Raw genomic sequence first — 57,671 nt, forward strand, 5'->3', positions numbered from 1 at the left:
AGTCCTTTTTGAAACTTATTTTTTTTCAAGACTGTCAACTTATTTCAGGACAGGACATAGGGTAAATTGAATTAGTATGGGGTCTTTTTCTATTTAGCATATATATAAATAGAAAAAGACTCCCTTTCTATAATTGAATTTATTCTACATACAACATCACTGTTCCGCCAATCGTATCTCCCTTCTTTAACGGCTTCCTGAACGGGGCATAATAACTGCCCAGGAACATTTCATTTCCTGCCGTTACGAAATCTGCAACCAGGAAACGGATACGATCCTTCTCTAACCACGAACGCCAGTGTTGCTTTCCATCGGAAACAGCTGTCACCTTATTCCCTGCATGGTCTGTAAGACCCGCATACCAGATGTTCCGACGCGTAGAACGGAAATCGTTACTTCCCAACTCATTATAATCCAAGCTCCATGACCAGCTCGGTTCTACACGGGGATTCAGATGAGAAGGCAAACCGGAGTAGAACAGCTCCGCCTCACCTACCGGACGGCTGATATGATCGTCGGGATAAACGCTCCACAAACCGTCACGACGCCAAAACGTTTTATCGAACGTAGCCGGAGCCTCAAAAACCAGTCCCCACTGACGGGGATTCACGTCTGCCAGCGCATCGAAAGAATAGCTCACGGACAGTTTTCCTCCTGCATTGATAATCAGCTTATAACTTCCTTCAAACTCTTTATAGCTTCCTTTTACGCTAACGATCACATCGTCTCCGTCTTTGATTGCATCGATCTCCGCCGGTTTCCATTCGGTACAGATATCATTAAACAACGGTGTGTTCGCATTATGATTCGGATAACAGCCACCGCCGTTCAAAGGCAATGCCATCAGCCACGGACCGCCGTTCAGGACTTCCTGTTTTCCCTGCTTCAATGACAGGATCTGTCCGGTCGTACGGCTCACCTCACAGGAAAAGTTTTTACCTGTAATACGATAAACGTCATTTGTTTTCTTCAGCTGAGTAGCTACCGGTTGCAGTTCAAGTAATTCGTTCTGGACCTGTTTGCCGACCGGAATGATATATTCGTCGGCTACAAAACCGCGCGGATCGGTGAATGACAGATAAAGTTCGTTCGCCTTATCCGGATTTTCGATCGGGATACGTATCTGACCGTTCTCTCCCGGCCGGATCGAAGCAAAAGAGATACCCTGCTCCTCCCCGTATTTCCAATGGATCTGCAACTCACTGAAATCCGTATAAGTATATCTGTTTTCTAATGCTACAGTCAGTTCCTTTGCCGGAGACAACTGAGCAGTATGTACCCGGACAGGACTGTATATCTTCTTCATATCCCAATATTCCGGCTTCGGGCGACGCCATCCGTCGATCGGCCCCCAAGGACCATAACCGACCGCATCTCCGTTCGGCATCTGGAAAATATCGTCTATACCCGACCAGATAGAGCCACCCAGCACACCGTCCGTCTTATACATATTATCCCATGTAGGAGACAAAGCCAGCGCCCAGTCGCTGCGTACACCCGGATCCGTTACCAATTCACTCCGGTTATATACATTCAGGTGGCAGTACTCGCCATACACCATCGGACGTTCGCTTTTGGCAGCAACCTTATATCCGTCCGGTCCCGGATAATGGATATTTGTTATCGGGGCCGTGCTTCCCTGGTTGTTGAAACCGCCGTATGCCTGATCATGGAACGTATGCGGACGTGTCGGATCGGCTTTTTTCACATAGACTTCCACCTGGGCAAATTCCTTGTTCCAGTAAGATTCATTCGCAATCGACCAGAAGATCACAGAAGGATGATTCCGGTAAAAATGGATTGTCTCCATATTTGCCTGTAAGACATACGGATAGTATTTGCTATCCTGATAATCGAGTGTTTTCCAGTTCTCATTGGCATGATGGCCGATCCAGCAGACAGGCGCCTCCACCTCGACGAACATACCCAGTTCGTCACAGACCTGAAGCAACTCTTCACAGGGAGGGTAATGCGATGTACGGATAAAGTTACAGTTTGCCGCCCGGTATAATTCGACATCTTTCCGTTCCAGTTCGGGTGTCATGACACGGCCTGTAAGCGGATGTGCTTCATGGCGGCAGACACCTCTCAGTTTCACCGGTTTTCCGTTTACCAGCAGACGGTTTCCCTCTATCTGTACTTCGCGGAAACCGAAGCGTTTCTCGATCTGTTCTGCCGTATGGTCGCCATTTTCCAATTCTATCTTCATCGTATATAAATAAGGATGTTCGTTATCCCATTTTTGCGGATCACGCACTGTTCCGGTCAGCCATCCGTTCCATGTCTCGCCAGGAGCCAATGAAGGAATCTGCCGGTCCAGCACAACCGGCAGTCCGGCAATAGAGAGACGGGCAGCGATATTCTTTTCTGTTTCTTTCCCGGAGTTCGTTACTGCCAGGTAGACTTTTAAGTCGGCATCTTTATATTTTTCGTCCAGGTCCGTCACAATGCGTATATCCGAGATATGCACATCGGGAACGGCAAAAAGCGTTACTTTACGGGTGATACCTCCGAGCTGGTGAGCGGCATACTGCGTCAGGCTACCCAGCATATCGGCCAGCGATTCGCTACGGACTTTCAGTGCTAATCTGTTCACGCCCGGTTGCAATGCCGGTGTAGCATCCAGTTCAAACGCAGTCATACCTCCCATATGGGTCCCAATCTCTTTTCCGTTCAGCCAAACGGTACATTCGCTGGATACACCGTCGAAACGTAATTTAACCTGTTTACCTTTCCAGTCAGCCGGTAAAGTAAATGTAGTCAGGTATCCGCCGAATCCGGCAGAATCGACTTTAAATCCTTGCATCGACCACTGGCCCGGTACGATGATCGGATACCATCCGCCAGCCTCTGCCTCCCGGTTCTGAAAACCGGCTTCCGGTGAAGGGTTGAATTGCCAGGTACCGTTCAGCGAGAGAACCGGATCATATACGCCCGGCACACTGTAAGGGATAGCTGTATAAACCGGCAAATGTTCTTCCGCATTCACCGTCGTATCGACCTGATAACTCTGCGTATGTGACAATGCCAGTTTCTGATCGCCCTCGAACGGAACCGGTTTCTTCGGGTTAGAAGAATACAGGTTCAGTTCCGATACCAATGCATTCGGTCCTTTCAATACTTCAAAGACCAATACCAGCTGCCCGTAAGCAAATGCCTTTTTCGGCAGGTCGATACGGTAACGTTGTTCTTTCCCTTTTTCCAACACGACAGGAGACTGTACCTCGTTTCCATCGGCAACGATCCGCTGCCGGCGCTCACTGTCAGAGAGATAAACGACCTCCAATTGATAATCGGCCTGAATATCCATCCGGTCGAAAGCATAAATAACGGTTCCGCCGAAATTACATGTCCGGGCAGTCACGCTTCCGCCTATCTCATCAGGCATCGTATAATTATCTCCTTTCACCAGAAACGGCTGTTTGCCGTCCACGCCGCAATCGTTGGAAGCAACCGGGTGCAAGGTGGTTGTCTGTGCACTTACCGTCAGCACAGAGAGCCACAAAATCAAAGTACTTAGAACAGGCTTTCTGTGCCTGGATTTTTCAAGGTTATTCATTCCGCTTTTGTTTAGTATTTTCCACTGCAATATTACGAATATCTATCCGCTCCGCCTCTATGACCGGACGACAGAAAAAATGGGAAGAGGGAACAAATTCCCAATAAAAATGTACAAAACGGAACTACCTTTAATAATGCTCATGATTATGTTAATGATTTGTATATCTGAACAAAGACTATTTTCTTTGTAACCAATCCCGGATATCTATCCGACCATATCCGGCAGAAAAACAGGATTTGAACCAACAGAACCGACAACAGAACAACATGGCAAAAAAGAAGACTTTTACATTCCCATTTTATTTGCAGATACTTCCGGGAATGATCATAGGATGGAACGATATCAAAAAAGTTCTCCCGCCCGGGAGGAAAAACGATCCTTATCTATATCGGAACAACTTAGAAACCGGCCGTCCGCTGGATATGTTGCGGACAGCCGTGAAGGTTACAGGCGGTACGACGGTCGCATCCATAGTCGATAAATGACAAAATAAAGGAGGTATATCTGAAAATATCCCTCAAAAACGTCCCATTTCATCGAGGTTCGCCAGAATGGGACATGTTTGAAACAAGCTTAAACAGCCTTTTCTTTATGGATAAATTATCTTTGCCCACTTAAGACAAAAGAACGAAAATGGTTAATATTCATGTATTATGCACCGAATTATCTCTTGATGCAATAGGGCTTGTCATGGGCACAATTGTCCTGATACGTTCTTCCGACAACAAGCTACAAAGAGCATGGGGATTTCTCGCCATCACTTTGTCTATACTCTTGTTGCTGGACAATACTGAATGGGTCTATTTATATGGGAAAGGAGGTAAAGGATTGCCGGACCGTGCAATCCTTTTACTTGATCATCTATCTTTATGGCATATTGTGCGTACAGTTATATTCTTCCAGTTCTTCTCCCTGTTCCCCCTGGCCTCGCTGAAACCCGGATGGCTGACATTGTCCCGTATCACGAACTTTTGTATTCCGATCATACTCATTACATGTATCGCTTGTTGTTATGAGCTTTTCAACGGTCAATATACGAAACTAAGGTCTTTTTCGGATATTATAAAACATATTGATAAACAGGATGTAATCCTGAGAATATTCCTTTTTATTGTCAGTGTCATTACTCCTTCCGTAAACTTTCTGTTCCTGTTCTTTAAACGTTGGATACCCTACCGCCGTAAACAAAATCATTCTACGGTTATTTATATGAGCTGCTTCGGACTCATTATGTCAGGATATATATGGTTGATGCTGGGAACTTCCGGTCTGAGTTTCAACATATTCGGTTATCTGGTCATCGTACCGATGATCTATCTGAACAGGCTTTACCTGCGCAATGAGAACCCGTTGTCGCTCCCTCCTAACCCGGCGGAACAACTGAAATCGGAAAATGCCGAAGTTGTCCGGGAAATGGAAGCCTCTGTTACTGTGCTGGAGTTGAACAATCAGCTACAGAGCCTGATGAAAGAACAAAAGCCGTTTATAAATCCGGAATACTCTTTGTCCGATTTACTGGGAGAGATGAACACCAACGAGCACAGACTTACAAATGTACTGCGTTACAACGGTTTCTCCGGATTCAGGGAATATATCAACTTTATCCGCCTCCAGTATTTCAAGGAACAGGCGGCATTGCATAAAGATAGTACCGTAAAAGAACTAATGTTTAAAAGTGGTTTCACCTCACGTTCAAGCTTTTACCGTTACTTTTCAAGCATCGAAAAAATGTCTCCTACCGAATATATAGAAAAATTGAAAGAATAATCTATTTTCAATTCGTATACATCATGCGCATACTACAATATTTCATATTGCTGTTACCTTTCTCTGCCAGCCTTTTCTGGGCATTGACTTTATTCTGCGGCAGAAAAGGGAATGTATATTCATGCAAAATATGGATACTGTATGCATTGCTGATCATATTGAATGCTTTTATAGCCACAGCAGGTGAACGTATCATTTTCGTAGGCAATCCTATTACAGAAGCTATATTATTGCTTATCTGGGCGGGGTTTCTCTATTATACAGGTTATAAAATACATCATAAAAAGCAGACTGTTTCGTTTTATGATGCAGAACAGTCCTGTAACGAAAAGACAGATGAAACAGATAAAAGGGAAATCACCACGAAAGCTCATTATAAACTTCTTCCCCATTTCAACAGACTGATCGATGAAGAGCAGATATTTCTGCAAAATAATCTGCATATAGAAAAGATTGCCCGGATGCTCAGTACAAACCGTACCTATATTTCCAGACTGATCAATCAGGAATATCAGTGCAGCTTCTCTGATTATATCAACCTGAAACGGATAGAATATGCAAAAATACTGGCTCACTCCCACCCGGAACTGACACAGGAACAGATTGCAGAAAAAGTAGGTTTTACACACGCCTCCAGTTTCAGCCGCACATTCAAACAACTATCCGGACAAACCTTCAGGGAATGGAGCAGGAACAACCAGGAAAATAAAAACCCTATCCGGGAAAGGATAGGGTCATAATCATTATTCCGATTTCAAACTATCTACCGGATTGGCATTGGATGCCCTCCAACTCTGGAAAGTGACGGTACCGATAGTAATAACCAATACGATCAGCAAGGCCAACAAATATACCCACCAATACATCGGTGTTTTATAGGCAAAGCTTTCCAACCACTTTTTAATGCCATAATATCCTACCGGGGCAGCCAGTGCAAAACAGATCAGGACAATATAAACATACGAACGGTTCAGCATCTCCAATATTTCCATATTCGTCGCACCATGCACTTTGCGGACACCGATCTCTTTCCGGCGGTATTGGGTTTCAAATACAACCAACCCAAAGACACCTACAAGCGATATAATAATAGCCAGTATACTGAACACCGTAATCAGGCTACGCAAGTTCTCTTCCTTATGATACAGTTGGTTAAATATCTCGTCATAAAACTCGATATCATACGGATAAGACGGGTCTATATCTGCCATCGTATTACGGATATGGGAAACAGCACCGCGTATATCTGTTCCGGCTTTCAGGCGGATATAAGAAACAGTCATAGGAAAAGGTATATTACCTGTCACAAAAGCAATATTATTCTCTCCGCTACGGAGTGAAGTAAACTTCACATCACCGGTCAGACCTACAATACGACCTGTTTTCCACGATGTTACCTGATCACCGGCTTCCATGTTCATTTCCATCTTAGCCGCATGGTTAAAGATATACACAAAATCTTCCGACAGTTTGTCTACTGGCGAGAAATCACGCCCTTCCTCTACCGGAATACCCATGACACGCAGGAAATTCTGTGATACGGCTATCATAAAGAACTGAAACTCCTTTTCCTTTATATAACCGCCATTGGTGCTGTAACCATCCTTCGAACCTACTTTTTCCATGGCGAAAGCCACATCTTCGATACCCGAATATTCTTTCAGGCGGTTCACATACGTCTCATGCGATTTATTGTATATCTCCCCGCTCAAACGGACAATAGCGACCTGATCCTTATCGAATCCCAAAGAATATCCACGCATATAATTGTTTTGAAGGCGAACAAAGCTGGCACCGATAATCAGCAGGATAGAGACGACAAACTGAATACCTATCAGCACAGTACGCAATTTACGCCCGGAAGGTGAAAGTCCGAAACTACCTTTCAGTACCAATGCCGGAGGGAAAGAGGTCACATACCATGACGGATACAATCCGGCAACGATACCGGTAACCAAGGCAACAACTCCGGTCAGTAATATAACAGGCAGATTACTTACTATTGCCAGGTTTGCATCAACGAAAGGCAAAGCTTCCGTACGTCCCAATATCCAGACAACGAACAAACTCAACAGCCAGGCAACCATGCTGATGATAGCCGCTTCCACCAGCAAGGCACGTCTCAATACGGCATCCGGGCTACCCAATACTTTCTGGGTATTGATACTCTTGATACGCATCGGCGTCAGAGATGTACTGAAGTTCGTAAAGTTGATAGCAGCCACAATGATAATCAATAAAGCGATGAAGAACAGCAACATGGTCACTTCCTTATTTCCACTTCGGAAGATCGTTCCGTCCTGGCTCTCATTCATATAATAGATACTTGTCAACGCAGTCAGTTTGATACGTGTATCCTCCCCTTTATCTATCTTGGAGAAGTCAAAGTTGGCATTGAAATTATCCACTACGGTCTGTGCTGATTCAGGATTATCCAGTAACAGATAGCAAACATAATTACTAGCTCCGAAATTATCTCGTTGATAGGTTTCACCGATAGCTGTATAGATCAGGTTACGCATCTGGGTATTACCGGGAAAATCCTTATAAACTGCTCCTACCGTATACTCGCGGTTATCTTTCGATTGTACACTTTCTTCCGCATGAAGTGCTTTTCCCACAGCCGGCTGGTCACCGAACATCTTGCGGGCTACACTCTCAGGCAGGATTACTTTTTCCGGATCATTCAGGCAATCGCGGTCCCCTTCAATGATCGGGAAATCGAAAACTTTGGCTATATCCGGATGACAAGTTTGTACCAACTCCCGGTAACCGATCTTCTGCCCGTTCTTCACAACAGAAAAATAGACAGCAGGATTGTAGGGATAGATCAGGCTACCTGCTTCGATATGGGGTGACGACTGGATGACCGACTCTACAAAAGCACGGGGCAGGATCAATCCAAAAGTACCTGTCTGAGTTAATTCAAGACGATATACCCGATCGGCAGTCGGGTGGCAACGATCAAAACTACGTTCATAGTTCACCTGTATTAAAATAACGATAAAGGCAGCAAAAGCAACAGCCAACCCAGCTACGTTCAAAAGGGTCGCCATCTTGAAACGCCGCAATACACTCAGAAAGTTTCTTAATATTGTTTTCATATTATTTGTATTTACTTTTCACCATCCAAAATGCATGCCAAAACTTTAAACTATTATATACCAATATATTGCCTCATAACCATCAAACAACAATGTCTAATAATTAGACACTATTGTCAAATTATTAGACATTGAAACGGGGTACGGTAAAATATCAGCTATTCAGCCTTCTATTTTTATTCCGATTTCAAACTATTCACGGGATTGGTACTGGCAGTTCTCCAGCTTTGGAAAGTCACCGTACCAATGGTTATTACCAATACGATCGCCAGTGCCAGCAGAAAAACCCACCAATATATCGGAGTTTTATAGGCAAAACTTTCCAGCCATTTTCTAATGCCGTAATAAGCGAGAGGCACAGACAATGCAAAACATAGCAGGACAATATAGATATACGAACGGTTCAACATCTCCAATATCTCACGAATAGTTGCACCATGTACCTTGCGGATACCGATCTCTTTCCGGCGGTATTGGGTGTCGAACACAACCAGTCCAAAAACTCCTACCAGCGATATAATGATAGCCAGTAGACTGAAAACGGTAATCAGACTGCGCAGATTTTCTTCCTTATGATACAATTCGTTGAATACCGCATCATAGAATTCTATATCGACCGGATAAGCAGGATCTATATCTGCCATTGTTTTCCGAATATGGGATACGGCGTCATTGATGTTTGTACCGGCTTTCAGACGAATATAGGAAACAGTCAACGGGTATGGCATCCCGGTCACGAAACCGATATTATTCTCTCCTTTTCGAAGGGACGTAAACTTCACATCACCCACTAGCCCTACAATAGTACCGGAAGCCCACGATTCCAGCTTATCGCCTGCTTCTATACTTACTGCCTGTTTCGCATTACGGTTAAAGATATACGAAGGAGTCTCCGATAATTCATCTGCCGGAAAAAAATCACGTCCTTCCTCCACCGGGATTCCCATGACACGAAGGAAGTTTTCCGAAACGAAGATCATGAAAAACCGCAGGTCATTATTCTTTATAGAACAACTATTCGTGCTATATCCGTCCTGCGAACCCACCTTTTCCAAAGAGAACGCCACATCTTCGATACCGGAAAACTCTTTCAGACGGTTGACATATGTTTCGTGCGACTTCACATATATATCGCTACTCAGACTGACAATAGCAATCTGGTCCTTATCGAACCCCAATGAATAGTCACGCATATAACTATTCTGTAAACGGACAAAACAAGCCCCGGTTATCAACAGTATGGAAACGATATATTGAACTCCGATCAATACTGTCCGTAATTTTCTCCCAGACGGAGAAAGACCGAAACTTCCTTTTAAGACTAAAGCAGGAGGGAAAGAGGTTACATACCACGAAGGATATAGACCTGCAATAATCCCCGTAACAAGCGCGACTACTCCCGTCAGTAACACGATCGGTAGATTATCCGGTATATTCAGATTTGCTTCGATAAACGGCAGTGTCCCGGCAGAACCGAGCAAATAAACGATGAACAGGCTGACAAACCATGCAAACAGGCTGATTATAGCCGCTTCGATCAGCAGTGCCCTGCGTAATACATTATCCGGACTTCCCAGTACTTTCTGAGTATTGATACTTTTAATACGCATCGGCGTTAGCGCTGTATTGAAATTCGTGAAATTAATGCCAGCCACAACGATGATCAACAAGGCAATAAAGAACAATAATATAGAGACCTCTTTATTTCCGCTACGAAAAATCGTGCCATCCTGACTCTCATTCATATAATAAACGCTTGTCAACGGAGTCAGCCTGATGTGTACATCCTCTTTTTTGTTTATTTTGGAGAAGTCAAAATTTGCATTGAAATTATCAACTACGGTCTGTACCGATCCGGGATTATCCAACAACAGATAACAAACATAATTACTAGCTTTAAAATTATCCCGCTGGTAGGTTTCACCAATAGCCGTATAGATCAGATTACGCATCTGGGTATTACCGGGAAAATCCTTATAGACCGCTCCAACCGTATACTCGCGGTTATCTTTCGACTCCACATCTTCTTCTGCATGAATCGCCTTTCCTACAGCCGGTTGGTCACCAAACATCTTACGTGCTATGCTTTCCGGCAGAATCACTTTCTCAGGATCATTCAGGCAATCACGGTCTCCTTCAATGATCGGAAAATCGAAAACCTTGGTTATATCCGGATGGCAGGTTTGTACCAGTTCCCGGTAACCGACTTTCTTTCCGTCCTCCACTACTGAAAAATAAATAGCCGGGTTATAGGGATAAATCAGGGTGCCTGCTTCAATATGGGGTGATGACTGGATAACCGACTCTACAAAAGCCCGAGGCATGATCAGACCAAAAGTCCCTGCTTCCGTCAGTTCCATACGAAAGACCCGATCAGCTGTCGGATGGCACCGGTCAAAGCTACGTTCGTAATTCACCTGTATCAGAATGACGATAAAAGCAGCAAAAGCTACAGCCAGTCCGGCCACATTCAAAAAGGTTGCCATCCTGAACCGGCGTAATACACTCAGAAAGTTTCTTAGTATTGTTTTCATTATTGTTGATGTTTTACTTCCATCACTCAAATTACATGCCAAAACTAAAACCGACTGTGTATAAGAAGATTGCATATCACCCCTTAAAAAACAATGTCTAATAATTAGACACTTATGTATAATTATTAGACATCGAAACAAATAAAAGAAGCAGTGTTATTCAGACTTTATGCTCTCAACCGGATTGGAGTTCGCTACATGCCAGTTCTGGAAAGTGACCGTAACGAAAGTAATAACAGAGATAATAACAAAAGCCAGCAGGAATACCCACCAATACATCGGTGTACGATAAGCGAAGTTTTCCAGCCAACGGTACATACCATAGAAAGCGACCGGAGTAGCCAGCACAAAACAAGCGGCAAGGATGATCAGGTAGCTTCTGTTGAACATGACCAGTATCTGGGAGGTAGACGATCCCAACACTTTACGGACAGCCACCTCTTTCCTGCGGTACTCGCTCTCGAATACAACCAGGCCAAATACCCCGACAATGGAGATAAAGATCGCAATAACGCTGAACAGAGTGATCAGGTTGCTGATCTTCAATTCCCTTTCGTATGTCTGCTGCAGGATCTCGTCATAGAATGTAGTTTTGAAAGGATAAATCGGATCTATCTTTGTTAAACAGGCTCGCACATGTTTCATAGCCGCCCGCAAGTCACTGCCTGCCTTTACTTTTACATAGGCAGCTGCGTAATATTTACTGTCGACCTCCCGTCCCCAATAGTGCTTTCCCCATACATAAAAAGTCATCGGCGACACTTCATTACGGAAAGAAGCGAACTTGACATTCGAAATGAAACCGATGATCTCATCGCCATCGATCTTCTCTCCCAGTTCTAGATTATACATCTCCCGGGCTTTCTCATTAAAAATATAGCTCCCGTTTTCTTTCAAATCATCTTCGGGGCGGAAATCACGACCGTCTGTTATCTCGATTCCCATGACACGCAGGAAAGAGGGAGAAACAGGAATACACTGGAAATTGATATCCTGGTCTTTGTACATACGTCCCCATCCCATATAAAAGTCACGGCTGGACAGAACCTGTTCCGCATAAGTGATATCTTCTATTCCCGAGAATGACTTCACCTCGCTGGTCAGGACTTCCTGGTTTTTATTGACTTTACTGTTCAATTCAACCACGATCAGTTCGTCTTTATCATATCCCAAGGGGGTATTTTGCATATACCGGTTCTGTAAATACATGAACAGAGAACTGATGATCAGGATAAATGAAGCGACAAACTGGATACTTATCAGTGCACTTCGAAGTACCCGCCCTTTCGGAGACAAACCAAAACTGCCTTTCAACACCAACGCCGGAGGGAAAGAAGTGATATAACAAGCCGGATAAATACCCGCTAATACACCTACCGCCACAGCTATGGCAGCTGTAGTCATAATGATACCCGACTGTGCCGAAAAAGACATGTCAGCATCTACCAGAGATGCGACAAAAGTCTGCCCGGCAATAAATAACAAACCCAGCGAAATAAGATAAGCCACGATACTCACAATGACAGCTTCTCCCAACAAGCTCGTCCGGAGCACGCTATCGGGACTACCCAACACTTTCTGCGTATTGATACTCTTGATACGCATCGGGGTCAGAGCAGTACTGAAATTAGTAAAGTTAATACCGGCTATCAATAGGATGACAAAAGCGATCGCAAACAGTACATGCATCGTCTGCCGGCTGGCTTTCGGCATGGAATCGAAAGAGACATTCGTCAGGAAATGTAACTTAGGCAGCGGTGTCATCATCAGCTCGATGCCGTCTTTCTCCCACTTGAAATCTTTTCCGAATTGCTGGGAGGCATCGAAATTCTTTTTGAAGTTTTCTTTGACAACTTCTATGTTGGAAGGATCATCCAGACGGAAGAAAAAGAAATAATTCTGGTTGCCGTACTCATTGTAATTTTCTTTATCGGACATTTGCCGGTAAATTATATTCCGGACAGACGAGTTACGGGGGAAGTCTTTAAAGACACCGCTAATCGTAGCCAGTGTATTTTCGGATTCCACACTCATCAGACGTTTACCTATGGCCGATTCATTTCCGAAAAGGCGGCGTGCCATACTCTCTGGGATCATAGCTGTTTCCGGCTGATCCAGGGCAGTCTCGTTCCCTTCCACCATATCAAAATGAAAAACACGGGTAATCCCGGATGTTGCATTTACAATGGGATCCTTGAAGTTCTGTCTTTCTCCTCCCCGATCTACACTATAAAACAACTCGGAATTCCAGGAAGACATAATCATTCCGGCTTTTACATGCGGGGATGATTCTGTAAATCCTCTTGCAAAAGGACGGCTGATAACAGCACTCATGCTACCTTGAAAATCCATATCCATCCGATAGATCGAATTGGCTTCCGGCTGGCAGGAATCGAAATTGTTGTCGTAATTTACCTGCATCATGATCACCATAAAAGCGGTAAAAGCGATGCTTAATCCTAACACATTCAGAAGTGTCGCCATTTTAAAACGGCGAAGCACACTGATAAAGTTTCTAAAAAGAGTTTTCATATCGATTAATTATTACTTCGATTTAAGGTCGTTCCCACAAACAACTTTATTATAAAATACGTAATAATTTTACAGAGGTTGCATGATTCTCATTCTGTTTTTATACTTTCTACCGGATTTTCGCTGGCTGTACTCCAATTTTGGAACGAAACAATCAGGATCGTGATAGCTGAAACAAAAATAAAGGCAATTGCATACACCCACCAATACAAAGGTATCTTATAGGCAAAATATGACAGCCACCGGTTCATTGCATAATAAGCAACAGGTATCGACAGTATGAAACAAATTACCAAAATACGCGCATATACTTTATTGAACATAATCAATATCTGTGAGGTAGTTGCACCATGTACTTTTCGGAGACCTATTTCTTTTCTCTTATACTCACTTTCGAAGATCACTAAGCCCAAAACCCCTACTATCGAAATAAAAACAGCTACCAGACTGAACAGGGAGATCAGCCAACCGATACTCAATTCACGTTTATAAAGATTATTCAAGATCGTATCATAAAACGATACCTCGACCGGAAAATCCTTGTCTACCGAAGTAAACGCTTTTCCAATGGAAGCAATGGCTTCGCGGATATTGGCTCCGGCTTTTATCTTTATATAGGCATATCTCGGATGAAAATCTTTTTCAGCCGGTACATAAAAAGCCATCGGTTCGACAGTGGTACGGAAAGAAGCATACTTTACATCATCTATAAAACCGGCGATCACGGCAGGAGGTACTTCAACATAAGCATTTCCTGTAATATATTCACCTGCCACCAGGTCATACTGCAACCTGGCTGTTTCATTAAAGATATAAGCTCCTCCTGCCGATGCTGCATCTTCCTGGTAAAAAGCACGACCGGATATAACCGGAATATTCATTACCTGAAGGAAATTAGGATCAACTGTGAATAATTTGAATGTTAGATCATTGCTTCTGTAGCCCCGTCCAAAAGTAGAATATTGATCCCCTCCTGACAATAAATCTTCGGCAAAAGCCACCTCTTGTATAGACGACTCATTCTTTAACTGGCTTTCCAATGTTCCTGTATTCTTTATCAACTTCCCGTTCAACTCAACAATAGCAACCTGATCTTTATCAAAACCTAAGGAGGAAGCAACCATGTAACGATTCTGCAAATAAATAAACAAAGCGGCTATGATCAATGCAAAAGAGATGACAAACTGGAAAGAAATAAGAAGACTTCTTAATTTTCTTCCGGCAGGAGTCAACCCGTATGAGCCTTTCAACACCAATGCCGGAGAAAAAGAAGTGATACGCCAGGCAGGATATACCCCCGCTAAAACTCCCACTGTTATGGCCAATATCCCCGTCAATGCCAACAAAGGAATATTGGAAGCCAACGACATATCTCCACTTATCATATCTGCAAGCCAGGTATTCCCCATTCCCCTTACAATAAACAGCGATATGATAAAAGAGACCAGACAGATTAGTACCGCCTCTACCAGCATAGCACAACGTAATACTTTATCAGAACCTCCCAGTATTTTCTGCGTATTAATACTACGGACACGTATCGGGACCAACGCATTACTGAAATTTGTAAAATTGATACCGGCAATGAACAATATCAATATAGCGACTGTAAATAAAACCAATACCAACGTACGATTACCCTTATCTTTCAGCGAATCAAATTGCGAATCCGCTTCGTAATAAATATCAGTTAATCGGGTTAGTCTTACATCACGTGTTTTCCAGTCGTACTCTTGTCTGTTTAAATGTTCTTTAAAATTTGCTATTATCTCATCTTTTTTATCGGGATTGTCCAATAAAACATATAACTGATAACCATTCGCATTCCAGTTATCCTGATCTACTTTTCCATTGATTCTCCAATATACAGCATTCTGTATCACGGAATTTGCCGGAAAATCTTTATATACGCCACCGACTGTAAAAGATAAATTATTATCCTTCAAAATTTTACCCACAGCCTGGTCGTTCCCAAATATTTTTTGCGCATAACTCATCGGTATCAGAACAGTACCCGGATTATTTATGCTCTCTACATTACCTTCCAACATCCGGAAATCAAAAATAGTCGCATATTCAGGTGTCATGGCATTTACCATACACCAAAAACCGACATCATCATTCTTTCCGGTTTCCGCCTTTAGCGTTAAGCGGCTTCCACTGGAAAAAAGCAATGCTCCTTTCTCTATATGAGGAGACGATTGAATAAAAGCATTGGCAAAAGGAGGAGATACGATTACCTGATTTCCCCAGTCCGGCGTATAAAGTCCTACCCTGAAAATCCGTTCCGCATTTTTCTGATACCTGTCGAATCCCCAGTCATATTGCAGCTGGATCATTAAAATTATAAAAGCTGCAAAGGCAACACTAAGTCCCAATACATTCAACAGGGTTGTCACTTTAAACCGACGAACTACTCCCAACAGATTCCTGATAATTGTTTTCATAATCGTATCGAATTAACATTATAATCTGAATGATATATCCTCTTATGCTGCGCTATCCGTTATATCATTTTGGCTAAATCCATTCAAATAATGTGCCAAAGACATAAATATGTAAAAAACAAGGCGTTGCTTATGCAACGCCTTGCCGGAGGTGTCCAATATTTAGACACAGGTGTATAATTATTAGACAAAACAAACCATGAATCTGTCTAATTATCTTTTATGCTATATACCGGATTCTCATTTGCTGTCCGCCAGTTCTGGAAAGTCACTGTCAGGATCGTGATAAAGAAAATCAGAGCGAAAGACAAGGCGAATACCCACCAGTAAACCGGAGTTTTATAAGCAAAGTTTTCCAGCCATTTATTGACGGCATAATAGGCCGCCGGAGCTGCCAGTACAAAACAAACTGCCAGAATACGTATGTATGTTTTATTGAACATGATCAGGATTTGAGAAGTAGTCGAACCCAATACCTTACGGACACCTATTTCCTTCCGGCGATACTGGCTGTCGAACACGACCAGACCGAAAACCCCGACCATCGAGATAAAGACAGCGATCAGGCTGAACAGGGTAATCAATGCCCCCAGGTTTGTCTCCTTCTCATACAAATTATTCAGTACATCATCGAAGAAGCGGACATCGAAAGGATAATCCGATTGGATTTCACTCAGCACCTTTTTTACATGCTCCATAGCTGCCAGCTTGTCCGTTCCGGCTCCCACACGGATGTAGCCGAAGGTGGATTGTTCGTTACGGCTGGTTCCGGGTACGTAAAAGGCCATCGGCGTAACCTCCATACGGAAAGAGGCCGCTTTAATATCGGGGCAGAAACCGACAATTTCCGCTCCGTAGATTTTGTCACCCAACTGAATATCGTAGGCTTTCCGGGCTGATTCGTTGAAAACGTAGACACCCTCTGCCGTCAAGGCATCTTCGGGACGGAAGTCACGTCCTTCATTGACCGGAATACCTAATACCTGCAGGAAAGAGGGATCGACCGGCAGACATTGATACTGGATATGCTTACCATTCAACTCACGTCCCCAAGTCGAATACTGGTCCTGTCCCGACAACTGAAATCCTGCAGCAGTCACATCCTCGATCCCGGAGAAAGACTTCAGACGATTCTTGAAAGAATCCTTATTTTTCATAACTTTAGCAGTCAGGTCGGTCACGATAATTTCATCTTTGTCGTATCCCAGGGAACTTGTCCGCATGTAGTTGTTTTGCATATACATAAACATGGCCCCGATGATCAAAGCAAACGAAGCGATGAACTGTACGCTGATCAGTACATTCCGCAGCAACCGTCCTTTAGGAGAAAGTCCAAAACTACCCTTCAACACCAGGGCTGGTGAGAAAGAGGTAATATAGTAAGCCGGATAAAGTCCTGCCAACACACCAAGCAGGATGGCAAGCACGCCGGTTACGCTAATCAATACCGGATGAGCCGTCAACGAGAGATCAGCTCCGACCAATGCCTTGAGTGGAGTATCAGCAGCCAGATAGACAGCCACCAGTGCCAATATAAATGCGATGAAACTGATACCGACCGCTTCCATCAATAGGGAGAAACGCAAGGTACCATCGGAACTTCCCAATACTTTCTGTGTATTGATGCTTCTGATACGCATCGGCGTGAGTGCCGTACTGAAATTGGTGAAATTGATTCCTGCAATAAGGATAATCACACAGGCGATAGCGATAAGCACCAACAGCGTCTGCCGGCTCGTTTTAGGAGCCATATCGAAGGCTACATCCGTTACGTAATGCAGTTCCGGCAATGGGGTCAACTGGAAATTCGCAGTTTTGTTTCCCCACATATTTTTCTCCAGATCGTTTTTCTTGTAATAATCCAGAAACTCGCTGACCAGGTTTTCAGCCGATGCAGGACTGTCCAGAAGCAGATAGGCATTGTAACTGGAGTTTCCCCACTCATGCAATCCTTCTTTATCATCTATTTTCAAATAGACAGCATTCTGAAGAATACCATTCACAGGAAAATCGCGATAAACTCCTCCTACCGTATAATCGATTTCGGCAATGGTAAACATTCCCGAAAAGCGTCCTTGTGTATCTGCCGCTTTCATGTGACGACCGACGGCAAACTCCGTACCGAATATCTTCTGTGCCATGCTGGCCGGAATCAGTATCTTCTCGGGATCTTCCAGAGCCTTTGCCGAACCATCCAGCATATCGAAAGTAAACACATCGGCAAATGAAGAATAGACCGGCAAATTCGGCTCCATATAGCTGACCCGCTCTCCTGTGCCCACATCGGCCAGAAAAACCGTTTGGCTGTACATCGGATAAGCCAGTGCACCGGCAACAATATGCGGTGAGAAATTGAAAAACGCATCCGCCAACGGCCTGGAGAGAACTGCTTGTAAACCATCATCATCGCCCCACTTCATTTCCAGCCGGTAAATCCGGTTGGCCTCTTTATGGAATTTATCGAAATTCCTGTCATAATCGACCTGCATCATGATTACCATAAAGGCTGCAAAAGCAATGCTCAGTCCCAATACATTCAACAGCGTCGCCATTTTAAACCGGCGCAATACACTTAACAAGTTTCTAATAATAGTCTTCATATCTATAGTTCATTTCTTTCTGGCCAATATAATTCAAATACTGTGCCAAAAGAGATAAGCCAATAATAAACAAGGCGTTATAAATATAACGCCTTGCCGGATGTGTCTAATATTTGGACACTGATGTATAATAATTAGACAAAACAAACCATGAATATGCCTAATTATCTTTTATGCTGTACACCGGATTTTCATTGGCTATCCGCCAGTTCTGGAAAGTCACCGTCAGAATGGTGAGGCAGAAAACCAATAAGAAAGCAAGCATAAATACCCACCAATAAACCGGTGTCTTGAGGGCAAAGTTTTCCAGCCATTTATGGATGGCATAGTAGGCAACCGGAGCCGCCAAGGCAAAACAGATACATAATATATATATGTAAGTCTTATTAAACATGATCAGGATCTCGGAAGTAGTCGAGCCCATTATTTTTCGTATACCGATTTCTTTTTTGCGGTATTGGCTATCGAATACCACCAGTCCGAATACTCCGACCATCGAAATGAACACGGCAATCAAACTGAATAGGGTTATCAGCGAACTCAGGTTCTCTTCCTTCTCATACAAAGTATTTAATACCTGATCGAAGAACTTAACGTTAAACGGATAATCCGGATGTATCTCATTTAGTACACTTTTCACATGAGCCATTGCTGCTTGCAGGTTCGAATCACCCTTTACCTTTATATAAGCATAATCCGCTCCACCGCCATACCCCTTACCACGCACATAGAAAGCCATAGGAGTAACTTCTGTACGGAAGGACGCAAATTTTATATCCGGAATAAAGCCGACTATGTTGGCTCCATCGATCTTATCCCCCAAACTAATATCGTATAGATTTCTCGCCCGTTCATTAAATATGAAAGCCCCTTCGGCTGTCAAAGCATCTTCCTCCCGGAAATCCCGGCCCTCAGTCACAGGAATATTCATGACCTTAAGAAACGACGGATCTATCGGCATGCACTGGAACTGTATATTCTCGCCTTTCAATTCACGCCCCCACTCCATATATTGATCCTGGCTCGATAGCATGAACTCACCATAAGTGACATCCTCTATACCTGAAAAAGTCTTCAGGCTACTCCTGAAAGCGTCCGAACTCTTCAATACAGGTGCAGTCAGGTTCGTCACAATTATTTGATCCTTATCATACCCTAACGGACTATTTTGCATAAAACGATTCTGCAAAGACATAAACATCGAACCGATAATCAAAGTAAAAGAAACTATAAACTGTATGCATATAAGCACATTACGCAATCTTCGTCCTGCCGGAGACAGACCGAAACTCCCTTTCAAAACCAATGCCGGAGAAAAAGAAGTCATATAATAGGAAGGATACAAACCTGCTAGCAGTCCGGTCAGCAATGCGATCAAAGCCGTTGCGGAAAGTAACAACGGATGGGCAAACAAAGACATATCCGCATCTACCAACTTCGCTATCGTACTGTTGCCAGCCATATGGACCATCCACAAAGCCAGTAAATAAGCCACCGTACTGATACAAACAGCCTCCATCAATAGCGAGAAGCGCAATACGCCATCGGAACTGCCCAACACCTTTTGTGTATTAATACTTTTCACACGCATCGGCGTCAGTGCCGTACTGAAATTAGTAAAATTTATACCTGCAATAATCAGTATGACCAATGAAATAGCGATAAGAACCAATACCGTTTGCCGACTAGACTTGGGAGTCATATCGAAAGTTACATCCGTTGCATAATGTACATCCGGTAAACGAGTCAAGCGAAAATTAGGCTCACCTGAATACCACGACATATTCTTTCCCAGTTCATTCTTTTTATAATAGACTAAAAAATCGCTCACCAGATCCTTTGCTGACTCAGGATGGTCAAGACGGACATAAAAGTTATAGCTTGAATTTCCCCAATTATGCAAATCAGCTTTCTCATCCATCTTCAAAAAAATAGCATTTCGGATAATACTATTAAGGGGAAGATCCTTATAAATGCCACCTATCGTGTAATTTCCTTCCGGTGTAGTGAAAAAACCGACCAACAGTCCTTTACTCTCCTTTGCTGTAATCTGTTTACCAACAGCCGACTCTTCTCCGAATATTTTACGCGCCAAACTTTCCGGAACCAGCACCTTACCCGGTTCTTTCAGAGCATCTACCGAACCATCCAATATATCGAAGTCAAAGACATCCGTAAAAGAAGGATCAACAATCATGGTCGGTTCCATATAGGTACTTTTTTCTACTCCTTTATCGACCGAATAAAATGTTTCATTATAAAACGGAGAGGTAACCGCCCCTGCCACAATATGCGGAGAGAAATTCATAAAAACATTAGCCATCGGACGTGACAGGACAGCCTGTGTCGACTCCTTATCCCACTGAAACTCCACTCGGTAGATATTATCTGCATTCTTATGGAACGTATCGAAGTTCTTATCATAGTCCACTTGCATCATTATCACCATAAAAGCGGCAAAAGCCACAGATAATCCAAGGATGTTAAGAATAGTTGCCATCTTAAAACGGCGCAATACACTGATAAAATTTCGAATAATTGTTTTCATTTCTTTGTGTTGTTTATATATGGCTAACTTAATTATCTTTTATATTATTCACCGGATTGGAAGTTGCCGCCTGGTAACTCTGCACCAATACGGTAAAGAACGAGATGAACAGGCAGAACAAACCGGCTGCCGCATAAATCCAGGGAGACAGCTCGATTCGATACGAATAATCCGAAAGCCACCCATTCATAAAATACCAGATTATCGGTATGGCGATGATAAAGGCGATTGCCACATAGGTAAGGAACGCTTTTACCAGCCGGACAAGTACCTGCGCATTTGTCGAACCGAAGACTTTACGTACTGCTATCTCGGAAGAACGCTGCTGGATAAAGTAGGTTGACATCGCCAACAGACCCAGTAAAGAGATCAGGATTGCAATCATGGCAAAGATCGATACGATCTTCAGGGTCCGTTGCTGGGCGGCAAACGACCGCTCTACCTGCTCGTTAATGAACATTCCTGTAAATTCCATTCCCGTATATTTCTCGTAAACAGCCTCTATCTCTTTACGGGCTGCAAACGGATCCCCCTTCACCTCTACAATGATATTGCGCGGATTCATATCTTCCCGGTTTGAACAAAGTATCACAAGTCCCGGAAGTTTTTGCATCAGGATATTATTCATCTGGAAATCCTGAACGATACCGGCCAATGGCGTATCGAACGCAGCCCTGTGCTTGAACGAGGCAGCATCTTCCGGCAGTTCCAGGGCTTTCATAAACTCTTCAGAGAGATAGTATTTGACCGATCCGGCGACATGATTGTCACGCAGTATCTTAAAGCCCAGAATATCGAAATAGGTCTGATCGCCCCGAAACTCCTGTGAACTGATACTCTTATTATCGTAACGGCCACTGAAGTTCATACCCATAGTGAAAGGAGTTCCTTCCGCCAGTCCGACTCGGCTGACACACGCCAGTTGTTCCAGTTCGTTTGCCAGGGTATAACTGCTCTTCTGATTAGGCAACTCTCTTGCATAGATATCGAGCACATTTACCGTATTATATCCTAACGGAGCATTTATCAGATACCTGATCTGCAAAAACATAGTAAGCGAGGCAGCTACCAGACAGATCGTTATCAAATTCTGGAAAATGATAAAGAACTTGCTAAACACCATTTTCGTCTGTTTACGGAACGTACCCCGTACCACTTCGATCGGCTTCGCATTCGATATCACGATGGCAGGCAGCAACCCGGCAATAAATCCGACCAGGACGATCAGACAAATGACGATAATACCATTCACCGGCGTGATCATCTCGGTGATCTCTATCTTTTTCTGCAACAGGTCGCCGGCATAAGAAGCAAAGAAAAAGGCAAGGAATAAACCGACTACAAAAGAAATAGCCGTCAGCAAGGTCGACTCCATGATCAGGCGGGTAAATAGCTCCTTTCGCGAAGAGCCCAGCAAGCGCCGGGTAGCCATCTCTTTTGCCCGGAATCCTGTCTGTGCCACCGTCAGGTTGATATAATTGATAACGGCAAACAGTAGGATCAGCAAGCCGACCGAAAGCAGAATGACCACAAACTTCCAGTCTCCCTTTTCTATTGTAACAGCGCCGAATGATCCCTCCGGTTCCCAGAAATACAACTTATTCAGCGGGATAAATACAACTTCTGTAGAAAAGCCTCTTTCATATATCCAGAAAAAAGTATTGAACCAGTCTCTTACCTCTTCTGATTTGGAAGCAATATCAGTACCTTTACGCTCCATCACAAAGATGTTCACAACACCGGCACTATTATAATCGTCAAACATATTCTGTCCTACCGCTTTGATATTCTCGACCCGGAACAGAATATCCTGATCGGGAATGACCGAATGACGAATATTTTCCATCACTCCATTGACCACCAGTGTCAACTCATCATTGATACGAATCGTTTTGCCCATCGGGTCTTCTTTACCAAAGAACTTATTCGCAAAAGACTCGGAGATCACCGCATAGTTTCTGGCGGCCAAAGCCTGTTCCCGGTTCCCCTGTATCAACGGAACATTGAAAAAGTCGAAGAATGTCGTATCGGCCAGCATCAGATTGGCTGTCAGCGTTTCATTTCCACGTTGGATCAGGGTATTGTCGAATATCCGGCATAAAACATGACAGACTTTCTCAATTTCCGGATAACGTTCTTCCAGACGGTATCCAATCTGGTAAGCCGATCCGATATCCTGACCATTACTTACGGCATAGATACGGTCAGCATTTTCATTGTTGCGGTCGGTCGACAACTCGCCGACCACATAGGTTGCAATCAGGATCACAAACATCAGCGAGACGGACAGACCGAACAGGTCGATCGCCGTATAGCCCTTGTTTCGTCCCAGGAAATTAAAAAAGGACTTAAAATTCAATACATTGTTCATTGCAGTGTTACTCTAAATGTTTCTACTAAGTCATTAGCTATAATAATTATGTAAAAGGTTTTGGTCATTCCGGTTAAAAGACAACCAGGCAAAAGCCTAATTATTCTTTATGTTTTCTACCGGATTGGCTATTGCTGCCTGATAGCTCTGTATAAACACAGTTACAAACGAGACGATCAGACAGAACAGTCCGGCAACAACATAAATCCAGGGGGAAAGTTCGATCCGATAGGAATAATCGGTCAGCCATCCGTTCATAAAATGCCAGATCAACGGTATGGCGATGATAAAAGCTACCGCCACATAAGTAAGAAAAGCCTTCACCAACCGGATCAATACCTGTGCATCTGTCGAACCGAAAACCTTACGTACCGCTATTTCAGACGAGCGTTGCTGAATAAAGTAAGTCGACATGGCCAGCAGTCCCAACAACGAGATCAGGATCGCAATACCGGCAAAGATCATAACGATCGATAACGTCCTTTTCTGAACCGTAAACGATTCCTCGATCTGTTCATCCATAAACTTACCTGTAAAGTCCATTCCGGTTAGTTTTTTATAAACAGCTGCTACTTCCTGACGGGCTTCAAACGGATCACCGTTCACTTCTACCAGGATATCACGAGGATTATTAAGTTCTTCTTTATTTTCTGTCTGAATGATAACTACCGGACGATTCTCCAGCAATACATTATGTAACTGAAAGTTTTTTACGATACCCGCTACAGGATGCACACCCCAGGCAACGAAATCAAAAGAGGTAGCATCTTCTTTCAATTCCAGAGCTTTCATCGATCCTTCAGACAAAAAATACTTTGTCGGATCGGCAATCCGGTTATCACGCAGGACTTCAAAGCCCAGGATATCGCAATATTCCTTATTACAATAAAGTATCTGGAAAGGTATTTCCTTATCACCGTAACGGGCAGTATAATTCATACCCATATCGAATGGTGTGCCATCTCCCAGTCCTACCCGATTGACGCAAGCCATCTGTTTCAGCTCACTCACCAGGGTCTCGTACATCTTACTATCAGGCAGCTCTGTTCCGTTTATATCGATAATATTGACTAAATTATACCCTAACGGGGCCTTGATCAGATGTCTTACCTGTAAAAACATGGTGACGGAAGCGGCAATCAGACAAATAGTGATCGTATTCTGAAAAACAATAAAGAATTTACTGAATACCATCTTCGTCTGTTTCCGGAACGTACCCCGTACCACTTCGATCGGTTTCGCATTCGAGATAACGATTGCCGGTAACAATCCGGCTATAAATCCGACCAGGGTGATCAACAGTATCACAACCATACAGTTCAATGGAGTAATCATTTCAACCAAATCTATTTTCTTCTGCAACAGGTCGCTCACATAAGGAGCAAAGAAAAAGGCTAACAACAAACCGACAAAAAAAGAGATGGTTGTCATCAAGGTCGATTCCATGATCAGACGGGAAAACAATTCCTTCCTTGAAGAACCCAACAAACGGCGGGTGGCCATTTCTTTCGCCCTGAAACCCGTCTGTGCCACCGTCAGATTGATGTAATTAATGACAGCAAACAACAGGATAAGTAAACCGACCGACAACAGAATCATCACAAACTGCCAGTTACCTCTTTCTATCTTATATCTTCCGAACGGACTGTTTTGTTCCCAGAAGTATAACTTTGTCAGCGGAACAAACCCAACAGCCTTCATCGCCCCGTGCTTGTATCCCGGAAGAAAAGTCTTGAACCAATCCACTATATCATCTGCCCGTGAAGTGATATCGGCTCCTTCACGCTCCATGACAAAGACATTGGTAGCCCCATAACTGTTGTAATTAGCGAACCACCCTTCAGGTGCCATAGCTGTGATATTATCGATCCGGAACAGGATATCCCCATCCGGAATGACAGAGTGACGGATATTCTTCATTACTCCGTTGACTACCAATGTCAATTTATCATTGATACGGATCGTCTTACCCATCGGATCTTCATTTCCAAAATACTTATTGGCAAAAGATTCGGAGATCACGGCATAGTTTCTGGCAGCCAAAGCCTGCTCTTTACTTCCTTGTACCAAAGGGAAGCTGAAGAAGTCAAAAAAAGTCGTGTCGGCAAGCATCAGGTTTGCCGTCATATTATTCTCTCCGTTCCGGAGGGGGACATTATCGAAGACACGGGTCATGGTATGGCATACTTTTTCGATCTCCGGATAACGCTCTTCCAGGCGATAACCTACCCGGTAAGCCGAGCCGCTCATTTCGCCATCCGTTAAAACGTAGATACGGTCGGCGTGCTCATGATAACGGTCGGTCGACAACTCGCCAACCACATAGGTTGCAATCAGGATCACAAACATCAGCGAGACGGACAGACCGAACAGGTCGATCGCCGTATAGCCCTTGTTTCGTCCCAGGAAATTAAAGAAGGACTTAAAATTCAATACATTGTTCATTGTGGTGTTACTCTATATGTTACTACTAATTCATTAGCTATATATAATATGTAAAAGGTTTCGGTTGCTTTGGTTAAAAGATAATCAGGCAAAAGCCTAATTATCTTTTATATTTTCTACCGGATTGGCTGTTGCTGCCTGATAACTCTGTATAAACACAGTTACAAACGAGACGATCAGACAGAACATTCCGGCAACGACATAAATCCAAGGGGAAAGCTCGATCCGATACGAATAATCGGTCAGCCATCCGTTCACAAAATGCCAGATCAGCGGTATAGCGATGATAAAGGCAACCGCCACATAGGTCAGGAAGGCTTTCACCAACCGGACAAGCACTTGTGCATTGGTAGAACCGAAGACCTTGCGCACGGCTATTTCAGACGAACGCTGCTGGATAAAGTAAGTCGACATGGCCAGCAACCCCAACAACGAGATCAGGATCGCGATACCGGCAAAGGTCATAACGATTGTCAAAGTTCTTTTCTGAACCGTAAATGATTCTTCGATCTGTTCATCCATGAACTTACCTGTAAATTCCAAACCGGTCAATTTTTTATAAGTGGCAGCCACTTCCCGGCGGGCAGTAAACGGATCGCCATTCACTTCTACGATGATATTATGAGGACGATCGAGTTCCTCTTTGCTTTCAGAGAGAATCAGAACGACCGGAGAGTTCTTTTGTATTATATTACGTAACTGGAAATCCTTTACAATACCGGCAACAGGATGTTTTCCCCAAGCGCTGAAATCAAAATCCGTAGCGTCTTCTTTCAATTCCAGAGCTTTCACCGAGCTTTCGGCAAGAAAATATTTATCCGTATCGGCTACATGGTTATCACGCAGGAATTCAAACCCCAGAATATCGCTATATTCTTTATTACAACGAATGATCTGGAAAGGAATCATCTTATCATCGTAACGGGCATTATAATTCATTCCCATATTGAAAGGAGTACCTTGTCCTAATCCTACCCGGTTGACGCTACCCAACTGTTTCAACTCACTCACCAGAGTATTACAGGATTGATTCTCCGGCAATTCATCTCCTTTTATATCGATAATATTGACTGAATTATATCCTAACGGAGCATTGATCAGATGCTTCACCTGCAAAAACATGGTAACAGAAGCTGCAATCAGACAAATCGTGATCGTATTTTGAAAAACAATAAAGAACTTACTGAATACCATCTTCGTCTGTTTACGGAAAGTACCCCGCACTACTTCGATCGGTTTCGCATTCGAGATAACGATTGCCGGTAACAATCCGGCTATAAATCCGATCAGGGCGATCAGCAATATCACAACCATACCATTCAACGGAGTGATCATTTCAACCAGATCTACTTTCTTCTGTAACAGATCACTTACAAAAGGAGCAAAGAAGAAAGCAAGCAACAAACCAACTAAGAAAGAAATAGTTGTCAACAATGTCGATTCCATGATCAAGCGGGAAAACAATTCTTTCCTCGAAGAACCCAGCAAACGACGGGTGGCCATTTCTTTCGCCCTGAAACCGGTCTGTGCCACTGTCAGGTTGATGTAATTAATGACGGCAAACAACAAAATAAGCAAACCGACTGATAACAAGATCATCACAAACTGCCAGTTGCCTCTTTCTATCGCATAAAATCCATACGGATTGGTCTGTTCCCAAAAATATAACTCTGTCAGCGGAATGAAGCTAAGTCCCTTTACAGATCCATTCATATATGCCGGTACAAAGGTATTGAACCAATCCATGATATCCTTCGACCGGGAAGTAATATCTGCACCTTCCTGTTCCATCACAAAGACATTGGTCATTCCATAACTGTTGTAGTTAGCAATCCAACCTTCAGGAATTAAGGTATTGATATTTTCGATCCTGAACAGGATATCCTGATCCGGGATAACAGAATTCCGGATATCCTTCATCACACCATTCACCATCAGCGACAGTTTATCATTGATACGGATCGTTTTCCCCATCGGGTCTTCATTTCCAAAAAACTTATTCGCAAAAGATTCGGAGATCACGGCGTAGTTCTTTGCCGCCAATGCCTGCTCTTTACTCCCCTGCACTAACGGGAAATCAAAAAATTCGAAAAAAGTCGCATCAGCAAGCATCATATTTGCCGTTACATTATTCTCCCCGTTTTGGATCGGAGTATTTTCAAAGACACGGGTCATTGTATGACAGACTTTTTCAACCTCCGGATAATGTTCCTCCAGACGAGTACCCAACGGATAAGCCGAACCGCTCATTTGACCATCCGTCAAAACGTAGATACGGTCGGCATGCTCATGGTAACGGTCGGTCGACAACTCACCGACCACATAGGTTGCGATCAAAATCACAAACATCAGCGAGACAGACAAGCCGAACAGGTCGATGGCAGTATACCCCTTGTTGCGTCCCAGAAACTTAAAGAATGATTTGAAATTTAAAATGTTACTCATAATATCGATACTAGATTAGTTATTCACTTTTAACACTATTCACCGGATTCTCATTCGCCGCTTTCCAGTTCTGGAAAGTAACCGTCAGCATCGTGATCGCTGCCACAACGGCAAAAGCCAAAACAAACACCCACCAGAAGATCGGTGTCTTGTCGGAAAAGTTTTCCAGCCATTTATGCACTCCGTAATAAGCAAACGGAGCCGCTATGACGAAGCATATACTGACAACCTTCAGGTAAATTTTATTGAACATATTCAATATCTCCTGTACCGTCGCACCGAACACTTTCCGAACGCCGATCTCTTTCCGTCTGTACTGTGTTTCAAAGACTACCAAACCGAATACGCCCACGATCGACAGAACGATAGCCAACAGGCTGAACAAGGTGATCATCTTTTTCAGATATTGTTCTTTATGATAGAGATTATTGAATACCGTATCGTAAAACTCGACTTCGAAAGGATAAGCCGGATCGATATCGGCAATCACCCGGTGGATATGGGCTACCGCCTCTTCCACGTTTGTTCCGACTTTCAGGCGGATATAGGAAACAGGTAAGACATCGAATCTTGCACTCAACCTGAATAGCAACGGTCTGTTAGACGAACGCAGGGAAGAAACCTTTATATTGTCGATAAAGCCGACTATATTACCTGTACCCATCCAGCTCTTTTCCAATGGATGTCCCGGTTCCATATCCGGAACGACATCCAGAACCCGCTTGGTAAAGATACAAGCAAAAGTAGAATCACTTTGTGCATCCGAACGGCTAAAATCACGTCCGCTGGTGACGGGAATACCCATCACATTCAGAAAGTTCCATGAAACATCGATAATTTCGCTATTAAATTCTTTATTATTATAACGGAAATCATTGGCTGAATAGACATCCGAAGCTCCTACTATGGTATTGGCAAATCCTACATCCTCGATACCGGCATACTCTTTGAACCGGTTTACCAACAAATCGCCGGACTTCTTGACTATATCCTGACTCAACGTCACCATCGCTACCTGGTCTTTATCGAATCCCAACTTGTAAGAACGCATATAGTTATTCTGGATCTGTATAAAAGAAGAACCGATAATCAAACCGATGGAAACAACATACTGGAAACCGATCAAGGCTGTACGCAACTTCCGTCCTGAAGTAGACAGACCGAAACTACCCTTCAATACCAGTGCCGGTTGGAAAGAGGTCATATACCATGCCGGATACAGACCGGCTACCAACCCCAATAAAACAGAAATACCCAACACCATAAATAACAGCGGTATATAATGCAGTAAATTCGTATCCGCTTCGACGAATGATAAAACTTCCGTCCTGTTCAATATCCAGGTCAATAAAAAGGCCAACAGGCAGGCAAATACACAAATAGATACCGCTTCGGCTACCAAACTTGCCCGCAAACTTGCTGTCGAACTGCCCAATACCTTTTGGGTATTGATACTTTTTATCCGCATCGGAGCCAGCGAAGTACTGAAATTCGTAAAATTGATCCCGGCAATGACGATAACCAGTAAAGCGATCAATACCAATAACCGCATCGTATCGACATTTCCGGTCTTAATAAAATCATCCAACTGACCAGGCATATAATAAATGTCAGTGATAGGTATCAGTTGCAAACGGGTTTCTTTATTGACATTATATTTAGCAAAATCGAATGTACTATTGAAATTATCCTCTGCTACCTGACGTGATTCAGGTGAATCGAGCAATAAATATCCCATAAAGTTCTGAGAAAGCCAATCATCTTCAAAGTGTTTATTCATTCGGGCATAAATTCCGTTTTCCATCTGCGAGTTCTCCGGAAAATCTTTATAGACAGCTCCGACGGTAAAGTTCATTCCATCTACATAAAACACTCTATCTTTCGAACGAATACTTTTGCCTATAGCCGATTCCTTGCCAAACATCCGTTTAGCCATACTTTCAGATATCATTACCTTTTCCGGGTCTTCCAGGCAAGTTGCAATTCCTTCCACCAAAGTCGGTTCGAATACTTTGGGAAAATCCGGATAGCAAGGGATAAATAATTCTTTAAAACCTCTCTCATCATTTCCCTCTCCTACGTTCACATAGGTTTTACTACTAAAAGAATTCAGCAATGTATAGGCTTCAATATGCGGAGACGAAGTAAAAGCAGCATTCGCTAACGCCTGGGGAATTACTGACGCATAAATATCTCCTTCGCCGTGATTCATATCTACCCGGCAAATACGGGATGCGGTCGGATAACACCGGTCGAAAGTCCGTTCATATTGAACCTGCATCATAATCACCAGAAAAGCAGTGAAGGCAACGGTCAACCCTATCACATTCAGAAAAGACGCCATCTTGAAACGGCGCAGTACGTTCATAAAGTTTCGTAATATTGTTTTCATCTATACTAATGTTTTTTGTCTTCTATTCTTATTACACCTATCAATATTCAAATTACGTGCCAAAAACAATAAACAGCTATTTATCAAACATATACATAAACACAGATATTCAGGACATGTCAAATAATTGGACAGTCCTGTCTAGTTTTTTTACATCGCAAAGCATTCTTCTCCAAGATATTCATTATTCACGTTTCAGGTTTCAGTCCATTCGAACGTTTGTTTTTCAAGACAATAAACTGAAAGGAGATAAATTGCTTATCCAGAAAGGTCCTACCTTTTGATTTCAAAATAAGGGACTTTTGATCTCAAAACATATATGTTTTGCCAACGAAACATATATGCTTTTTTTAACGGGTAACGACTGCTCCCTCCACGGGTAGGCATTCGTAAAAAATAAGACGGGACCGAAAAAAAACGGGACGGCATCCGTTTCAGAAAAACCTTTAGTATATAACTCAAAAGCCTTGCAGCTTTCCGAAAAAAACTGCAAGGCTTTTGGAACCTGATGACGTTTCAGCATAATCAAATCATATACAGATATTTAAAAACAACTGAAACCTGAAACGTTATTTTGTTTTTCCTATGGGGAAAAGTCATTCGTTCTCTATTTATTCGCTACGCTATCTACCGGATTGGCATTCGCCGCCTGGAAACTTTGTACAACGACCGCGGCAAATGAGATAAGCAGACAGAACAGACCGGCCGCAATGAAATAAAGCGGATTGAGGCTGATGCGGTATGAATAGCCCGACAGCCATTCTTTCATGGCATACCAGACAAGCGGCGTTGCGATAACAAAAGCAATCACCACATAGATCAGGAACGTACCTACCAGCCGGAACAGGATACTCTTATTATCCGACCCGAAAACTTTACGGACCGCTACTTCCTGTGCACGCTGCTGGATGAAATAGGTCGACATAGCCAGCAAACCGAGCAGAGAAATCAGGATCGCGATCAGAGCAAAGATCACAACAATCTTTACCAGGCGTATCTGCGAGTCGAACGATTCCTGTATCTCACTATCCAAATATTTAGCCTCGAACTCTACCTTGGTCACATCTTCCACAATCCTGGCAATCTCTTTATAAGCGGTGAACGGATCGCCCTCCACCTCTATCAGGATATTCCAGGGCCAACTGTTCGGTTGGTTGAAATCGCGGAAGCGTAACATGACCGGCGAACTTTCGTCCGTGATCCTCCGTAACTGGAAATCTTTCAGCACACCGAGGATAGGCGCCGGATCATTCCCTTCCAGGTTGAACGACTGGGCATTCAGTGGTAATTCCATATCGCGGAGAGCTCTTTCGGAGAGATACCAGCTCCAGTTATTACCCGATGCAACCTGGTTATCCTGCACAATCTCAAGCCCCAGCATCTTAAATGCAGCACTGTCGAGCACCATCTGCTGGAAACTGAGCGATTTCCCTTCATATACTCCTGTCAGGTTGTTAGTGCCGCTGAACGGCGTACCGTTACTGAACCCGATGGACTTGACACAGGTCAACTGACGCAGACCGTCCATAGCTGCCGTTTTCTCGCTGTCCGAACGGAACTGGTTTTCGGCAACCAGGATATTCCTTGTATTATATCCCAGTGGGGCCGTTATCATATGATGAATCTGGACACCCATGATCAGGGCTGCCGCCAGGGTAGCAATCGTGATCGTATTCTGGAAAGTGATAAAACATTTACTGAATACCATTTTAGTCTGACGACGGAATGTACCGCGCACCACTTCGATCGGCTTGGAGGCCGAAATCAACAAGGCCGGCAACAAACCGGAAAGCGTTCCGATCAACAGGATTATCCCCGCAGCCACAGCAAACCATACCGGTGTACAGGCTTCTGTCAGGGAAATACGTGTATCCAGCAGTTCATTGGCATACGGCACTGCGGCAATAGACAGCAGGACACCGAACAGGAACGAAACCAGCGTAAGCAGTAAAGATTCCATCATCAACCGCAGGAACAATTCCATACGGGAAGAACCCAGCAGACGACGGGTTGCCATCTCTTTTGCCCGTTGGCTTGCCTGGGCTACCGTCAGGTTGATATAGTTGAATATGGCAAAGATCAGGATCAGGATACCGACCGACATCAATACGAGCACGAAGTTGCGGTCGCCACGTTCAAGCGTAGACCATTGGAAATCTTTAAAATAAAGTTCATTCAGCGGTGTAACCGTCACTCCTTTCCATACATCTATCTTATAAGGCCAGAAGATCTCTTTAAAATAGGTATGGATATCGTCGGCCCTGTTACTCAGGTCAGCCCCTTCATGCAACATCAGGAAACCGACGGTTGCACCGGCATTGTTATCGGTTGTCTTAGTCAGACCACCGTTAAATTCACCCATACGTTCGATGCGTATCAGCATATCGGTGTAAGGCAAAACGGATTTACGGATATCTTCCATCACACCGGTAACGATCACCGAGGTGGAATCGCTGATGCGAATACTTTTCCCTACAGCGTCTGCCTCTTGTCCGAACATTTTACGGGCAAATGTTTCGGAGATCACCGCATTATAACGGTCCTGCAAGGCTCTGTCAGGATCGCCTTCCAATAATTTGAATGAGAAAAAGTCGAAGAAGGTCGAATCGGCACACATCAACGATGCCTTCAGTTTCTTATCGCCATAAAAAACCTGATGGTTATCCAGGTTATTCGGGATGACAGGACAAACCTTCTCTATCTCCGGATACCTTTCCTGCAAACGGTAAGGGATGGGAACGGCAGTAGCCGGTCCGTCCTCATTGCCGATCACACAGATACGGTCACGGTTCACATGGAATTTATCCACAGATAATTCCTGCACGGTATAAACAGCGATCAGGATAACGAACATCAGTGAAATAGATAATCCGAATACATCGATCGCAGTATATGCTTTATTCCTGCTAAGAAACTTCAGGAACGATTTCATGTTCAACAAATTATTCATCATTCAAATTATTTGATATTGACTCATTTCTATTTCATACTACCTGCCGCTCACGCTTTCTATCGGGTTGGCATTAGCAGCTTTGTAACTCTGAAAAAATACCGTTACAAGTGCAATTACAAGACAGAATATACCGGAGACAATAAAGATTAGCGGATTCAGGGAGATCCGGTATGAATAATCGGACAGCCACTGGTTCATAAAATACCAGATAATCGGTGTTGCTATAATAAAGGCCACACCCACATAAACCAAAAATGAACCGATCAGACGGATCAAAATAGCCTGATTATCAGATCCGAACACTTTGCGAATAGCCACCTCCTGCGAACGCTGATGGATGAAATAAGTCGACATGGCCAGTAAACCCAACATAGAGATAATAACTGCAATCGAAGCAAAGAGCGAAACAATCTTTGTCATCCGGACTTCAGACTCGAACGATTTCTGAACCTGTTCATTCAGATAGGTGGCATTGAAATCCAACCCACCGGAAGCCTCCTTATAGATCTCTTGTATTTTGTTATAAGCTGTATAAGGGTTACCTTCCACTTCGATAAGAATACTCCAGGGGAACATTTCACTCCGTTTGTCGATGCGAAGCATGGCGGGACGCATATCATTCGTAATATTTCCCAACTGAAAGTCCTGCACAATACCGGCAATCGGCGTTGCATTTTTATTCCATAGGAAACTGGGGGCGTCCTGTGGCAACTCCATATCACACATGGCTTTTTCAGTCACATACCAGCTCTTTTCTGCTAATTGGTTATCACGGACAATCTTATATCCCAACATATTGAACGCTGTGCTATCCATGATGAACTGCTGGAAACCGAGAAATTTGCCTTCATATTCGCTGGACATATTATTACTTCCGCTCAAAGGCATCCCGGCAGCCAGCCCTACTCGTTTAACGAACGGCTGACGGCCAAATTCATCGATAGCCGCATTACGGTCGGAGTTATTTGCAAAACCATTCGCAACCTCCAGTATACTATTCGTGTTATAGCCCAACGGTGCATTGATCAAGTGACGCGATTGCAGGATCATGACGATCGAAGCAGCGATCATGGCAATGGTGATTCCATTCTGGAAAGTGATAAACACCTTACTGAACACCATTTTCGTCTGCCTACGGAACGTTCCGCGCACGATATCGATCGGCTTCACGGAAGAAATCAATACAGCCGGCAACAGTCCGGCAACAACGCCAATCAGAAGAATCAAGACAATACCCGCAAGACACCAGCCAGGAGTGAAAGTCGCCATCAGATCGATCTGCGTCTGCAAAAGATCATTCACAAAAGGAACCGCCGCATGTGCCAGCAACCAGCCTATTCCGAAAGAAATTACGGTCAGCAAAGTCGATTCTATCATCATACGTATGAATAAATCTCCACGTGACGATCCTAACAAACGTCTTGTAGCCATCTCCTTCGCCCGCTGACCTGCCTGTGCGACTGTCAGATTAATATAATTGAATATGGCAAAGACCAGGATCAGGATACCTACAGACAAGAGAACGATGACCAAACGCTTGTTCCCTGTTTGAACAGATCCGAAATCGTTCAATTCAGAGAAATAAAGTTCACTCATCGGTATCAAGTTCACTACTTTGGACATATCACGCTGGTAAATCCAGAACGATTCCTTGAAATATGCCAGGATATCCGGTATCTTCGGACGCAGGTCGGCACCCGGCTTCATCTTTAAGAAAGCGACTGTCGAGCCGGCATTTCCGGGATGATCCATACTGATCGACCAGTTGTACTCATGAGCCCGCTCCACACGAAACATAATATCAGCGTACGGGATCGTCGAGTGTTTGATATCTTCCATAATGCCGCTCACCAGGAAAGAAAGCGAATCGCCGATAATAACGCTTTGTCCGATCGGGTCTTCCGTGCCGAACAGTTTATTGGCAAAAGTCTTTGAGAGAACGACATTGCTTCTGTTTTCCAATACCCGGTTCTTATCTCCTGCCAGGAGTTTAAAAGAGAAAAAGTTAAAGAAGCAAGAATCGACGGGGACTGTTCTGGCAGTTAATTTTTTATCATTGTTTTTTACGATCTGGTTACCCACATTGGTTGTAATAACCGGGCAGACCTGCTCGATCTCAGGATAGCGTTCCTGCAGGCGGTAAGCAATTGGCAAGGCCGTGCTCGGTCCTTTGTCGTTAGCCAACACATAAATGCGGTCTACATCCTTATGGAACTTGTCGACCGACAATTCCTGTACGGTATAAACGGCAATTAGTATAACGAACATTAAGGAAACAGACAATCCGAATACGTCGATTGCCGTATAGGCTTTATTCCTGCTTAAGAATTTGAGGAATGATTTTATATTTAATAGGTTATTCATATTCTTACTGATTTCATTTAGGCGAGAGAATAAACATATCCCACCTTCACAGGTAGGATATGCCGGTTTATCTTAATTTATAAATTTAGCTATATGCTTTGTTATGTATCGAAATATGATCAAATAAATTCACTGACAGAAGATACGATGCTACCGTCGAACAGGTTGACGATGCGGTGTGCAAAGCTGGCATCATGTTTGGAGTGGGTTACCATGACGATGGTAGTTCCTTCCTTGTTCAGTTCGGTCAGCAGCTGCATCACTTCGGCACCATTCTTAGAGTCCAGGTTACCGGTCGGCTCATCCGCCAGAATGATCTTCGGGTTGGAAACGACTGCACGGGCAATGGCAACACGTTGTTGCTGACCACCGGATAACTGCTGTGGGAAGTGAGTGGCACGATGGCTGATATTCATTCGTTTCAGGATATCGGTTACCATCTGTTTACGTTCGGCAGCTTTTACCTTCAGGTAAGTCAAAGGCAATTCCACATTTTCATACACATTCAGTTCGTCGATCAGGTTGAAGCTCTGGAATACGAAACCGATATTCCCTTTACGCACCTGGGTACGTTCTTTTTCTTTCAGGTGGCCCACTTCTTTATCGATCAGATAGTAGTCGCCGGAAGTCGGGTTATCCAGCAATCCCAGAATATTCAACAATGTTGATTTACCGCAACCGGAAGGTCCCATGATAGCAACAAACTCACCGTCTTTCACTTCCATTGAAATATTGTTCAATGCAATAGTTTCAACCTCCTCTGTACGGAAATGCTTACTTAATCCTTCAATCTTAATCATAATGTTATTTTTTAATTCTACGTTATATACTTTGTAATATCTAAAAAACGCTCTGTTTTCTCTATATAATTCAAAATACGTGCCAAACTTAATAATTTACTGATATTCAAACCTATAGATTTTATTCTTTTTTCGATGAGTGTCTAATATTTAGACACTCATGTCTAGTTTTTTTACACTCGGCAGCAAATCGGTCATTTATTCTTTATACTTTCCACCGGATTGAGATTGGCAGCCTGGTAACTCTGGATAAATATCGTAACGAACGATACGAATAAACAAAACAGACCGGCTGCTATAAAAATAAGCGGGCTCAATTCGATCCGGTAAGAATAATCGGACAACCATTGCTGCATGAATCGCCAGATGATCGGTGTAGCGATCACAAAAGCAATCAATACATAGACAAGGAAAGTACGGATCAGCCGGTATAATATCTGGGAATTGGTCGAGCCGAAGACTTTACGCACCGCCACTTCCGATGAACGCTGCTGGATAAAATAGGTCGACATAGCCAGCAACCCCAGCAATGAGATCAGGATAGCGACGAAAGCAAAGATCGAAACGATCCGGGAAGTCCTTTCCTGTGCAGCAAATGATTCCTGTATCTGCGTATCTATATATTTCCCTTCAAAGCCGACATGGCCGATACGTTCATATATTTCCTGTATATCTTTATAGGATTCCACAGGATCGCCTTCTACTTCCAGCAGTACATTATACGGGGTCCATTCTTTTATATCATTCTTAATAAGCAATCTGACCGGCTTCTTCTGATACATGATATTCGATAACTGGAAATCTTTCACAATACCGGCAATAGGAATTTCCTGCCCCCACACTTTGATGGAAGGAGAATCTTCCGGCAATTCCATTTCACGCATAGCCTGCTGGTTCAGATAGACCTTTTTAGTACCGGCCAGATGATTATCACGTATTATCTCAATACCTAATATACTCAGAAAAGCCGTATCGGCCCTGAATACCTGAAAACTGACCTGCTTGCCATTGATCTCTTCCGTAGAATTATTCCCCCGATTAAAAGGAGTGCCCTGTGAAAAAGCGATCCGCTTGACAGAAGCCAGTTGGCTCACCTCATTAGCGAATGTCTCTATATCTTTCTTACTTTTATAAGATTCGACCGGAACATCCATCACATTCGTCGTTTTATATCCCAACGGAGCATGTATGAGATGATTCACTTGTGCCACCATCGTTATGGAAGCTGCCACCAAGGCTATCGTGATTCCGTTCTGAAAAGTAATGAAGAACTTACTGAACACCATCTTGGTCTGCCGGCGGAAAGTACCCCGCACCACTTCAATCGGCTTGGCATTGGAAATCACAATGGCAGGCAACAATCCTGCAAGTATACCGATCAACAGAATGGCAGCTACAGCCAGCAATACATAACCGGGGGTAACAAAGTCCGACAGATTTATACGGGCATTCAACAACTGAGAGGCATAAGGAGAGAAAAATATTGCCAGAAAGATACCCAACAGGAAAGAAATGAAAGTCATCAGGGTAGACTCCATGATCAGCCGCAGGAACAGGTCTCCTCTCGACGAGCCCAATAATCTGCGGGTAGCCATTTCTTTTGCCCGGAAAGCCGTCTGCGCCACTGTCAGATTAATATAGTTGATGATGGCAAACAGCAGGATAAGTATCCCTACCGAAAGCAGGATCATTACAAATTGCCAGTCCCCTTTAGCCAGCGTATAGGTACCCATATCCGAGAAATAAAAATCCTCCAGAGGATTCAGAAGCACTTTACTATAAATTCCTCTTTGATACATCCAGAATACTTCTTTGAAATAAGCGACGATATCATCCGTTTTGGCAAGCAGGTCTGCTCCTTCCTTTACCATTATGAAATTGTTGACGGCTCCGGTATTATAGAACTGGTCGCTGTCTATTCCCTCTTCCATATATTTGAGCTGTTTGATTCCCATCAGGATATCGCAATACGGAATCGTAGAGTTTTTAATATCTTTCATGATCCCGTTCACTTGGATACGGATGGAATCGTTCACCTGAACGACCTGCCCTATCGGATCACTGTCGCTAAATACTTTGCGGGCAAAACTTTCGGAGATCACGCCATAGCCATCGGCATCCATCACATGATTGCGGTCGCCAACCAACAGCGGGAAAGAGAAGAAATCGAAGAAAGTCGTATCGGCGAACATTAATTCGGCATTGAAGTTTTTATCGGCTACCGTTACAGATGTATGATAGAATCCCCAGGGAGCGACCGGACATACTTTTTCTATTTCCGGATACCGTTCCTGCAAACGGTAGGCCAGCTTATAGGCCGATCCGGTATTGGCTTCGCTGCTTAACACGTAGATACGGTCGCCTTTCTCATGGTATTTGTCGGTAGATAATTCCTGTACCGAATAAACGGCTATCAATATAACGAACATCAACGATACGGATAATCCGAAGATATCGATTGCCGTATAGGTTTTGTTCCGGCTTAGAAATTTGAAAAATGACTTAAAGTTTACCAGGTTATTCATTTGATTTGTGTTTTTAATATTTTATACCAGTGTATGCTAAATACATATAGCCTGTAAAGAATCAAATAGTGTGCCAAAACAAACAATCATCTGATATACAAGAAAATGAATCAGACAGAATTCAAAGAAAATGTCAAATTATTAGACAGTGGTGTAAATTAATTAGACAGTTAAGAGCATAAAAATAAAAAACATCCTACTTTCACAAGCAGGATGTCTAAGTAAATAAACAACTTAAAATCACACCAACCATGGTGTATATCATTCGATCTCCGGGCGATCGCTGCCCGGTTTCTTTTTGTCTTTATTTGCCTTAGCGATACCGATACGCTGGTTGTAGCGTGCTTTGGTTTCGTCGATCAGGGCATTGACGGAAGTGACAAAAGCGGCGGTTTCGGCCGTAGGCTGTACTATATTATACGATTGTGCAAGCAATAACATTTCTGCATAAAGCGGTTCCATCCGTTGGCGGATCACCTTGCCGTTGTCTATCGCATTAGCAGCTTTATTAGCCGTACGCTGTTCGGTTAGGCGGCTGAATTCGTCGTTGGCAGTTTTCAATTCCGCCAGAACGGAAGTGAGCCCCAATGTCGCCACATTGGTTTTATTCGGTTCTTTCTCCATGTCGATCAGCAGTCCGACGATTTGCTGCGTCTCCTGCTGGTCGGCCAACCGGTAAATGCCGACATATGGTTTAACTGCGTTATACAGGCTCACAGCAGCCGTTTTTTGGGCGACAATGGGGCTTTTACGCTTCTGTGAAATATCTGAAGTAAAGAAAACGATGCATTCATCGCGATGTGTATCGACTTCTCTCAGTTGATTTGTCTCATCACTAATAGTCGAAGTATTGACCAGATCAGTCAGTAAAGCCAGATTATCTCCGAATTCCTTGATAAGTTCGTCGGAAAAGCCCAATGCCGGAGGGCCTGTCAGATCGACACTTTCGATTTCCGGACGATCCCCGCCGCCGCTGGCAGGGATAAGTCCCTGAAAACGTGTCATGTGATTGGCATATTCCGTATTATTCAACTGGGATACTGCAAATTCCTTGATTTTCTGATGTGTTTCCATATTAGATTCGTTTTTAATATTAATACTTGCTTAAAAAAACATTTAAAGATAGGTATTTTAATCAATAGAATTGAAAATCACTGCTTTTATTCTCGCTTTTAATAAAAAAAACTTGCGAAATGTAATCCTGAGACCAGAAAACATTTCGCAAGTGATGTAAAATGGATTCCGGGGGCAGGATTGCACTTCGCAAGTGATACAAAACGGAATCCGGATTCAGGATTGCATTTTGCAAGTGATGTGAAACGGATTCCCGGGTCAGGATACCATTTCGGAAGCGATGCAATCCCCCGGCAGGTTTCCGACTGAGGCTCCGACAGTTTTTCCTATTCCGCTTTCAGACTGTCGATCGGATTCTCATTGGCCGTCGCCCAGGCGCGATACAATACGCAACCAATGATGACGAGGTAAACGAAGAAGGCCGCGATGATAAACAGGAAGATATTCAGGTGGATACGTTCCGAGAATTTCTCCAGCCAGTCGGAGGCACTGATATAGGCAATCACTACACCGATCGTAAGAGCAGGAACGGCTATATAGGAGATGTCGCGCGAGATCATCCGGAGGATGCTGGCGGCAGTCGCACCGTTGACCTTGCGGATCGCTATCTCACGTCCGCGGCGGTTGGTTTCGTCGGCAGTATATCCCAGCAGGCCGATCAGCGCAATGATCAGGCAGACGATGCCGCTGATGAAGATGGAGTCGCGGAACTCACGGTCGCCCTGGTATTGCTGAGCCAGACTCATTTTATAGACAGAAGCTTCCACCACTTTATTCGGCATTGCATCTGTCAGGATCTGGTTAACCTGTGCGATATTGTCCGATGTCATATCGTGCATCTTTATCAGGATATTTTCCGTAGGGGCAATACCACCCGGCTTCATGTCGTAGAAGAAAACCGAGGCACGGGTATCGGGACCTTTGATGGAACCGATACGGAAGTCATCATAGACACCGCAAATGGTGTACACCTGATTTCCATTACTATGTTCGGATATCATCACACCTTTACCAATAGCACTTCCTGTCCAGCCCGCCACCTTCTCCATCTGTTCGACAAAACGACGGCTAACCATTATTTTATCGCCGTTAGCCTCACCCTGGCGGAAAGCGTGGCCCTCCAGAATAGATATCTCCATCAGTTCAAAATAATTATCACCGACGCTGTACATATCAGCAATGTTAAACAGTTCGCGGTTATCACCCGGCAGACCGACATTATTACCCGAAGGATATTTGAAAGGCAACTCGCAACTGGCCGACACCAGGTTGACCTGTGGCAGACGGCGCAGTTCGTCCATCGCCCGCTCACGCTCCTGGGCACTCACCCCGCGGGTATTACAAAAGATCAGATTCTCGTAAGCGTAGCCGGGATCACTCGATATCATAGCACCATACTGGCGGTTGATCGTGATCAATAATGCCACCAGATAGGCCGTAGCGACAAACTGTACAAAAAGCAGGCACAGTTTCCAGTAACGTTTCGATTCTTTTACACTACGGAAAGCCGATGCTACCGGAATACGCAGAAAGAGCCAGGTGGGAACCAGACAGGTTACGGCGAATACAACGATACAGATACCCGACAAAATCGTCAAAGTAGGTACCGTAAACAGGGCAGACAACGAAGCCGACAACAATTCCTCTACCTTCCCTTTACAAAGGATCAGCAGGAAAGCTCCCAGCAAGAGTGCCAACAACAGATGCAGCAAGGATTCGGAAAAGATCATTCCGAATATATTTTTACCCGAAGCTCCGTAACATTTATGTACCGCCACTTCCTTCGTACGTCCGATCAGTGTGGAGATAACGACCAGCACATAATTGAGCACGGCAATGAGAATCAGGATCGTAGCCAGGAAGAGAAGCATGGCATTCATGTCTTTCACCTCCTTATCATTATTATGGATATCCTGCAACGGCGAGATGGTATAGAACAGATCGACGCCGGCCTGTTTCAGAGCTTCCATATCCTGATTGCGTTCCTGCATACGGCGGATAGCGGGGGCCAGTCCTTCCGGGTCAGTACCCGGAACCAGTTTCACATAGGCGATGTAACGGTCGTTACCCAGCCAGTTTGTCGTACTCCATTCCGGCATGCTTGCCAACGCTCCCAACACATCATAACGCAAATGGCTGTTTTCAGGTATATCTTCAAATACACCGCCGATGGTTTGCGGAGAGTTACGGTTTGCTTCACGAACGAAGGTCTTGCCAACCACACTCCCTACTCCCCCCATTTTCTCGGCAAGAGAGCGTGAGATCATCACATAACCGGGACGGGACAGGACATCTTTCGGATCGCCCACCAGAATCGGACGGGGGAATATATCGAAAAAGCTAGTATCGGCAAGCAGGATGGTCGCTTTATAAAATTGTTTCTCCGGCGACATGATCAGTTCATTGGCCGGTCCTATGCGGGTATAGCGCGTTGCGACTTCCACCTCCGGAACCTCCGCTTTCAAACCCGGAGCGATAGCACCGCTCACCTGTCCCCAGGTATCTTTCTTCCCGTCTTTGTTCAAGCCGGACTTGACCAGATAAATGCGGTCGTTGTCGGGATAAAAATTATCATACGAACGTTCGAAACATACTTTTGCAACCAACACCAGCCCCATTGCCAGCCCGACAGCAAGCGCCAGTATCTTAATCCCATTGTTCCTTCCCTTCTTAAACAGGGAACGGATTGCCATACTAAAATTCCTCATATTTCTATCATTTATTCAGATTTCAAACTTTCCACCGGATTGGATACGGCAACCATCCAGCTACGATAGACAACGGTACCCAAAATAAGTAAAAGTACCCCTGCTACACTCAACGTGAACACACCTGCATTCATCGATATCTTTTCGGCAAATTGCTGCAACCACTTCTCGCCTGCATAATAAGAGGCACCGGCTCCCAGCAACAAAGCGGGAAAAGCCATCCAGGTTACATCGGAAGCGATCAGCGAAAGGATATCCTTTTCCGTTGCCCCGTTGATCTTGCGAACGGCTATTTCTTTTCCGCGCCGGTTGGTTTCATCATTGATATACCCGATCAGCCCGATCAGAGTGATGATCAGCGTTACGATACCGCCCAGCATCACCGCGTTGCGGAAAAGGCGCGAAGAGTTATACATATTTGCCATGCTGACACTGTAGGAAGATACAGGCATCTCCTTATCCGGCAAAGTGGCCTTGATGGTTTCGTCCAGCCGTGCCATATTCTCCTGCGACATTTTATTCAGTTTAATGACCAGCGTATTCTGCGGACGACCGCTATAAAACAGCGCCGAAGGTCCCATCAATTCGCTTCCGATAGCCCCGACACGGACATCGTCGTACACGCCTGCTATCTCGAAATCGTTAGGCGTACCATGACCGCTCACATATATTTTCTTTCCTACCACGCCGTCTTTCCAGTCGAGTGCCAAGGCCAGTTTGTCGGCCATCATCCGGCTGATCATCACCACGCGGGAAGAATCGGAATAAGAATGATCGAATGCTTTTCCCTGGATAACGGACATTTCCATCAGAGAGGTATAATTGGCATTCGCCCCGTAAAGGTCGGCGAAATGAATAATGGTTTCCTTTGTTCCCGGACGATAAACCATATCCCCTGAACCGCTGAAAGCAGGTAAGCTACTGCAAGTAGATACATCCTCCACCTCCGGAAGTTTTTTAAGCTCATCTATCAAGGCGCGACGGGAAGAACTCGGTACACCTTCCATCCAACAATAAGCCAGCCGTTCGTATTTATATCCCGGATTATCGTTTACCATCTTATTATATTGCAAACCGATCACTACCAGCAGACATACCAGGAAACCAACGGCCATAAACTGGATAAATAACAACGCCTTCTTCCATGAACGGCGTGATTCTTTATAGGAACGAAATACCGATGCTACCGGTATTTTCGAAAACAGTTGCGAAGGCAGTAATCCCGCCACTAAAAATACAATTACACAAACAGCCACCAGCATCAGAACGGTATCGACCGTAAACAGTGATAACAACGACGCACTGAGCAATTCTTCCACCATCTCACGCAAAGCCAGTATCAACATAGCCGATATCCCCAGCGAGACAAGCAGGTTGAGAAAGGTTTCCGAAAATATCATGTCCGAGATATTCCATCCGGATGCACCGTAACATTTATGTACGGCAATATCTTTCGAACGGGTTACCAGTGACGAGATCACCAGTAAGACGTAATTCATCAGGGCTGCAAAAAGGATAGCAAATGCAATAGCCACAAGCATGACAGCCATCCGTTTCGTGGCCGGCGATTTAGCATAAAGCTCCTCCAATGGACACAATGCCAGGGCGTAATCGATTCCCTGCTCTTTCAATTGAGCAGAGTCGACATGGCGGTCGAGCATCTCAGCCATCGGCTGCAACAAGTTTTCGGCACGGACACCGGATTGCAGACGAACATACCCATTATAACTATCACCACCAAACCATTGATCGAGGTTCGTCCATCCCATAACCGTCTCGAAAGAGACCAGCGAAACCAGCATGTTATATTTCAGATGGGTATTATCCGGTACTTCTTCAAATACTCCGCCGATCGTAAAAAGATGTCCGGGGAAAGAGGCGATTTCAAAAGTCTGTCCTACCACATCTTTTCCACCGCCTATCTTAGCAGCTATCTTTTCGGATACAAGGGCATACAATGGACGCGAAAGAGTCTCCTTCGCATTACCGGCCAACACTTTACGGGGAAGGACATCAAAGAAGTACTGGTCTGCCATTACAAAGTTACCGGTGTATTTTTTCTTATCAGAAGTAGTAAAAAGATACTCCCCTATTACATTGGCACAGGTAGCCGATTCCACACCGGGTATTTCTGCTTTCATCCCCGGCGGAACACCTCCACTTACATGCGGATATCCTTCTATTTTCTTCTCTCCTACGGATACATTTTCCTGTATGGCAAAAACACGATCCGACTCGGGATAGAAATTATCATAAGACAGTTCGAAACATACTTTAGCAATCAACACCAAGCCCATGGCCAGGCCAACACCTAATGAAACTATTTTAATTCCATTATGTCTTCCTTTCTTAAAAAGGGAACGAAAAGCGATATGTACATTCTTCATTGTGGTTATCTTTTATAGGTTGTTTATTTCAGTAAAATAATGTGCTAAAGTTGCTAGTTGACAGTTGACAAGTGACAGTTGACAGTTATTTCGGCTTTCAGCCGATTTATTTACCGAGCGCGAAGCCTAACTGTCACTTGTCAACTGTCACCTGTCACCTGAAATATTATTCCAACACCAGGACTTCATTATCCTTATAGCTTTCGTAACTTGATACGATCACTTTTTCTCCGGATTCCAGACCTTCGGTCACTTCATAGTACTGCGGGTTCTGGCGACCGATCTTGATCTTGCGACGATAAGCTTTTTTACCATCTTTATCCAATACGAATATCCAGCTACCTCCCGTGCTCTGGAAGAATGTACCACGTGGAATAATGATACTTTCTGTCGGCTGTCCTAATTCCAGATTGATGTAATATGTTTGTCCGCTACGGATATTGTCAGGACGTTCGCCGGTAAAGACAAAGTCGGTACGGAACTTACCTTCACGAACTTCCGGATATACTTTACGTACAGCCAGTGCGAAACTTGTTCCCTGACGGTCGAAGGCTGCACCCAATCCCGGTTTAACGCGGTCGATATAATGTTCATCGATCATAGCTTCTATCTTATAATCGGAAAGGTCGTTGATCTGACCGATTTTCATACCGGCTGATACATTCTGTCCGAGAACTACATCCAGCAAACCCAGTTCACCGTTGATCTGTGAGCGGACATTCAGATGTTCTTTCCGTTCGTGTACCAATTGGATGTTACGGCGCATATTAGCTAAACTCGTTTCCATTTCATCCATCTGGATCGTACGGGAAATTGAATCCTGACGCAAACGTTCAACGACAAGAGCATATTTCTTGGTTGCCAGTTCATAATCTTCCTTCGCTTTCAGAAATTCTTCCTTGGCGATCAGGTTTTCATCATAGAGCTTCTTTTGTTGCGTATAAGCACGGCGTGAACGGGCGATGTCAACATCGAGCTGTGCTTTCTCCAACTGGTTATTCAGCTTGTCCTGTTCCATCGCTACCTGGGTATTACGCAGGAAGTTCTGTTTTTCAGCCAACTGGGCTTCCGCATCCAATATCTGCAAATCGAGACCGGAGTTGGAAAGGCGTACAATGATATCGCCTTTTTTCACCTGGGCTCCTTCCTCAACAACCTTTTCCTGTACGATACCACCCTCTTCAGGACTTAACTGTACCACTGTGATAGGCTGAACCTGTCCGTCCACACGAACAAAATCGTTGAACTGCTCCTTGGTCACATTACCGATACTTATTCCACGGGCATCTACTTTCAATGTCGATGCATGATCGCCGAAAATGATCCATCCCACCAGTACCAGGAATAAAACACCACCACCTACATAAGGTAAATGTTTCTTTTGAATGCCTTTTTTCTTTTCTAATTGTATATCCATCGTTGTATGTTTTTATTTCTTTATTGTTTGTTTCCTAGTTATTCGCGTTATTCTCAATGAATGCCTTCAATCAAAGGTTTCCCTTTATAATAATCGACCAGCTTGCATTTCATCAGATACATCAGCTTCCGCTGCAGCAGATCGGCTTTTGACAGAAGTAATGTATTTGCACTGGTTTGCAGATCGATCGGACTCATCAAACCCTCCTCAAATTTACGCAAAGTAACCTGATAGGCTATTTCATCTGCTCTCGCTTTCTTATCCATCTGAATAGTCTCTTTGGCATATCCTTCCCGATCGAGAATAGCCTGTTCGATAGCGGTCTGCAACTGACGAAGTACTTCGGTCTGCTGTTCCTGGGCAATACGCATATTATTACGCGCTTTACGCAGGTTAGTCAAACGGCTCAAACCGTCAAAGAGTGGAAAACTCAGGTTGAAAGAAACATATTCACCTCTATTATTTTTAAACTGATTACTAAAAGAAGCGGGAGCCTGCACTGCCTTCAGGTTCTCATAATAATTCGTAGAAACCCCGGCAGAGAAAGAAATAGAAGGCAACAAACGTCCTTTCGCCATTAGATACTGCATTTTATAGGATTTCAACTGAAGTCTTGCCTGCAAAGCTGTCGGATTATTTTCAGATGCGTAATCATATATTTCATCGATCGACTCCAACATGGTTGCATACGATTTATCCAAAAGCATGGTATCGACATCCAGTTCCATGTCAGAAGGGTAATTCATATTTTGCTTCAAAGTTAGCATAGCGGTATTAAGTAAATTCTGTTGATGGGTCAGATTGTAATCGTTGGCTGCTACCTGGGCTTCGATCTGTGCCACATCCGCTTTACCTTTCAATCCTAGTTCTTCCTGACGGCGGGTTTTATACAGGATACGACTATTTTCTTCCAGCTGTTCGGCAGCCAACTTAACGGTTCCCTGATAATACACTACATCCATAAAAGCCTGCATCGTATTAATAGCCAGATCATCTTTCGCCTTTTGAATATCGTTCATACCTAACTGACGGTTTGCTTTTGCCATACGCCATTGGTTGACCAATTGTCCTCCGTTAAATATAGGAATGGAAACTCCCAGACTATATCCGTTATTGAAAGTAGATGTATTATTATAAACGTTAGTCTCCGGGTCGATCGAACGTCCAAAACTATATTGTGCACCAACACTGGCACTCATAGACGGAAAGAACGAAGCTACAGCAGAATTCAACTCTGCCTTATAAGAATCACTCGTATAAGCTTGTTTCTTGACTTTCGGACTGTTCTCAATAGCATAATGCATGCATTCATCCATTGTCCAGAGCTTTTCCTGGGCCATGGCGGCTGTTGCCAGGCTAAACGAAAGAATCGATGTGAATATTATCTGTTTCATTTTTGTGTTATTTTCTGCCTATAGAAGGGCAAAGACTGTGCCAAACCATTTAAAGAATTATTTATCAACACATTGACAAAACAAGTATTTTCTCAAAGTGTAAAAAAATTAGACAATGGTGTATAAATATTAGACAACAGATATTTATTCGTTTCATCCTCCTATTTTATATGTCTAAATATTAGACAGTGGTTAGGAAGTATAAAACCGAACCTGTATCTTTGCACTATAATATAGATATTATCATATATGGCTAAACAAGGCACCATACTGGTCGTGGACGACAATAAGGGGATTCTTACCGCAGTACAGATGCTGTTAGGCACCTGCTTTGAGAAAGTGATAACCATCTCTACCCCGAATAAAATAAAGACAACCCTGCACAATGAAGACGTGGACGTTGTTTTACTCGATATGAACTTCAGTGCCGGGATCAATACCGGCAATGAAGGACTTTTCTGGCTTTCTGAAATAAAGAAGGAAGACCCGTCGGTACAGGTAGTTCTTTTTACCGCTTATGCCGACATAGACCTGGCAGTAAGGGGGATCAAGGAGGGGGCTACCGACTTCGTTGTCAAACCCTGGAATAATGCCAAACTGCTGGAAACACTGAAAACGGCTTATGATATCCGGACAGCGAATAGGAAAGGGATTCCTCATGAAAGTAACAAGCAGGTTGTCTCCAAAGAAAGCGGTATGTTCTGGGGCGAAAGCAATGCAATGCAACAACTCCGCAACCTGATCGAAAAAGTAGCTAAAACAGATGCCAATATCCTGATCACCGGAGAGAACGGAACCGGTAAAGAAATGCTGGCCAGGGAAATACATATGTTGTCGAACCGTAAAAAGGAGGCAATGATCCCCGTAGATATGGGTGCCATTACCGAAACATTGTTCGAAAGCGAACTGTTCGGTCATATGAAAGGAGCCTTTACCGATGCACGTGCCGACCGACCGGGTAAATTCGAGGCTGCCAACAACGGAACACTTTTTCTGGATGAGATAGGAAACCTCTCCTACCATTTGCAGGCAAAACTACTGACCGCCCTACAACGCCGCAGCGTAGTGCGAGTGGGGAGCAACACGCCTATCCCGGTAAATATCCGTCTGATTTGTGCAACGAACCGCGATTTACAGGATATGGTGCAAAAAGAACAGTTCCGCGAAGACCTTCTATATCGTATCAATACGATACACGTAGAAATCCCCTCCCTCCGCGACAGACCCGAAGATATTGTACCGTTAACAGAGATATTCCTATCTAAATATTGTAATATCTACGGAAAACCTTCCATGCGCCTGAGTGCGGATGCAAAGGAAAAGTTGAAACAACAGCCCTGGTTCGGTAATATCCGCGAATTGGAGCATACGATCGAAAAGTCGGTAATCATATCGGAAGGGGAAACGCTAGACAGTTCGGATTTCGATTTTCCCCGGAAGAAAGAATCTCCGTTGAAAGAGGCTACCACACTGGAAGAAATGGAATACAACATGATCAAAAATGCCATGGATAAATACAATGGCAATCTTTCGCTCGTTGCCAGCCAGCTGGGTATTTCACGTCAGACGCTATACAATAAAATCAAACGTTACGAATTGTAATAATGTTAAAAGGCATATATCATAGTCTGACTTTCCGGCTGGGTCTGTTCGGAATATTTACCGTCTGCGGAACCTACTTCGCTATGACCCGCCAATGGGAATGGTTCATTCTCATTCTTATCGGTTGGATCTATTCCATTCGGATGATGAGTGAACTATACAAACGCAATGCCCAAAAGGTAGCCTTCATGTTCGATGCCATCGATAACAGCGACTATGCCTTCCAATATGCGACCCGAGGTCGTTCTTCCAATGACAAACTGGTCAGCGAATCGCTGAACCGTATCACCCAGATACTTTTCCAGGCAAAAGCTGATGCTGTCCAAAAAGAGAAGTATTATGAACTGATCATGAACTCGGTCAATACCGGCATCATCGTATTGGATGATATCGGAAATATCTACCAGAGCAACAACGAGGCACTCCGTTTACTGGGGCTTTCCGTCTTTACCCATGTCAAACAGTTGGCTCGCATCGATGATAAACTACAGGCTACGATCGCTAATATCCTCCCGGGGGATAAACATCAGATATCATTCGTAAATGAACGCGGTACGGTCAATTTGTCTATCCGTGTATCCGAAATGACCCTCCAGGAAAAACATGTACGTATCCTGGCAATCAACGACATCAACAGCGAACTGGATGACAAGGAAATCGATTCATGGATACGCCTGACCCGTGTACTGACACATGAGATTATGAACTCCGTCACCCCTATCACATCACTGAGCGACACCCTGTTATCCATCCATGAAGATGCCGACAGCGAGATTCGGAACGGACTGGAAGTGATCAGTACAACCGGCAAGAGCCTGATCTCATTCGTCGAATCCTACCGCAAGTTCACTCATATCCCGACGCCTGAACCGTCGTTATTTTATGTACAGAAATTTGCCGAACGGATGATAAATCTGGCCCGTTATCACAACAATTTCCCTAATATAACGATTAATATACATATAGAGCCGACCGACCTGATCGTTTATGCAGATGAAAAACTGATTACGCAGGTTGTACTGAACCTGCTGAAAAATGCCATGCAGGCCATCGGCAGCGAACAGCCGGACGGACAAATAGAACTGAATGCATCTTGTAACCCGGATGAATCCGTGATCATCGAGGTTAGTAACAACGGTCCCTGCATCCCGCCGGAAGAAGCGGAACATATTTTTGTCCCGTTCTTCACCACCAAAGAAGGCGGTAGCGGTATCGGGTTATCTATCTCACGGCAGATCATGCGGCTTTCAGGCGGTAGTATCGCGTTGAAGAGCAATCCGGCAATAAACAAAACGTCATTTATTCTAACGTTCCCGTAAGAAACCGGAGAATGTCCTTTACAAGATTTTACCAGAGGCAGTTTGCCCAAAAAGACATCAGGAAAGAACAGAAAGAAAGTAACTAATATTTGGAAATACAAGCAATAAAAAATATGAAACTACTAGACAAACTCAAAATTAATCACAAACCTCGTTCCGGAGGATTAGACCTTTTGAAATATATCGGTCCCGGATTATTAGTCACTGTCGGATTCATCGACCCGGGAAACTGGGCTACCAACTTAGCCGCCGGATCCGAATTCGGTTATGCCTTACTATGGGTCGTAACCTTTTCATCCATCATGCTGATTATCATTCAACACAACGTAGCCCACCTGGGGATCGTCACAGGACTTTGTTTATCCGAAGCAACCAACAAATATATGCCCCGCACACTCAGCCGGCCTATTCTCGGTTCGGCCATGCTTGCCAGCATATCCACCTCGCTAGCAGAGATATTGGGTGGAGCCATTGCGTTACGGATGTTGTTCAGTATACCTATAAAGATCGGTGCCGTGATCGTTACAGTAGCCTGTCTGATCATGTTGCTCAGTAACACATACAGTAAAATAGAACGCTGGATCATCATGTTTGTCTCTATCATCGGATTGTCTTTCTTATACGAACTGGCTTTGGTCGATGTCAACTGGGGACAAGCCGTGCAGGGATGGGTAAAGCCTTCTTTCCCTGAAAATTCTATGCTGATCATTATGAGTGTACTCGGAGCCGTGGTAATGCCGCACAACTTGTTCCTGCACTCGGAAGTGATACAAAGCCGCGAATGGAACCTGGAAGACGAATCCGTCATCAAGAAACAATTGAAATACGAATTTTACGATACGCTCCTGTCGATGGTTATCGGATGGGCAATCAATTCGGCGATGATCATCCTGGCTGCGGCTACTTTCTTCAAGGAAAAGATAGCCGTAGACGAACTGGACCAGGCACAACAATTACTGGTTCCGCTGGTCGGAAACAATGCAGGCGTTATCTTTGCCGCCGCCTTATTGCTTGCCGGTATTTCCTCGACGATCACATCCGGAATTGCCGGAGCATCCATCTTTGCCGGTTTTTACGGAGAGGCATACAACCACAAAGACTTACACTCCAAACTGGGGGTTATTCTTTCGTTCGTTCCAGCTCTGCTTATCATCTTCCTGATCGGCGACCCGTTCAAAGGATTGATCCTTTCGCAGATGTTGCTCAGCGTGCAGCTTCCCATCACCGTCTTTTCGCAGGTATATCTTACTTCCAGTAAAAAAGTGATGGGTCAATATGTCAATTCACGTTCGACCACCATCCTGTTGCTGTTGTTGGGAACGATGGTAACAGTGTTGAATATCGCCTTGTTGATCAGTTTGTTTTAACAAAATATTTATTCCGGACTATTTCAATTATACCCGGCAGGATGGAGATAAAAATGATGAGGACAATCAGAAGTTCCAGATTCTTTTGAACGATCTCCATTCCGCCGAAGAAATAGCCGGCATATGAAAACAAAACCACCCAAATAATCCCTCCTACGATATTATACGAAGCAAAATGGCGGTAATTCATATGTCCCATCCCTGCAACGAATGGAGCGAACGTACGCACAATGGGAACAAAGCGAGCAAGGATAATAGTTTTTCCTCCGTGCTTTTCATAAAATTTATGTGTTTTCTCCAGATAACTCTGTTTGAATATTTTCGAATTTGGATTGCTGAACAGTCTTTCACCGAAGAACCGGCCTATTATATAGTTAGAAGCATCTCCCAGTACGGCAGCAGCAATCAGCACCAGTACAATCAAATGCACATTCATCGGATTACCCGGCAAAGCAGCCAAAGCTCCCGCCACAAATAACAACGAGTCGCCCGGAAGAAAGGGAGTAACCACCAACCCCGTTTCACAAAAAATGATTAGAAACAAAATGGCATATATCCAGATGCCATAAGTCGACACAAGTGCTGCCAGATGGGCGTCGATATGCAGCACAAAATCAATCAGGAGATTGAAGTATTCCATATAAATGTATTATAATCTGTTCGATAAAATTAAGGCACAAATATAGGAAAAAACTTGTATTGCTATGCAGCGAATAAAGAAATCGCTACCTTTGTTCCGTTAATAAAGAAATAACATATTTATAACAGATATGAGCGATATCAAAACGAACGAAGAAGAAGGCAAAAAGAGCCTGAATTTTATTGAAGCAAATGTTGAAAAAGACCTGGCAGAAGGAAAGAATGGCGGACGCATACAAACTCGTTTTCCACCTGAACCAAACGGTTATTTGCATATAGGACACGCCAAAGCAATCTGTCTGGATTTCGGTATTGCAGAACGTTATAACGGAGTTTGTAACCTTCGTTTCGACGACACGAACCCTGTAAAAGAAGATACAGAATATGTCGATGCAATCAAGGAAGATATAGAATGGCTTGGATTCCATTGGGGTAACATCTATTACGCATCCGACTATTTCCAGCAATTGTGGGATTTTGCCATCCGTCTGATCGAGGAAGGAAAAGCCTATATCGACGAGCAAAGTTCGGAAGTTATCGCCCAGCAGAAAGGAACTCCTACCCAGCCGGGTATCGATAGTCCGTATCGTAACCGTCCTATCGAGGAAAACCTGACTTTGTTTCAGAAAATGACTGACGGAGAGGTAGAAGACGGAGCCATGGTGTTGCGTGCCAAAATTGACATGGCTAATCCGAATATGCACTTCCGCGATCCGATTATTTATCGCGTATTAAGGACCGCACATCACCATCGCACAGGTGACAAATGGAAAGTCTATCCGATGTACGACTTTGCACACGGACAGAGCGACTTCTTCGAAGGTGTTACGCATTCACTCTGTACCCTGGAATTTGTGGTACACCGCCCGTTATACGACCTGTTCATCGACTGGTTGAAAGAAGGTAAAGATTTGGACGACAACCGTCCCCGTCAGACCGAGTTCAACAAGTTGAATCTGAGCTATACATTAATGAGTAAGCGTAACCTGCTTACGTTGGTAAAAGAGAAGTTGGTCGACGGTTGGGACGATCCCCGTATGCCGACTATTTGTGCATTCCGCCGTCGTGGTTATTCCCCCGAATCTATCCGCAAATTCGTCGATAAGATCGGATATACCACCTACGATGCCCTGAATGAATTTGCCTTGCTGGAAAGTGCCGTTCGTGAAGACCTGAACGCCCGTGCCACACGTGTATCCGCTGTGCTCGATCCGGTAAAGCTGATTATTACCAACTATCCGGAAGGACAAGTAGAAGAGATGGAAGCCATCAACAATCCGGAAGATCCGGAAGCAGGCAGCCATATCATCGAATTCAGCCGCGAATTATGGATAGAAAAAGAGGACTTCATGGAAGATGCTCCGAAGAAATTCTTCCGTATGACTCCCGGACAGGAAGTACGTCTGAAGAATGCATACATCGTAAAATGTACAGGCTGTAAGAAAAACGATGCTGGTGAAGTGGTAGAAGTTTATTGCGAATACGACCCGAACACCAAGAGCGGTATGCCGGACAGCAATCGGAAGGTGAAAGGTACTTTACACTGGTTGAGCTGTGCACATAGTTTGCCGGCAGAAGTCCGTCTGTACGACCGTCTGTGGAAAGTCGAGAATCCCCGCGATGAACTGGCTGCTATCCGCGAAGCAAAAGATTGCTCCGTACTGGACGCCATGAAAGAGATCATCAATCCGGACTCTCTGAAAGTATTGACAAACTGCTACGTTGAAAAATATCTGGCAAATGCCAAACCATTAGATTATTTACAATTCCAGCGTATCGGTTATTTTAATGTAGACAAAGACTCTACACCGGAAAAGCTCGTCTTCAACCGTACCGTATCTCTGAAAGATACCTGGAGCAAGGTTAAGGACAAGGCTTAACAATGTGCCAATTAAATTATTCCCTATGAAAAAAGATGATATCTCACGCTTGTTACAACGTTATTTGTCTGCCCGCGAAATGGGAAAAGAGCCCTATTTCGATGCAGATGAAATCGATGAACTGTTGGGCAGCTTTGAAGAATCGGATAATTATGAATATTTCGATGAAGTTTTAACCTTAGGGTTAAAGCTTCATCCCGGTAATACAGATTTACAGTTCAGACAATGCAAGCTTTACGTCTATAATGAAGACTATGAGAGTGCATTGGCTTTGATCGATTCAATCGCTGAAACAGACAACCAGGACCTCGACTTATTGCGATTGGAATGTTACTGCATGCTCGACCGGTATGATAAACTGATCGAATATACGGAAAGGCTGATCGAATCTGATTGCGAATATCTGGAGACTATATTCGAATACACCGCTCCCCTTCTGAGTGATATGGAAATGACGAACGAAGCGCACGATTTCATACGACGCGGCATCGATCTGTTCCCTGACAACCTCACTCTGAAAGATGAGCTATGCTATAACATGGAGATGAAAGGAGATATCGACGGAGCGATCAGTATGTGTAACGAACTGATCGATAAAGAACCCTACTCCTACGAATCCTGGTTCACGCTCGGACGCCTGTATTCGATCAAATCGGAATTTGAGAAAGCAATCGAAGCATTCGACTTCGCACTAACCTGCGATGACTCGGACCCGGAGCTGAAAATACTGAAAGCATACTGCCTCTACATGAATGAGAATTATGAAAAGGCATTGGAGGTTTATCAGGAGATCGATGCCACTACCGAAATAGCAGAACGTATCAAACCGCTTATGGCTGAATGCTATATCAAACTCGAGGATTTCGAAGGAGCATATAATTTACTGAAAGACATTATCGGTAAAAAGGCAACCTCCAACGAACCGGCTGCCTACATCAACTTTATCCGGTGTTGTGCTGAGACAGAACGCGACAAAGAAGCGTCCAAGACGCTCAACAAAGCAATCGAACTGTTCCCCAACAATGTTCGGATACTCTCTTTACTGGCTCTGACCTATGTGGAAAACGGAGAAGACAAGCTGGCTATAGAGACCACCGAACGTCTGTTCAATGTCCTGGATAAAGGAGAGAACTATCAGCCCGAAGATTACGAAAGTCTTTTCCATGCAGGTCAGTACCTGTATATGAAAGGAGATATCGACAAGGCACTCAAATATTATAATAAAGTATACGCCGTCAATCCGGAGTTACCTTATATGCACCTTCATATGGCTATGGCTTACCTGGCAAAGGGCGACATGAAGCATTTCGGTGAACACTTCAGCCAGACATCTCCGAAAGAACTGGTAAAATACCTGGAAGAATCCGGTATCGATTTCAGTGATGTAGAGCAGCAACTGATGGGAAAACATATCCCACCGGAAGATCTGACGAAGGAATTCCTCAATAACAAAGACAATAACAACTAATGGACAGAAATCTAAAAGACTACGGTCTCCTACTTTTGAAAGGCATGGGAATGGGCGCAGCCGATGTTGTACCCGGTGTATCAGGCGGTACGATTGCCTTTATTGTTGGTATTTATGAAGAACTGATCGATTCGATCAAGAGTATCAACGGAGCAAGCCTGAAGTTACTTTTCACCGGTAAGATCGCCTCATTCTGGAAAGCGATAAATGCGAATTTCCTGTTGGCTATCGTTGCCGGCATTGCTATCAGTATCTTTTCGCTGGCAAAGATCATTACCTGGTTGCTGGTTACGCATCCGATCCTCGTATGGGCATTCTTCTTCGGTTTAGTACTGGCTTCTACCTGGTTCGTTTCAAAAGATATCAAGCAATGGAACTGGAAAACAATACTGAGTTTTATTATCGGAGCCGTCATTGCGTACTATATAACTGTTGCCACACCGGCAGAGACTCCGACTAATTTATTTTTCATATTCCTTTGCGGGGCCATAGCGATCTGTGCCATGATCCTTCCCGGTATTTCCGGTAGTTTTATCCTGGTCTTATTAGGGAAGTACTTCTATATTATGGAAGCGGTAAAGACTTTCAATATACCGGTCATGCTCGTATTTATCTGTGGAGCAGCCATAGGTATTACCTCTTTCTCCCGTGTACTTTCTTTTGCCTTGCGCCGGTTTCATGATACGACCATTTCGGTACTGGCCGGTTTTATGCTGGGTTCGCTGAATAAAGTATGGCCGTGGAAAGAGACGATTGAGACATATACCGACAGCCACGGAGTAATCAAACCGTTAGTAGAAGCAAATATCTTACCCAACCAACTGGTATGGGAAGCAGTCGGATTAATGATCTTCGGATTCGCTATCGTCTATTTTCTTGAAAAATTATCCATGAAAGGAGCTAAAGCTTAAAAAAATCTCTTCCCTATGCTCACGCACAAGGAAGAGCTTGTTCTCTCGCCAAAGAGAACCTCATCAATTATGTTAACCTTATTCAAGGTCATAGAAGGGAGCAGTTCGCCAGAGTT

30 protein-coding genes are annotated in these 57,671 nt (G+C 44.0%); 9 read left to right on the top strand and 21 right to left on the bottom strand.

Going from position 1 to position 57,671, the window contains the following annotated elements; genetic code table 11:
- Nucleotides 1–139 precede the first annotated feature (139 nt).
- Entirely contained in the window at nucleotides 140–3,559 is a 3,420-nt protein-coding gene (locus DWX23_RS10220; protein ID WP_122374429.1) for a glycoside hydrolase family 2 protein, read from the bottom strand.
- Between the two features lie 269 nt (nucleotides 3,560–3,828).
- Here DWX23_RS10220 and DWX23_RS10225 point away from each other — a divergent pair, with 269 nt between their 5' ends.
- From DWX23_RS10225 to DWX23_RS10235, 3 genes are all read left to right on the top strand, one after another.
- A complete protein-coding gene (locus DWX23_RS10225) occupies nucleotides 3,829–4,047 on the top strand; it encodes a hypothetical protein (protein ID WP_122374430.1) in 219 nt (72 codons plus the stop codon).
- A 205-nt stretch (nucleotides 4,048–4,252) separates the two neighbouring features.
- Nucleotides 4,253–5,329, top strand: a complete 1,077-nt coding sequence (locus DWX23_RS10230) for an AraC family transcriptional regulator (protein WP_233587575.1) — start codon at nucleotides 4,253–4,255, stop codon at nucleotides 5,327–5,329.
- Between the two features lie 23 nt (nucleotides 5,330–5,352).
- Complete coding sequence (locus tag DWX23_RS10235) at nucleotides 5,353–6,069, top strand: AraC family transcriptional regulator (protein WP_122374431.1); 717 nt, start codon at nucleotides 5,353–5,355, stop codon at nucleotides 6,067–6,069.
- A 3-nt stretch (nucleotides 6,070–6,072) separates the two neighbouring features.
- Here the strand turns inward: DWX23_RS10235 and DWX23_RS10240 are convergent, their stop codons facing one another.
- From DWX23_RS10240 to DWX23_RS10335, 19 genes are all read right to left on the bottom strand, one after another.
- Complete coding sequence (locus tag DWX23_RS10240; protein ID WP_122374432.1) at nucleotides 6,073–8,433, bottom strand: ABC transporter permease; 2,361 nt, start codon at nucleotides 8,431–8,433, stop codon at nucleotides 6,073–6,075.
- A 176-nt stretch (nucleotides 8,434–8,609) separates the two neighbouring features.
- Nucleotides 8,610–10,967 carry an ABC transporter permease gene (locus DWX23_RS10245; RefSeq protein WP_122374433.1) on the bottom strand — a complete coding sequence of 786 codons (2,358 nt, stop codon included), beginning with the start codon at nucleotides 10,965–10,967 and terminating at the stop codon, nucleotides 8,610–8,612.
- A gap of 156 nt (nucleotides 10,968–11,123) precedes the next feature.
- A complete protein-coding gene (locus DWX23_RS10250) occupies nucleotides 11,124–13,499 on the bottom strand; it encodes an ABC transporter permease (protein WP_122351545.1) in 2,376 nt (791 codons plus the stop codon).
- A gap of 89 nt (nucleotides 13,500–13,588) precedes the next feature.
- A complete protein-coding gene (locus DWX23_RS10255; protein ID WP_122374434.1) occupies nucleotides 13,589–15,946 on the bottom strand; it encodes an ABC transporter permease in 2,358 nt (785 codons plus the stop codon).
- Nucleotides 15,947–16,155: 209 nt separating this feature from the next.
- The gene (locus DWX23_RS10260) at nucleotides 16,156–18,546 is read right to left on the bottom strand and encodes an ABC transporter permease (RefSeq protein WP_122374435.1); all 2,391 of its coding nucleotides are present in this window, start codon (nucleotides 18,544–18,546) and stop codon (nucleotides 16,156–16,158) included.
- A 160-nt stretch (nucleotides 18,547–18,706) separates the two neighbouring features.
- Complete coding sequence (locus DWX23_RS10265; RefSeq protein WP_122374436.1) at nucleotides 18,707–21,094, bottom strand: ABC transporter permease; 2,388 nt, start codon at nucleotides 21,092–21,094, stop codon at nucleotides 18,707–18,709.
- A gap of 28 nt (nucleotides 21,095–21,122) precedes the next feature.
- Nucleotides 21,123–23,465 carry an ABC transporter permease gene (locus tag DWX23_RS10270; protein WP_122374437.1) on the bottom strand — a complete coding sequence of 781 codons (2,343 nt, stop codon included), beginning with the start codon at nucleotides 23,463–23,465 and terminating at the stop codon, nucleotides 21,123–21,125.
- Between the two features lie 96 nt (nucleotides 23,466–23,561).
- A complete protein-coding gene (locus DWX23_RS10275; protein WP_122374438.1) occupies nucleotides 23,562–25,910 on the bottom strand; it encodes an ABC transporter permease in 2,349 nt (782 codons plus the stop codon).
- A gap of 96 nt (nucleotides 25,911–26,006) precedes the next feature.
- Nucleotides 26,007–28,355 carry an ABC transporter permease gene (locus DWX23_RS10280; protein ID WP_122374439.1) on the bottom strand — a complete coding sequence of 783 codons (2,349 nt, stop codon included), beginning with the start codon at nucleotides 28,353–28,355 and terminating at the stop codon, nucleotides 26,007–26,009.
- A gap of 19 nt (nucleotides 28,356–28,374) precedes the next feature.
- The gene (locus DWX23_RS10285; RefSeq protein ID WP_122374440.1) at nucleotides 28,375–30,747 is read right to left on the bottom strand and encodes an ABC transporter permease; all 2,373 of its coding nucleotides are present in this window, start codon (nucleotides 30,745–30,747) and stop codon (nucleotides 28,375–28,377) included.
- A 607-nt stretch (nucleotides 30,748–31,354) separates the two neighbouring features.
- Nucleotides 31,355–33,697: an ABC transporter permease gene (locus tag DWX23_RS10295; protein WP_122374442.1), complete on the bottom strand. Its 2,343-nt coding sequence runs from the start codon at nucleotides 33,695–33,697 to the stop codon at nucleotides 31,355–31,357.
- 39 nt (nucleotides 33,698–33,736) lie between these two features.
- Nucleotides 33,737–36,064: an FtsX-like permease family protein gene (locus tag DWX23_RS10300; protein WP_122374443.1), complete on the bottom strand. Its 2,328-nt coding sequence runs from the start codon at nucleotides 36,062–36,064 to the stop codon at nucleotides 33,737–33,739.
- Between the two features lie 119 nt (nucleotides 36,065–36,183).
- Complete coding sequence (locus DWX23_RS10305) at nucleotides 36,184–36,864, bottom strand: ABC transporter ATP-binding protein (RefSeq protein WP_122351555.1); 681 nt, start codon at nucleotides 36,862–36,864, stop codon at nucleotides 36,184–36,186.
- Between the two features lie 194 nt (nucleotides 36,865–37,058).
- Nucleotides 37,059–39,389 carry an ABC transporter permease gene (locus DWX23_RS10310; protein ID WP_122374444.1) on the bottom strand — a complete coding sequence of 777 codons (2,331 nt, stop codon included), beginning with the start codon at nucleotides 39,387–39,389 and terminating at the stop codon, nucleotides 37,059–37,061.
- A 261-nt stretch (nucleotides 39,390–39,650) separates the two neighbouring features.
- Complete coding sequence (locus DWX23_RS10315; RefSeq protein WP_122374445.1) at nucleotides 39,651–40,463, bottom strand: DUF6261 family protein; 813 nt, start codon at nucleotides 40,461–40,463, stop codon at nucleotides 39,651–39,653.
- A 326-nt stretch (nucleotides 40,464–40,789) separates the two neighbouring features.
- Nucleotides 40,790–43,171: an ABC transporter permease gene (locus DWX23_RS10320; RefSeq protein ID WP_122374446.1), complete on the bottom strand. Its 2,382-nt coding sequence runs from the start codon at nucleotides 43,169–43,171 to the stop codon at nucleotides 40,790–40,792.
- A gap of 11 nt (nucleotides 43,172–43,182) precedes the next feature.
- Nucleotides 43,183–45,558 (bottom strand): ABC transporter permease, encoded by a 2,376-nt coding sequence (locus tag DWX23_RS10325; protein ID WP_122374447.1) that lies wholly within the window; start codon nucleotides 45,556–45,558, stop codon nucleotides 43,183–43,185.
- A 166-nt stretch (nucleotides 45,559–45,724) separates the two neighbouring features.
- A complete protein-coding gene (locus tag DWX23_RS10330) occupies nucleotides 45,725–46,975 on the bottom strand; it encodes an efflux RND transporter periplasmic adaptor subunit (RefSeq protein ID WP_122374448.1) in 1,251 nt (416 codons plus the stop codon).
- Nucleotides 46,976–47,028: 53 nt separating this feature from the next.
- Entirely contained in the window at nucleotides 47,029–48,369 is a 1,341-nt protein-coding gene (locus DWX23_RS10335; RefSeq protein WP_122374449.1) for a TolC family protein, read from the bottom strand.
- Nucleotides 48,370–48,618: 249 nt separating this feature from the next.
- Between DWX23_RS10335 and DWX23_RS10340 the strand changes: the two genes are divergently transcribed.
- The 3 genes from DWX23_RS10340 to DWX23_RS10350 all read left to right on the top strand — a co-directional run bounded on the left by DWX23_RS10340 (nucleotide 48,619) and on the right by DWX23_RS10350 (nucleotide 52,657).
- Complete coding sequence (locus DWX23_RS10340; protein ID WP_122374450.1) at nucleotides 48,619–49,971, top strand: sigma-54 dependent transcriptional regulator; 1,353 nt, start codon at nucleotides 48,619–48,621, stop codon at nucleotides 49,969–49,971.
- 2 nt (nucleotides 49,972–49,973) lie between these two features.
- A complete protein-coding gene (locus tag DWX23_RS10345; protein WP_122351563.1) occupies nucleotides 49,974–51,290 on the top strand; it encodes a PAS domain-containing sensor histidine kinase in 1,317 nt (438 codons plus the stop codon).
- A 113-nt stretch (nucleotides 51,291–51,403) separates the two neighbouring features.
- On the top strand, nucleotides 51,404–52,657 hold the full coding sequence (locus DWX23_RS10350; RefSeq protein WP_122351564.1) for an Nramp family divalent metal transporter: 1,254 nt from the start codon (nucleotides 51,404–51,406) through the stop codon (nucleotides 52,655–52,657).
- Here the strand turns inward: DWX23_RS10350 and DWX23_RS10355 are convergent.
- On the bottom strand, nucleotides 52,644–53,297 hold the full coding sequence (locus DWX23_RS10355; RefSeq protein WP_122351565.1) for a DedA family protein: 654 nt from the start codon (nucleotides 53,295–53,297) through the stop codon (nucleotides 52,644–52,646). The two genes, DWX23_RS10350 and DWX23_RS10355, sit on opposite strands and share 14 nt — an antisense overlap.
- A 130-nt stretch (nucleotides 53,298–53,427) precedes the next feature.
- Between DWX23_RS10355 and DWX23_RS10360 the strand changes: the two genes are divergently transcribed.
- The 3 genes from DWX23_RS10360 to DWX23_RS10370 are packed head-to-tail and all read left to right on the top strand — an operon-like array spanning nucleotide 53,428 to nucleotide 57,555.
- Nucleotides 53,428–55,176: a glutamine--tRNA ligase/YqeY domain fusion protein gene (locus DWX23_RS10360; RefSeq protein ID WP_122374451.1), complete on the top strand. Its 1,749-nt coding sequence runs from the start codon at nucleotides 53,428–53,430 to the stop codon at nucleotides 55,174–55,176.
- Between the two features lie 25 nt (nucleotides 55,177–55,201).
- Nucleotides 55,202–56,644 (top strand): tetratricopeptide repeat protein, encoded by a 1,443-nt coding sequence (locus DWX23_RS10365; RefSeq protein ID WP_122351567.1) that lies wholly within the window; start codon nucleotides 55,202–55,204, stop codon nucleotides 56,642–56,644.
- The gene (locus tag DWX23_RS10370) at nucleotides 56,644–57,555 is read left to right on the top strand and encodes a DUF368 domain-containing protein (protein ID WP_122374452.1); all 912 of its coding nucleotides are present in this window, start codon (nucleotides 56,644–56,646) and stop codon (nucleotides 57,553–57,555) included. Before DWX23_RS10365 ends, DWX23_RS10370 begins: the two co-directional genes overlap by 1 nt.
- Nucleotides 57,556–57,671: the final 116 nt, after the last annotated feature.

Origin of the sequence: Parabacteroides sp. AF18-52, from assembly GCF_003479145.1 — a bacterium.
Lineage (GTDB): Bacteria > Bacteroidota > Bacteroidia > Bacteroidales > Tannerellaceae > Parabacteroides > Parabacteroides faecis.

Bases quoted from the DNA above. Each gene is read 5' to 3' on its own strand.
- DWX23_RS10220 (WP_122374429.1), bottom strand. From the start codon at position 3,559: ATGAATAACCTTGAAAAATCCAGGCACAGAAAGCCTGTTCTAAGTACT.
- DWX23_RS10225 (WP_122374430.1), top strand. From the start codon at position 3,829: ATGGCAAAAAAGAAGACTTTTACATTCCCATTTTATTTGCAGATACTT.
- DWX23_RS10230 (WP_233587575.1), top strand. From the start codon at position 4,253: ATGGGCACAATTGTCCTGATACGTTCTTCCGACAACAAGCTACAAAGA.
- DWX23_RS10235 (WP_122374431.1), top strand. From the start codon at position 5,353: ATGCGCATACTACAATATTTCATATTGCTGTTACCTTTCTCTGCCAGC.
- DWX23_RS10240 (WP_122374432.1), bottom strand. From the start codon at position 8,433: ATGAAAACAATATTAAGAAACTTTCTGAGTGTATTGCGGCGTTTCAAG.
- DWX23_RS10245 (WP_122374433.1), bottom strand. From the start codon at position 10,967: ATGAAAACAATACTAAGAAACTTTCTGAGTGTATTACGCCGGTTCAGG.
- DWX23_RS10250 (WP_122351545.1), bottom strand. From the start codon at position 13,499: ATGAAAACTCTTTTTAGAAACTTTATCAGTGTGCTTCGCCGTTTTAAA.
- DWX23_RS10255 (WP_122374434.1), bottom strand. From the start codon at position 15,946: ATGAAAACAATTATCAGGAATCTGTTGGGAGTAGTTCGTCGGTTTAAA.
- DWX23_RS10260 (WP_122374435.1), bottom strand. From the start codon at position 18,546: ATGAAGACTATTATTAGAAACTTGTTAAGTGTATTGCGCCGGTTTAAA.
- DWX23_RS10265 (WP_122374436.1), bottom strand. From the start codon at position 21,094: ATGAAAACAATTATTCGAAATTTTATCAGTGTATTGCGCCGTTTTAAG.
- DWX23_RS10270 (WP_122374437.1), bottom strand. From the start codon at position 23,465: ATGAACAATGTATTGAATTTTAAGTCCTTTTTTAATTTCCTGGGACGA.
- DWX23_RS10275 (WP_122374438.1), bottom strand. From the start codon at position 25,910: ATGAACAATGTATTGAATTTTAAGTCCTTCTTTAATTTCCTGGGACGA.
- DWX23_RS10280 (WP_122374439.1), bottom strand. From the start codon at position 28,355: ATGAGTAACATTTTAAATTTCAAATCATTCTTTAAGTTTCTGGGACGC.
- DWX23_RS10285 (WP_122374440.1), bottom strand. From the start codon at position 30,747: ATGAAAACAATATTACGAAACTTTATGAACGTACTGCGCCGTTTCAAG.
- DWX23_RS10295 (WP_122374442.1), bottom strand. From the start codon at position 33,697: ATGAATAATTTGTTGAACATGAAATCGTTCCTGAAGTTTCTTAGCAGG.
- DWX23_RS10300 (WP_122374443.1), bottom strand. From the start codon at position 36,064: ATGAATAACCTATTAAATATAAAATCATTCCTCAAATTCTTAAGCAGG.
- DWX23_RS10305 (WP_122351555.1), bottom strand. From the start codon at position 36,864: ATGATTAAGATTGAAGGATTAAGTAAGCATTTCCGTACAGAGGAGGTT.
- DWX23_RS10310 (WP_122374444.1), bottom strand. From the start codon at position 39,389: ATGAATAACCTGGTAAACTTTAAGTCATTTTTCAAATTTCTAAGCCGG.
- DWX23_RS10315 (WP_122374445.1), bottom strand. From the start codon at position 40,463: ATGGAAACACATCAGAAAATCAAGGAATTTGCAGTATCCCAGTTGAAT.
- DWX23_RS10320 (WP_122374446.1), bottom strand. From the start codon at position 43,171: ATGAGGAATTTTAGTATGGCAATCCGTTCCCTGTTTAAGAAGGGAAGG.
- DWX23_RS10325 (WP_122374447.1), bottom strand. From the start codon at position 45,558: ATGAAGAATGTACATATCGCTTTTCGTTCCCTTTTTAAGAAAGGAAGA.
- DWX23_RS10330 (WP_122374448.1), bottom strand. From the start codon at position 46,975: ATGGATATACAATTAGAAAAGAAAAAAGGCATTCAAAAGAAACATTTA.
- DWX23_RS10335 (WP_122374449.1), bottom strand. From the start codon at position 48,369: ATGAAACAGATAATATTCACATCGATTCTTTCGTTTAGCCTGGCAACA.
- DWX23_RS10340 (WP_122374450.1), top strand. From the start codon at position 48,619: ATGGCTAAACAAGGCACCATACTGGTCGTGGACGACAATAAGGGGATT.
- DWX23_RS10345 (WP_122351563.1), top strand. From the start codon at position 49,974: ATGTTAAAAGGCATATATCATAGTCTGACTTTCCGGCTGGGTCTGTTC.
- DWX23_RS10350 (WP_122351564.1), top strand. From the start codon at position 51,404: ATGAAACTACTAGACAAACTCAAAATTAATCACAAACCTCGTTCCGGA.
- DWX23_RS10355 (WP_122351565.1), bottom strand. From the start codon at position 53,297: ATGGAATACTTCAATCTCCTGATTGATTTTGTGCTGCATATCGACGCC.
- DWX23_RS10360 (WP_122374451.1), top strand. From the start codon at position 53,428: ATGAGCGATATCAAAACGAACGAAGAAGAAGGCAAAAAGAGCCTGAAT.
- DWX23_RS10365 (WP_122351567.1), top strand. From the start codon at position 55,202: ATGAAAAAAGATGATATCTCACGCTTGTTACAACGTTATTTGTCTGCC.
- DWX23_RS10370 (WP_122374452.1), top strand. From the start codon at position 56,644: ATGGACAGAAATCTAAAAGACTACGGTCTCCTACTTTTGAAAGGCATG.